Source organism: Acinetobacter sp. P1332 (genome assembly GCF_044057475.1).
GTDB classification, from domain to species: domain Bacteria; phylum Pseudomonadota; class Gammaproteobacteria; order Pseudomonadales; family Moraxellaceae; genus Acinetobacter; species Acinetobacter johnsonii.
Window position 1 is genome coordinate 230,686 of the sequence record NZ_CP171158.1, and the last position, 54,562, is coordinate 285,247.

At 38.4% G+C, this 54,562-nt stretch carries 67 protein-coding genes and 1 other annotated feature (2 of these 68 running past the window's edge); of the genes, 44 read left to right on the plus strand and 23 right to left on the minus strand.

Annotated elements, in window-relative coordinates:
- On the plus strand, positions 1-610 hold the 3' portion of the coding sequence (locus tag ACFN7Z_RS18600; RefSeq protein ID WP_005006145.1) for an ISL3 family transposase. It extends 740 nt beyond the left edge of the window; only the last 610 of its 1,350 coding nucleotides appear in the window; its start codon lies beyond the left edge, outside the window; it ends in the stop codon at positions 608-610.
- A 193-nt stretch (positions 611-803) separates the two neighbouring features.
- Here the strand turns inward: ACFN7Z_RS18600 and tnpC are convergent, their stop codons facing one another.
- The 7 genes from tnpC to ACFN7Z_RS18635 form a co-directional block, all read right to left on the minus strand.
- Positions 804-2,429 carry an IS66 family transposase gene (gene tnpC, locus ACFN7Z_RS18605; RefSeq protein ID WP_395442692.1) on the minus strand — a complete coding sequence of 542 codons (1,626 nt, stop codon included), beginning with the start codon at positions 2,427-2,429 and terminating at the stop codon, positions 804-806.
- A 74-nt stretch (positions 2,430-2,503) separates the two neighbouring features.
- Entirely contained in the window at positions 2,504-2,839 is a 336-nt protein-coding gene (gene tnpB / locus ACFN7Z_RS18610) for an IS66 family insertion sequence element accessory protein TnpB (protein WP_043041540.1), read from the minus strand.
- Entirely contained in the window at positions 2,836-3,219 is a 384-nt protein-coding gene (gene tnpA, locus ACFN7Z_RS18615; RefSeq protein WP_395442693.1) for an IS66-like element accessory protein TnpA, read from the minus strand. Before tnpA ends, tnpB begins: the two co-directional genes overlap by 4 nt.
- A 736-nt stretch (positions 3,220-3,955) precedes the next feature.
- On the minus strand, positions 3,956-4,264 hold the full coding sequence (locus tag ACFN7Z_RS18620; RefSeq protein ID WP_005006143.1) for a hypothetical protein: 309 nt from the start codon (positions 4,262-4,264) through the stop codon (positions 3,956-3,958).
- 5 nt (positions 4,265-4,269) lie between these two features.
- The gene (locus ACFN7Z_RS18625; RefSeq protein WP_005006141.1) at positions 4,270-4,776 is read right to left on the minus strand and encodes a thermonuclease family protein; all 507 of its coding nucleotides are present in this window, start codon (positions 4,774-4,776) and stop codon (positions 4,270-4,272) included.
- A gap of 85 nt (positions 4,777-4,861) precedes the next feature.
- Positions 4,862-5,725: a lytic transglycosylase domain-containing protein gene (locus ACFN7Z_RS18630; protein WP_005006139.1), complete on the minus strand. Its 864-nt coding sequence runs from the start codon at positions 5,723-5,725 to the stop codon at positions 4,862-4,864.
- Between the two features lies 1 nt (position 5,726).
- A complete protein-coding gene (locus ACFN7Z_RS18635) occupies positions 5,727-6,533 on the minus strand; it encodes a hypothetical protein (protein ID WP_005006134.1) in 807 nt (268 codons plus the stop codon).
- 59 nt (positions 6,534-6,592) lie between these two features.
- On the opposite strand from ACFN7Z_RS18635, the gene ACFN7Z_RS18640 reads away from it, so the two are divergent.
- From ACFN7Z_RS18640 to ACFN7Z_RS18655, 4 genes are all read left to right on the plus strand, one after another.
- The gene (locus tag ACFN7Z_RS18640) at positions 6,593-7,015 is read left to right on the plus strand and encodes a hypothetical protein (protein ID WP_005006133.1); all 423 of its coding nucleotides are present in this window, start codon (positions 6,593-6,595) and stop codon (positions 7,013-7,015) included.
- An 80-nt stretch (positions 7,016-7,095) separates the two neighbouring features.
- A complete protein-coding gene (locus tag ACFN7Z_RS18645; protein ID WP_228128636.1) occupies positions 7,096-7,635 on the plus strand; it encodes a hypothetical protein in 540 nt (179 codons plus the stop codon).
- Positions 7,636-7,669: 34 nt separating this feature from the next.
- Complete coding sequence (locus tag ACFN7Z_RS18650) at positions 7,670-8,410, plus strand: hypothetical protein (RefSeq protein WP_005006125.1); 741 nt, start codon at positions 7,670-7,672, stop codon at positions 8,408-8,410.
- A 118-nt stretch (positions 8,411-8,528) separates the two neighbouring features.
- Positions 8,529-9,275: a hypothetical protein gene (locus ACFN7Z_RS18655; protein WP_005006124.1), complete on the plus strand. Its 747-nt coding sequence runs from the start codon at positions 8,529-8,531 to the stop codon at positions 9,273-9,275.
- Between the two features lie 68 nt (positions 9,276-9,343).
- On the opposite strand, the gene ACFN7Z_RS18660 is transcribed toward ACFN7Z_RS18655, so the two are convergent.
- Both ACFN7Z_RS18660 and ACFN7Z_RS18665 read right to left on the minus strand, forming a co-directional pair.
- Entirely contained in the window at positions 9,344-10,135 is a 792-nt protein-coding gene (locus ACFN7Z_RS18660; RefSeq protein ID WP_005006121.1) for a TraX family protein, read from the minus strand.
- Positions 10,111-10,761: a hypothetical protein gene (locus ACFN7Z_RS18665; protein WP_005006119.1), complete on the minus strand. Its 651-nt coding sequence runs from the start codon at positions 10,759-10,761 to the stop codon at positions 10,111-10,113. The genes ACFN7Z_RS18660 and ACFN7Z_RS18665 overlap by 25 nt, the downstream gene beginning before the upstream one ends.
- Before the next feature lie 201 nt (positions 10,762-10,962).
- Here ACFN7Z_RS18665 and ACFN7Z_RS18670 point away from each other — a divergent pair, with 201 nt between their 5' ends.
- The gene (locus ACFN7Z_RS18670; RefSeq protein ID WP_228136310.1) at positions 10,963-11,874 is read left to right on the plus strand and encodes a hypothetical protein; all 912 of its coding nucleotides are present in this window, start codon (positions 10,963-10,965) and stop codon (positions 11,872-11,874) included.
- Between the two features lie 114 nt (positions 11,875-11,988).
- On the opposite strand, the gene ACFN7Z_RS18675 is transcribed toward ACFN7Z_RS18670, so the two are convergent.
- From ACFN7Z_RS18675 to ACFN7Z_RS18690, 4 genes are all read right to left on the minus strand, one after another.
- On the minus strand, positions 11,989-12,192 hold the full coding sequence (locus ACFN7Z_RS18675) for a hypothetical protein (protein WP_395442694.1): 204 nt from the start codon (positions 12,190-12,192) through the stop codon (positions 11,989-11,991).
- A gap of 559 nt (positions 12,193-12,751) precedes the next feature.
- Positions 12,752-14,419: an SNF2-related protein gene (locus ACFN7Z_RS18680; protein ID WP_395442695.1), complete on the minus strand. Its 1,668-nt coding sequence runs from the start codon at positions 14,417-14,419 to the stop codon at positions 12,752-12,754.
- On the minus strand, positions 14,419-14,787 hold the full coding sequence (locus ACFN7Z_RS18685; protein WP_005006108.1) for a hypothetical protein: 369 nt from the start codon (positions 14,785-14,787) through the stop codon (positions 14,419-14,421). The genes ACFN7Z_RS18680 and ACFN7Z_RS18685 overlap by 1 nt, the downstream gene beginning before the upstream one ends.
- Positions 14,784-15,899 (minus strand): SprT-like domain-containing protein, encoded by a 1,116-nt coding sequence (locus tag ACFN7Z_RS18690; protein WP_005006105.1) that lies wholly within the window; start codon positions 15,897-15,899, stop codon positions 14,784-14,786. The genes ACFN7Z_RS18685 and ACFN7Z_RS18690 overlap by 4 nt, the downstream gene beginning before the upstream one ends.
- Positions 15,900-16,267: 368 nt before the next feature.
- On the opposite strand from ACFN7Z_RS18690, the gene ACFN7Z_RS18695 reads away from it, so the two are divergent.
- The 4 genes from ACFN7Z_RS18695 (at position 16,268) to ACFN7Z_RS18710 (ending at position 18,924) form a co-directional block, all read left to right on the plus strand.
- Positions 16,268-16,912, plus strand: a complete 645-nt coding sequence (locus ACFN7Z_RS18695) for a hypothetical protein (RefSeq protein ID WP_227518627.1) — start codon at positions 16,268-16,270, stop codon at positions 16,910-16,912.
- Between the two features lie 76 nt (positions 16,913-16,988).
- A complete protein-coding gene (locus ACFN7Z_RS18700; protein ID WP_005006100.1) occupies positions 16,989-18,071 on the plus strand; it encodes a hypothetical protein in 1,083 nt (360 codons plus the stop codon).
- 239 nt (positions 18,072-18,310) lie between these two features.
- Positions 18,311-18,655, plus strand: a complete 345-nt coding sequence (locus ACFN7Z_RS18705; protein WP_005006095.1) for a hypothetical protein — start codon at positions 18,311-18,313, stop codon at positions 18,653-18,655.
- Positions 18,655-18,924 (plus strand): hypothetical protein, encoded by a 270-nt coding sequence (locus tag ACFN7Z_RS18710; protein WP_005006093.1) that lies wholly within the window; start codon positions 18,655-18,657, stop codon positions 18,922-18,924. Before ACFN7Z_RS18705 ends, ACFN7Z_RS18710 begins: the two co-directional genes overlap by 1 nt.
- Positions 18,925-19,003: 79 nt before the next feature.
- On the opposite strand, the gene ACFN7Z_RS18715 is transcribed toward ACFN7Z_RS18710, so the two are convergent.
- Positions 19,004-19,330 (minus strand): H-NS family nucleoid-associated regulatory protein, encoded by a 327-nt coding sequence (locus ACFN7Z_RS18715; RefSeq protein ID WP_005006087.1) that lies wholly within the window; start codon positions 19,328-19,330, stop codon positions 19,004-19,006.
- Positions 19,331-19,516: 186 nt separating this feature from the next.
- On the opposite strand from ACFN7Z_RS18715, the gene ACFN7Z_RS18720 reads away from it, so the two are divergent.
- The 5 genes from ACFN7Z_RS18720 (at position 19,517) to ACFN7Z_RS18740 (ending at position 22,944) form a co-directional block, all read left to right on the plus strand.
- A complete protein-coding gene (locus tag ACFN7Z_RS18720; RefSeq protein ID WP_005006085.1) occupies positions 19,517-20,341 on the plus strand; it encodes a hypothetical protein in 825 nt (274 codons plus the stop codon).
- Positions 20,342-20,567: 226 nt separating this feature from the next.
- Positions 20,568-20,996 carry a hypothetical protein gene (locus tag ACFN7Z_RS18725; protein WP_005006083.1) on the plus strand — a complete coding sequence of 143 codons (429 nt, stop codon included), beginning with the start codon at positions 20,568-20,570 and terminating at the stop codon, positions 20,994-20,996.
- Positions 20,996-21,889 carry a hypothetical protein gene (locus ACFN7Z_RS18730; RefSeq protein WP_005006080.1) on the plus strand — a complete coding sequence of 298 codons (894 nt, stop codon included), beginning with the start codon at positions 20,996-20,998 and terminating at the stop codon, positions 21,887-21,889. Before ACFN7Z_RS18725 ends, ACFN7Z_RS18730 begins: the two co-directional genes overlap by 1 nt.
- Positions 21,890-21,930: 41 nt before the next feature.
- Positions 21,931-22,356, plus strand: a complete 426-nt coding sequence (locus ACFN7Z_RS18735; RefSeq protein WP_005006077.1) for a hypothetical protein — start codon at positions 21,931-21,933, stop codon at positions 22,354-22,356.
- Positions 22,357-22,449: 93 nt separating this feature from the next.
- Positions 22,450-22,944, plus strand: coding sequence for a hypothetical protein (locus ACFN7Z_RS18740; RefSeq protein ID WP_005006076.1), 495 nt, complete (start codon positions 22,450-22,452; stop codon positions 22,942-22,944).
- Here the strand turns inward: ACFN7Z_RS18740 and ACFN7Z_RS18745 are convergent.
- Positions 22,936-23,196 (minus strand): hypothetical protein, encoded by a 261-nt coding sequence (locus tag ACFN7Z_RS18745; RefSeq protein WP_035272626.1) that lies wholly within the window; start codon positions 23,194-23,196, stop codon positions 22,936-22,938. The genes ACFN7Z_RS18740 and ACFN7Z_RS18745 overlap by 9 nt on opposite strands.
- A gap of 358 nt (positions 23,197-23,554) precedes the next feature.
- Between ACFN7Z_RS18745 and ACFN7Z_RS18750 the strand changes: the two genes are divergently transcribed.
- A complete protein-coding gene (locus ACFN7Z_RS18750; RefSeq protein WP_005028527.1) occupies positions 23,555-24,091 on the plus strand; it encodes a hypothetical protein in 537 nt (178 codons plus the stop codon).
- 104 nt (positions 24,092-24,195) lie between these two features.
- Here the strand turns inward: ACFN7Z_RS18750 and ACFN7Z_RS18755 are convergent, their stop codons facing one another.
- Complete coding sequence (locus tag ACFN7Z_RS18755; RefSeq protein WP_005006073.1) at positions 24,196-24,651, minus strand: hypothetical protein; 456 nt, start codon at positions 24,649-24,651, stop codon at positions 24,196-24,198.
- A 197-nt stretch (positions 24,652-24,848) separates the two neighbouring features.
- Here ACFN7Z_RS18755 and ACFN7Z_RS18760 point away from each other — a divergent pair, with 197 nt between their 5' ends.
- The 9 genes from ACFN7Z_RS18760 to ACFN7Z_RS18800 all read left to right on the plus strand — a co-directional run bounded on the left by ACFN7Z_RS18760 (position 24,849) and on the right by ACFN7Z_RS18800 (position 30,910).
- Entirely contained in the window at positions 24,849-25,061 is a 213-nt protein-coding gene (locus ACFN7Z_RS18760; RefSeq protein WP_005006071.1) for a hypothetical protein, read from the plus strand.
- Between the two features lie 69 nt (positions 25,062-25,130).
- Positions 25,131-25,889, plus strand: a complete 759-nt coding sequence (locus ACFN7Z_RS18765) for a Fic family protein (RefSeq protein ID WP_005006069.1) — start codon at positions 25,131-25,133, stop codon at positions 25,887-25,889.
- A gap of 144 nt (positions 25,890-26,033) precedes the next feature.
- Entirely contained in the window at positions 26,034-26,597 is a 564-nt protein-coding gene (locus ACFN7Z_RS18770; RefSeq protein WP_005006063.1) for a hypothetical protein, read from the plus strand.
- A 43-nt stretch (positions 26,598-26,640) separates the two neighbouring features.
- Positions 26,641-27,171: a hypothetical protein gene (locus tag ACFN7Z_RS18775; protein WP_395442696.1), complete on the plus strand. Its 531-nt coding sequence runs from the start codon at positions 26,641-26,643 to the stop codon at positions 27,169-27,171.
- A 250-nt stretch (positions 27,172-27,421) separates the two neighbouring features.
- Entirely contained in the window at positions 27,422-28,264 is an 843-nt protein-coding gene (locus tag ACFN7Z_RS18780; RefSeq protein ID WP_005006057.1) for a hypothetical protein, read from the plus strand.
- Positions 28,265-28,276: 12 nt separating this feature from the next.
- The gene (locus ACFN7Z_RS18785) at positions 28,277-28,591 is read left to right on the plus strand and encodes a hypothetical protein (protein ID WP_005006055.1); all 315 of its coding nucleotides are present in this window, start codon (positions 28,277-28,279) and stop codon (positions 28,589-28,591) included.
- Positions 28,592-28,663: 72 nt separating this feature from the next.
- The gene (locus tag ACFN7Z_RS18790; protein ID WP_005006052.1) at positions 28,664-29,140 is read left to right on the plus strand and encodes a hypothetical protein; all 477 of its coding nucleotides are present in this window, start codon (positions 28,664-28,666) and stop codon (positions 29,138-29,140) included.
- A 176-nt stretch (positions 29,141-29,316) separates the two neighbouring features.
- Positions 29,317-30,414 (plus strand): phosphohydrolase, encoded by a 1,098-nt coding sequence (locus tag ACFN7Z_RS18795; RefSeq protein WP_042892735.1) that lies wholly within the window; start codon positions 29,317-29,319, stop codon positions 30,412-30,414.
- A gap of 157 nt (positions 30,415-30,571) precedes the next feature.
- Positions 30,572-30,910, plus strand: a complete 339-nt coding sequence (locus ACFN7Z_RS18800) for a hypothetical protein (protein WP_042892733.1) — start codon at positions 30,572-30,574, stop codon at positions 30,908-30,910.
- A gap of 69 nt (positions 30,911-30,979) precedes the next feature.
- Here ACFN7Z_RS18800 and ACFN7Z_RS18805 read toward each other — a convergent pair whose 3' ends face one another.
- Positions 30,980-31,477 carry a cold shock domain-containing protein gene (locus ACFN7Z_RS18805; RefSeq protein ID WP_038350031.1) on the minus strand — a complete coding sequence of 166 codons (498 nt, stop codon included), beginning with the start codon at positions 31,475-31,477 and terminating at the stop codon, positions 30,980-30,982.
- Positions 31,478-31,627: 150 nt separating this feature from the next.
- On the opposite strand from ACFN7Z_RS18805, the gene ACFN7Z_RS18810 reads away from it, so the two are divergent.
- From ACFN7Z_RS18810 to ACFN7Z_RS18840, 7 genes are all read left to right on the plus strand, one after another.
- Positions 31,628-32,062: a DUF6573 family protein gene (locus ACFN7Z_RS18810; protein ID WP_038350030.1), complete on the plus strand. Its 435-nt coding sequence runs from the start codon at positions 31,628-31,630 to the stop codon at positions 32,060-32,062.
- A gap of 79 nt (positions 32,063-32,141) precedes the next feature.
- Positions 32,142-32,624: a hypothetical protein gene (locus ACFN7Z_RS18815; RefSeq protein WP_024160761.1), complete on the plus strand. Its 483-nt coding sequence runs from the start codon at positions 32,142-32,144 to the stop codon at positions 32,622-32,624.
- Between the two features lie 200 nt (positions 32,625-32,824).
- Positions 32,825-33,355: a hypothetical protein gene (locus ACFN7Z_RS18820; RefSeq protein WP_024160762.1), complete on the plus strand. Its 531-nt coding sequence runs from the start codon at positions 32,825-32,827 to the stop codon at positions 33,353-33,355.
- 220 nt (positions 33,356-33,575) lie between these two features.
- Positions 33,576-34,217, plus strand: coding sequence for a hypothetical protein (locus ACFN7Z_RS18825; protein WP_024160763.1), 642 nt, complete (start codon positions 33,576-33,578; stop codon positions 34,215-34,217).
- A 12-nt stretch (positions 34,218-34,229) separates the two neighbouring features.
- A complete protein-coding gene (locus tag ACFN7Z_RS18830) occupies positions 34,230-35,063 on the plus strand; it encodes a hypothetical protein (RefSeq protein ID WP_024160764.1) in 834 nt (277 codons plus the stop codon).
- 31 nt (positions 35,064-35,094) lie between these two features.
- Positions 35,095-35,703, plus strand: coding sequence for a hypothetical protein (locus tag ACFN7Z_RS18835; RefSeq protein ID WP_024160765.1), 609 nt, complete (start codon positions 35,095-35,097; stop codon positions 35,701-35,703).
- A gap of 307 nt (positions 35,704-36,010) precedes the next feature.
- Positions 36,011-37,159, plus strand: coding sequence for a hypothetical protein (locus ACFN7Z_RS18840; protein ID WP_063454712.1), 1,149 nt, complete (start codon positions 36,011-36,013; stop codon positions 37,157-37,159).
- A gap of 182 nt (positions 37,160-37,341) precedes the next feature.
- Here the strand turns inward: ACFN7Z_RS18840 and ACFN7Z_RS18845 are convergent, their stop codons facing one another.
- Complete coding sequence (locus ACFN7Z_RS18845) at positions 37,342-38,337, minus strand: IS4 family transposase (RefSeq protein WP_395442709.1); 996 nt, start codon at positions 38,335-38,337, stop codon at positions 37,342-37,344.
- A 377-nt stretch (positions 38,338-38,714) separates the two neighbouring features.
- On the opposite strand from ACFN7Z_RS18845, the gene ACFN7Z_RS18850 reads away from it, so the two are divergent.
- From ACFN7Z_RS18850 to ACFN7Z_RS18890, 9 genes are all read left to right on the plus strand, one after another.
- Positions 38,715-40,241, plus strand: a complete 1,527-nt coding sequence (locus ACFN7Z_RS18850) for an aldehyde dehydrogenase family protein (protein ID WP_262043260.1) — start codon at positions 38,715-38,717, stop codon at positions 40,239-40,241.
- 109 nt (positions 40,242-40,350) lie between these two features.
- On the plus strand, positions 40,351-41,367 hold the full coding sequence (adhP, locus tag ACFN7Z_RS18855; protein WP_227681230.1) for an alcohol dehydrogenase AdhP: 1,017 nt from the start codon (positions 40,351-40,353) through the stop codon (positions 41,365-41,367).
- Positions 41,368-41,551: 184 nt separating this feature from the next.
- Positions 41,552-41,878, plus strand: a complete 327-nt coding sequence (locus ACFN7Z_RS18860; RefSeq protein ID WP_262043259.1) for a DUF779 domain-containing protein — start codon at positions 41,552-41,554, stop codon at positions 41,876-41,878.
- A gap of 262 nt (positions 41,879-42,140) precedes the next feature.
- Positions 42,141-43,109 (plus strand): IS4 family transposase, encoded by a 969-nt coding sequence (locus ACFN7Z_RS18865; RefSeq protein ID WP_227523112.1) that lies wholly within the window; start codon positions 42,141-42,143, stop codon positions 43,107-43,109.
- 63 nt (positions 43,110-43,172) lie between these two features.
- Positions 43,173-43,328 (plus strand): hypothetical protein, encoded by a 156-nt coding sequence (locus ACFN7Z_RS18870; protein ID WP_005006030.1) that lies wholly within the window; start codon positions 43,173-43,175, stop codon positions 43,326-43,328.
- Positions 43,329-43,366: 38 nt separating this feature from the next.
- Positions 43,367-43,792: a hypothetical protein gene (locus ACFN7Z_RS18875; protein WP_024160768.1), complete on the plus strand. Its 426-nt coding sequence runs from the start codon at positions 43,367-43,369 to the stop codon at positions 43,790-43,792.
- Positions 43,793-44,122: 330 nt separating this feature from the next.
- The gene (locus ACFN7Z_RS18880; protein WP_024160934.1) at positions 44,123-45,079 is read left to right on the plus strand and encodes a hypothetical protein; all 957 of its coding nucleotides are present in this window, start codon (positions 44,123-44,125) and stop codon (positions 45,077-45,079) included.
- Between the two features lie 22 nt (positions 45,080-45,101).
- Positions 45,102-45,563, plus strand: coding sequence for a hypothetical protein (locus ACFN7Z_RS18885; RefSeq protein WP_024160933.1), 462 nt, complete (start codon positions 45,102-45,104; stop codon positions 45,561-45,563).
- A 51-nt stretch (positions 45,564-45,614) separates the two neighbouring features.
- A complete protein-coding gene (locus ACFN7Z_RS18890) occupies positions 45,615-45,863 on the plus strand; it encodes a hypothetical protein (RefSeq protein ID WP_024160932.1) in 249 nt (82 codons plus the stop codon).
- Between the two features lie 134 nt (positions 45,864-45,997).
- Here the strand turns inward: ACFN7Z_RS18890 and ACFN7Z_RS18895 are convergent, their stop codons facing one another.
- Together ACFN7Z_RS18895 and umuD are read right to left on the minus strand one after the other, a co-directional pair.
- Positions 45,998-47,287 (minus strand): Y-family DNA polymerase, encoded by a 1,290-nt coding sequence (locus ACFN7Z_RS18895; protein WP_024432368.1) that lies wholly within the window; start codon positions 47,285-47,287, stop codon positions 45,998-46,000.
- On the minus strand, positions 47,284-47,844 hold the full coding sequence (umuD, locus tag ACFN7Z_RS18900; protein ID WP_099143578.1) for a translesion error-prone DNA polymerase V autoproteolytic subunit: 561 nt from the start codon (positions 47,842-47,844) through the stop codon (positions 47,284-47,286). Before umuD ends, ACFN7Z_RS18895 begins: the two co-directional genes overlap by 4 nt.
- Positions 47,845-48,003: 159 nt before the next feature.
- On the opposite strand from umuD, the gene ACFN7Z_RS18905 reads away from it, so the two are divergent.
- Positions 48,004-49,374: a hypothetical protein gene (locus tag ACFN7Z_RS18905; protein WP_227553500.1), complete on the plus strand. Its 1,371-nt coding sequence runs from the start codon at positions 48,004-48,006 to the stop codon at positions 49,372-49,374.
- Between the two features lie 268 nt (positions 49,375-49,642).
- Entirely contained in the window at positions 49,643-50,560 is a 918-nt protein-coding gene (locus tag ACFN7Z_RS18910; RefSeq protein ID WP_024160928.1) for a hypothetical protein, read from the plus strand.
- A 75-nt stretch (positions 50,561-50,635) separates the two neighbouring features.
- On the opposite strand, the gene ACFN7Z_RS18915 is transcribed toward ACFN7Z_RS18910, so the two are convergent.
- From ACFN7Z_RS18915 to ACFN7Z_RS18925, 3 genes are all read right to left on the minus strand, one after another.
- Positions 50,636-51,961: a DNA cytosine methyltransferase gene (locus ACFN7Z_RS18915; protein WP_395442697.1), complete on the minus strand. Its 1,326-nt coding sequence runs from the start codon at positions 51,959-51,961 to the stop codon at positions 50,636-50,638.
- Positions 51,962-52,026: 65 nt separating this feature from the next.
- Positions 52,027-52,305 (minus strand): hypothetical protein, encoded by a 279-nt coding sequence (locus ACFN7Z_RS18920; protein WP_052500235.1) that lies wholly within the window; start codon positions 52,303-52,305, stop codon positions 52,027-52,029.
- A 57-nt stretch (positions 52,306-52,362) separates the two neighbouring features.
- A complete protein-coding gene (locus ACFN7Z_RS18925) occupies positions 52,363-53,085 on the minus strand; it encodes a DNA cytosine methyltransferase (RefSeq protein ID WP_395442698.1) in 723 nt (240 codons plus the stop codon).
- A 294-nt stretch (positions 53,086-53,379) separates the two neighbouring features.
- On the opposite strand from ACFN7Z_RS18925, the gene ACFN7Z_RS18930 reads away from it, so the two are divergent.
- A protein-coding gene (locus ACFN7Z_RS18930; RefSeq protein WP_151726127.1) for an IS3 family transposase occupies positions 53,380-54,562 on the plus strand; the annotation gives its coding sequence in 2 pieces (ribosomal slippage) (positions 53,380-53,656 and positions 53,656-54,562; 1,221 coding nt in all); it runs 37 nt beyond the window's last position.
- Positions 53,655-53,771: a sequence feature (AL1L pseudoknot), on the plus strand. (Overlaps the previous gene by 117 nt.)

Sequence of the window (54,562 nt, forward strand, 5' to 3'; positions counted from 1 at the left end):
TCGTGATGCCCGACTGAATATGAAAAAACATTTACGGTGGATACTGCTTAGACGACCAAATTCATTGACCGAAGATCAACAAAGAATTTTAGGAAATTTAGAAAAATGGCATCCTGAGTTTAAGGAAGCTTATGACCTCAAAGAGCAGTTTTATAATATTTATGAAGCAACAACCAAAGACGATGCCATACAAAGGTTTCATGAATGGGAAAGCAGTATTCCCAAATATTTAAAGTCTTTCCGTGACGTTGCTAAAACTGTGAATAATCACTTTGAGGATATATTCACCTATTGGGATGCGCCAATAAGAATTACCAATGCTTATACTGAGGGGCATAATGGTATTACAAGGGTCGCAAATCGAATGGGACGAGGATATACCTTTGAGGTGCTTCGAGCAAAAATGTTATATAACAAAGTGGCTCGATCTATTACAACTTTAAAGACTCCATCATCTTCATTAAAATCAACCGAAGGTTATGAGGGTTTAACTGCATTTCCAACCAAGCAAGAGAATAATAAGTTGGAATATGGCGCTTATATTCCAACCTTGGTTGAATTGTATGGCGGTGATGAATATTTAGATGAAGAACTAATTTCAACCATATAATGCAAATAGCCTTTTTAATAAAACCTACGTTTTCTTGATTCGCACTGTAGAGTCCAATTTTATTACTAAAGCGTGTGTACTGACCTTTTTTGAGTGAATTTTCCGCCATGTCTTTCCCTACTCTATGCTTTGCCAAAAATGTGAAACTATTTGTTGTGTAATGTAAGCGTCCGCTGAATCCCATGCCTATTTTTTAATTTGAGTTGGATTTCCAGCGGTGTGGCAGTAATTCTTCTATTTGGGTCACTTTATGTGTCGGCAACCTTTTCAGAACATCACTTAAATAGGCATACGGATCCAGCCCATTCAGCTTTGCTGACTGGATTAATGTCATGATATTGGCTGCTCGCTGACCGCTGCGCAGCGAACCTGCAAATAGCCAATTCTTACGTCCCAACGCCCAAGGTCGCATCTGGTTTTCCACCCAATTATTATCTATAGGTAGATTGCCATCATCCAGATAGCGGCTTAAAGCTGGCCAACGCTTCAGAGTGTAATTGATGGCCTTGGCGGTTGGAGAACTCGATGGCACAGTCAGTTGATGTTGGTTAAGCCATTCATACAGTTGTTGCATCACCGGTTGACTATGCTGTTGTCGGTATTCGCGGCGCTGTTCTGCCGTACCATCGGTCTTTTTCCTGAGTTCTGCTTCTATCGCATACAGTTTCTGAATCAGCACCAATGCCTGTTCAGCGACCTGACTTTTCCCGGTCACATGCAGTTCATGGAATTTACGACGTGCATGGGCCATGCAGCCCACCTCAATGACCTGGCCTGATTTAAAGCGTGCTTTATAACCACTGTAATCATCACAGACCAGATAGCCCTGCCAGCCTTTCAAGAACTCTTCAGCATGCTGGCCTGAACGACTATCTTGAAAGTCATAGATCACTGCCTGAACTGGATTGTACTGTGTAGTGGCATAGGCCCAGACATAACCTTTCTTCGGTTTTTTCTCATCATCACCCATCCGCATAATGGTGACCGGCGTTTCATCGGCATGGATCACCCGCTGTTGCAGCACCACCTCTTTTAAAGCATTGGCCAGAGGTTCCAGTTCTACACCGCAGCGACCTATCCAGTCAGATAAAGTTGATCTAGAAAGCTCAATTCCCGCCCGCTGATAGATCAGACGTTGACGGTACAGCGGTAAATGATCTGCGTATTTCGAGACCAACACATGGCTAAGCAGTTCAGGACTGGCAATGCCTTTATCAATCACATAGGCGGGCATCGCTTGCTGAGTCAGTGTGTCACACTGATCACAGACCCATTTGCCACGCACATGCTGTTCCTTATAGAACTGTGCCGGTCTGAAATGTAGTTTTTCACTGATATCTTCGCCGATACGACGCAAGGTGCAGCCACAAGCACATTGGGTTGATGTTGGTTCATGCTCGATACGGATGGTGTGTAGATGATCGGGCAGCAGTCGACGTTTAGGTTTGTTGACTGTGGCTTTGTGTGTCGCTGCATCAGTTTTATCTGCATTCAGCCGTTCCAGTTCCAGATCAACAGCGGCAATATCTTCTTCGACCGCTTCATCCCAGAGATGGATTTGTTTTGCGGTGAGATGTTCGTTTTTACTGTCGAATTTGTGCTTTTTAAACAGCGCAAGTTCATGCTCGTATTTTTGATTGAGAATGGAAAGATGCTGAACTTTGGCATCTAATTGCAGATTGGATACTTCAAGATGCTGAACTTTGGCATCTAATTGCTGGTTTGATTGTGCCAGAGACTGATGTTGCATTGCCAACTGTCTAGTAAATTCCAGCAGTTGTTCATGGGTCAGTTGGCTTAAATCAGGCAGTGTATTCATGACCGCAGTATGCCTGAGGTCATGAGAAGAATGAAATAGAACGTTTGGAGAATAGCAACTTGGACCAAGCTAGTTTAGAGCATTGTGACCACTTGCTGTCGTCCAATGCGCTGCCAAGGCAAACCCTGGATCAGTGCCTGTAACTGTTCTGGGCTGAGGGCTACGCTTTCACCCTGGTGAACTTTAGCCCAGTGAAATTTTCCCTGTTCCAACCGCCGGGCACACAGCCAGATGCCCAGTCCATCATGTACCAGCACTTTCATGCGATGGCCACGTTTATTACAGAACAGGTAAGCACAATGCGGTTTAATGTAGCCAAAGGCTCTCAGCACCTGAGCCATAGCCGTATCCATCCCTGCTCGCATATCCAGAGGTTGGGTAGAAAGCCAGATTTCATCAATGCGGATCATGTTGCAAGTGCCTTGAGTAATTCTGCTAAAGCAGATATTTCTGATACTTGCCATTTCAAGCCAATTTCTGCTTTTGAGTGGGGTAAAGTAATTTGAACCTTTAACATGTCAGTAGGAGTAGGATCTAATGGTGCAGAGCAAGATAAGGCAATAAATGCAGGTTTATTCGGTAGTGGTGAGCGATCATTCCCTAGCTTAGCATCAATTAAGCGAATCCATTTGGATACAAGATTTGTATTCAATCCATGTTGCAAAGCGACCGAAGCAATTGAAACCTCCGATGCTTTACACGCCTGAACGATCTGCTGTTTAAATTCAGCACTATATGTTCTTCGTTTTATCGTAAGAGATGCGATGGATGTCTGGTTATTTGTAGTCATAAATTTAAGTTCCCACTTGTTTTTAAGTGAGGACTAAATTAAGGCTTATAGGACGAATTCATAAGGTGTGTTCAGCGGACGCTTACTGTGTAATGCCAAAATTTTCACAAATAAGTGTATTACTAATAAGCATGAAAGCAACATAAGGCTGTTCTTTTTTTAGCTAGTTGATTCATAACCTATAAAAAATAGATATGAAAAAGCCCCAATGTTGCAAATGGGACTTTTTTGTTGCCAAGGTTAAACTACTTAGCTAAAACTTGATCCACTGAACCAATTAACTTTCGGATTACTTCACCTTCTAGGGTGTTGTTATAGGTGTGTCATTTCAAATTTAAATTTTATCCCACCTCTTGAACAAGAGTATTAAGAATAAAACTGGATAAGCAATTGGCCATAAAACTGTAAAAAGTATTTTTGATGAATAAGGACTAATTTTCATCAAAAAAATTTTATTAATAAAATAGTACCCCGTTAAAACATAAAAAACCGCACTAAAGTACTGGTGCATATTAATCAGTAAACACCACCAGATAATAGCCCAAAGAATCGCTACAAAAGTAAGGTAAAGGTAGAAAGCTTTATTTAGTTGCATGTTCATCATCTTTGTTCGGCATAACATTACCTTTTAAAAATCTACAATTGATCTAGTTCCCTTAGGAAAAAAACCACTAATTGCTTAGTGGTTCGTTCTGATCTGGTGATTAATTGGATTCCGTGGATATGACAATAGATGTCATATAAAACCTTCTTTGAACTGTCGCCCTTCCAGCGACTCTAAGTGCATTTCAAGGAAATCTATTGCCACTTCTGAGTAATTTGCGTTGGCTGAACAATTCACCAACTTTTCATCACAAAGACATTTTCCCAAATTTGCCAACTGAGTAACCAACTCATTTCGTACAGAAGCCAAGCTGAGAGCTTCAATCTGAGCTTGCAGTTCTTCACTGAAAAACTGCAGTTCCATACGATTACCACATTGTTGTTGCAGTAGATATTTATTTAATACCGCTACGGCTTTAGCGGTATTTAATTCACCGTTCATCAATATTACTTATTGTGACGGTACTGGCTTGGATAAACAGGGTTTGGATCAGCCCATAAACCAAGGCGTTGAGAACGTGCGTTGCTTTCAGCACTCAAAATAATTTTATCTTTGAGATATTCACGATAAGCCCATGCATAGCCATCTTTAACTTGCTTATAGTTAACACTATTCACGATGTTTAAGTTGGGCACTTGGTTTGTACGCATCTGAAAAATGGTACCAAGAGTACGACCGTAGCGGTCCTTACTATTTTCTTGCACATACACAATCGTTTCATGCAAGAAACTGATGTTCTGACGCGATTTCTGACCAAAAGCTTGACTTTTTTCTGGTGCATCAATCTGGTTGAAGCGAACACGGATCTGCTCATTGTTGTTGTTTAAAACGGTGATAGTGTCGCCGTCAGAAATACGTACAACTTTGCCAACAAAATCGGCTTGAGCTGCAGTAGCAACAACAGACATGGATAAGGTTAAAGCTAAACTTTTTAAAGTTGTATTAAGGTTCATTTTGAATCCTTAGTGGGTAAAGAATAGGTAAATTATATCGCATTACGTAACTGCAATTTTTTTCTTAAAAAATATATTCAGCTGATTAGTTAGGATTTATCCCCTTTCTCTCAAGCCATTTTTTCCATTGAAGTGCATACGCAACTAAACCAGGTTGTTTCGCCGTGCCATTGCGATATATCGCATTAAAAGATGGCGTCCATGAGTGGTAAGCAGCTGCTCTAACCCAAAAATCGGTTGACGGTTTTGTGGTTAATCGATTTCGCAAGATCTTGGCTGCAAGTCGCGCATTCAGACATCCATCAGTACGCACATAATGGCTGTTATAATTTTCAAACATACCGCCACGTTTAAAGTGCATGGAATTGATTTGGAATTGCCCCATATCCAATGAACGGTTTTTGTTTTGCGCTGTTTGTCCATTGGTACCACGCTCTTTGCTATGTATACCCAATAAAACATACAGCGGAACACCTTCTGACCGCGCAGCATGAATAACACAACTCAAAGTAGCGACTCTACCCGGTACGGTTTGATCGTAAGATACACTCGCTTGGTTGTATTGATTGTATTGCGTAGTTGGATAGGTATAAGAAACAGGACGGATATTCTGGCGAACGGGTTGTTGTTGTGGTGCTGGTGCTTGCTGGCCACTAGGTTGTGGTCCATTTTGTGCAACTGCCGTGCGCTCAGTGCTAGTCGGAGTTTCTTCAGTTTTTTGCGGTGTGTACTTCACGCCCAAGTAACGACTCGTAAATCCTCTTGGCTTTGCTGGCGCCATTTCTTGCTGAGTGTTGGTCATGACCTGAAATGGTCGATATGGTGTACTTGATCCATTAGAATTGACATGGTTTGCATATGCACCTAGAGCCTCAGAACTTTGAGGCAATTGAGCATAAGCAACGCTTGATCCTAATAGAGTCGCAAATAGCGTTGGTTTTAACAGCATATTAATCAGCACCTTTATCGTTGTTGTTGAAATTGTCGATTAGGTGCTGTTTACGGTCAGCTAACTTATTCAGTGTTTCAACTGGCAATGGGTTTTTGCCGTCATACCACGATAAGCTATATTTTTTTGGCGCATAGCGGAACCATGCCAAGAATGGCGCATTCGGTAAAAATAAAAGACCAGTACGGACTTGCCACGCACGATAAGCTGAATTGATGCTAACCATGTATAGATAAAACACCAATAATACACCTGGTACAACAAGCATTGGATATAGCGCTTTAAAGAACATATAAACTACGTACAAGCCTGTAAACATAGATAATGCTAAATACAAATAAGACGAAAACTGATGGTTTTTAACAAGCTTGTCTATTTCATCATTACTCATTGAAGCTAAACGTTCTTGCCCTCTTGGGTAGTGAGTATTAGCAATGAGTCTTTTCAGTTGTTTAAAATTGTTAGGTGCGACAATTTCATATTCACATAAAGGGTGTGCACATACCCAATTCACGTTGCCTTTATAAGAACGTGGAATCCTGTTGTCATGCATTAAAATCGATTTACCGCATTCGGGGCATGTTGGAGACAGCATTGATCTAATATTAGATAAATGCGGTAAAAACCCTTTTCTAGCTGAACTCCAGTGGCTTTTACGCCCGAAATCAAAAAAGACTCGCTTTAAAATACCTGATTTACGGGGTTGACTAGCTTCAATTGCCTGTTTAATGGCAGCTTCATCTAAAACCTCATTGGTAATATTTACCTTTTGTGTAGCACTATCAGAACTATTTTTATCTGAAGACATACTTTTACCTACGGACTTTTATTATGTAGAATACGTTATTATATTAAAGGATTTTCAACGTGTCTAAAACCCTTTTTATTTTCGCAACGGTTATTTTAATTTCCACCCTTTTAAGTGCCTGTAATAACTCTAATACTCCAAATGAACAAGATCCATTAAAAGGTCAAGAACAGAAGTTTTTAGACGAATCGGCAACGAGTGAATCAAAAGAACTTGTGTTTTATGACTTGGTAGATCCTAAGAAAAAAGACCAACCTATAAAGGCTGAAGAAGCAAGTGCTTCCGAGCCTGAAGCCCAAGAACAACAACCTGAAAACGCCTTATCTCCTGAGGTTCTTGAAGCGATTCGTGAAAATACAGAACGACAAGAAAAAAAGGAAAATGCACTCAGAACAATAGCTGAAGCTAAGCGTATTGAAGCATTATTAGTAGGTAAAGATCGCAGTAGTGATGATGGCTATACCTATAACAGTGATGAATAATTGATATATCAATGGTTTTAACCAATACAAACTTATTATTTTAAGTTAAAATGATTTTAAATTTTTTGGTATATACGGTTATGTTTAACAGTGCTTTTAAGAAACATAAAATAAAAATATGTTTTGGCTTGCCAATCATAATTGTGGTTTCGATCTTAATATTCAAAATCTACTCCTACCCCTTTAAGCCAAGACTCTTAAGCCCCGATTGGATTGAAAGTCGCTACAATGGTTGGGAAGTTGAACATCATGACTTATGGATTGCTACAATTGTGGATGTTGTTGGTCCAAAAACAGTAAAAATTAGAAATCAAAATGGAGAAGAAAAAATTATGGATCTTCTCTATATAAATGCTTTGCAATCTTCGGAAAAAATGAAAAACCTCTATATCAATAGCTTGTCCGGTTATGTTGGCCAACAGCTATTTGTAAAAGGAGATTCAGACAAAGCGCGGTTTAATGGCGTCTTGATCGATGGTAACGGTGAAAATATCAATCTAAACCTAACTTATGGACCAGGTGCGGTATTGGATATGTCATCAACTGCATACATTCATGACCGAGAAAAGCAATTAGTTCCTTATTTCGCGAATATCAATTCAGAAAATAGAACGTTTTAAGTTATAAATTAAGGGATATTAGAAAGGCCAAGCTATGCCAGCACCATTATGTTTTCTCACACTGGAATTTACCGCCAAAGTCAAGAATCCAGTTGATGTGCCTGACATTATTAAGTCGTCTATTTTGACGCGTATTAAAAAGTGCCGCACATCATCAATAGAACAGGTTCAGTATCTTTATAATGCTGAAGAGAGCTACTGGAAGCCAAAAAAACAAGTCACTGAAGAAGCAACTCAATATCATGGCATCACCAATGAAGATTTATTAACGCAAGACTCAATCAATGGTCTAAAGATTAAAAACTATGTTGTGTATTGGGCAAACGTTTATACATTTAGAATTTTGCAAAAAAGCAAAGTGAAGTTTTTTAATCACCGCTTTATCTTTTTAAACAACTTAATCAACGTGATTGGTGAAGATGGTTCCCTACCCATGACAGAATGGGCACGTTTAGCCAGTGCAGCTTCGGGAAATAATGAATTTCCAGAAGAGATACTGACTAACACTAACAATAAGGTCATCTGTTTGACCGTTATATTTGATTATATTTCTGAAAAATTAACATCACTTTATGGTTTGGATCTAAATAAGCATTACGATCTGGTTGCTGCAGTACAATACAACAGTGCTATCAAAGCTAAGAGTCAAAAATCATTAAAGGTTCATAAGCTTATGCGTGATGATTTTAATGAGTTTAAATTGCTTTTAGACAAAGGCATGGAGATTAAGAGAATTAAAAAGGAATATTTTATAAATAATAACTATCTCCCTTAAACCTAAAAGCCACTTTCTTAAAAGTGGCTTTTTTTTCGTTAAACATAAAATAAACTATCACTAAAACCCTTTTTTAAAATATAATACTTTTAATTTCTATTTTAACAGGTGATACATTGTGAGTTTAATTAAGAAGCAAAAAGACATTCTATCTCACGACCCTCTTGTTTCAATTTTTAGTAACAATGACCTTTTAACAATCTCAGTTGATACGGATTCTGAAGATTTGAATCGTCAACCTAAAAATATAAAAATCCCGAATGCCGATCTTAAAGAGTTAACAATACAAATCAGTGGTTTTGATACTTTAGAAAACAATGATGTTGGTCGTTATTTCACTTGTTCTGGTACCGTAGAGCTCGTTAATACACTAGGTAATGGTGAAGAAAAACGTTTTGTATTAGCAGAGCCAAAAATCAAAGTAAACGTGGTTAAAAAAGGTCATTTACCGCAAACAGAACAAATTAAACAATTGGTTCGTAATGCGTGGATGGATGCATTTAGTGATGGTTGCCAAAACATTAACCAACCTTACCACTATGAAGATGAAACTTGGTTTGAACGCTTCAAAGGTAGCATTATTGGTAAGTTTGTACTGATCGTACTTGCCACTTTCTTCGCTGCTTTCATTGGTTTGGCTATTTTTGGTTATGTTGCTGGTAAAAAACAACAGGACCCAACATTAGAAATTGCGAATCAAATTGCTCAAGATCCTGAAGCATTAAAGCAATTGCTGAATCAATATGATCAACAAAATAACCAATCTGGTGCACCTACTCCACAAGCATCACCAGAACAAGCAGCTGAGCAAGAAAGACAGCAAGAAATTAGCTCATTCGGTTTAGATGCTGGATCTAGCGAATAACGCTGATTAAGCAATAAAAAAGCACCTTAGTCATAAATACTTTGGTGCTTTTTTTGAGCCTAAATTTATTATGCAAATTTAAAAAGAATCCAGATGATGACGAGATGTACTGGATAGAACCAGTACGCCCACTTCCCCACTGGAGGTACTTCAAAAGGTATATTCATGTGCTGTCCTTTCAGTAGGAATTGTGCACCAATATACGTTGCAATGGCGCTACTGACAGCAAATGAGAATGCCAAAGAATATGTAGTCATATCCGTATAGTAGCCACCAATCAACCAGTTGAAAATGTTGGCCAATGAAGTGAGCAAGACGCTGATCATTAAAAAGTATTTCTTAGAACGAACGTTGGTTGTTTTAAAGAATAAATACAGGAATACAATTAATAAAACGCCCCACACGCTATACATAATAAAATTAGATAGCAATATGGTCACGACTAACAGAGAGACAAACTGCAGCGTTGCATATTTATGTTTAGATTCCCCCAATACAACAAGCAAAAATCCTAAAAGCAACGTAGGCATGACGTTCAGTGTTGTAAATGGCTCTTGGTTGAATAGTTGATACGGTACTTCTGATAGCACACAAAACAACGCCAAATTTTTAAAATAGTTTTTTAATGTATGGGTTTTCTTTTTAGAAATAGCTTGGTTCAAATTGAATGCAAGCATGATACAAAAAATAGGAAAAGCACAACGGCCAATCGTCCTCAACAACAGATTATATTGAGGAAATAATATTGATGCGTGGTCAATAACCATGGTCACAATCGCAATCCACTTCAATAGATCCAAGGCTCTATTGCGATCTCGCACAGCGCTTTGGCTAATTACAGCTTCTTGTAGATGAACCATGTGTTATTTTTCGCTAAAGGGTTTGTATAAGCATCACTACGCTGTTTTCGGGTGTTGTTACGATTATCTAAGATCTCAATGCTGTTCCAACCTTCGGAATAACCGAGCACCAGTCCAGAGTTATAAAATCTCGTGCGATGACGCTCTTCATCGCCGGCATAAAACAAGTACGCACGAATATCGTTATACGGTCGATGCCCGACCAATACGTTATCTTCATCACGATCAAAGTACTCATAAATTAAATCCGTATATTCACGATTGAAGTATCCGCACTTCTCAAACAGATCTGCACTTGAACGAAAAGTAATAGATTCCTTGGCCAGTGTTTTATTTAAAATCATGCGAGTGACATTACGAGCAAACACGGGCAAATTAAAATGCACAGGCAAATGAATTTCATTTATTTCGGACAAATCAATAGGATCACCAAAAGGACTAGAAAGTTCTAATGCTTTTTGATAAAAGTCCATCCATTGTGCAAGATATTCATCAACAAACTTTTTCTCACCATAATAAATTGGTAATCCATCAACCGTTAAAAGGTTTTGTGGAGGAAAAATATTGTTTCTTAAATCTAAGATGCTTTGTTTTAATTTTGCGATTTCGATTGGATCACTAATCATAACAACTCACTCGAATTAGAGTATTAAGATAATTATATAGGGTTTTAATTAATTGGATATAAGTTTTTAGCTCAGTAAATAAGCATTTTTGTTGTGTGGCGAATTAGAATTGATAAAAAATTTAAAAGAATATTTATTCTAGGAATTATTGATACAATGTATCTAATTTCTTACGAATTAGTATATACAATTGGGATTACTATGCTTACCCCTGATCGAATAGACAAACAAGTTAATTTGGCTGGACTTGACAAGTCGTGGACCAATTTATTAAATCACTTGGACATTGATAGTCATCCTGAATACAACATCAATAAAACTCAGCCATGGTACTTGGCTAATTTTGTAGATTACCTACGCCTACTCAACATTAAGTTTGATGAATTAAATCTAAGAGAGATTCGTGCAGTTGATTATGACTTGGTAGATTGGTCATTTCTTAAATCTAATCGCCTAAATGGTGTTGAGGTGTTTAAGGACCTTACCATTTATCTGCAGAAACCCATTTTTGTTACGCAATATCCTAAATGTGTAGCCATCAATGCTGATGTTCGCGATCGTAAGCTTGCAGAGGTTATTTATGATTACTACAGACGCTTCTTACCGTTTTTCTATTCATTCATTAAATTGATCAGATCAACGCAGCGCTTATCTCTAGAACGTAAATTACCCGTGATTGATAACTTTATGTCTAATTTTGGAGATCTTAGTACTGGTGAGTTTTATTCAAATATTCCATTTGATGATGCAGAGCTCAAAAGGATTTTGAAAAATGGCTTTGAAAAATATAGAGAGCATAAATCAGAACAGCGGTTTAGCCGTGCCATCGCAGAGCTAACACCGATGTTTAAAGCTTTGTCTGAATACTTAAAGATTGTGTCTACGGTTAACTACGTGGATCTAGACCTTATTCACTTCTTACACAATGCATTTTTGGGTAAAAACTTTAATGTTTATTCAGATCTATTCGCTATGGATAAAGAACCTAATTTGTTGGTCAATTTAAGTTGGACATACACAAAAGCGGTCGTTTATGTGCATCGGCTATATCAAAAGGAAGAAGAATATAGCGATCTTTTAACGAAAGGGCCTGGTCATACCGAAGTTTTGTAGCAGAAGAAAAATCTGTACTGGTTTTGCCCGTGGCAAAGTCTAACCAAAAGACGTCATTTCCATCGCACAATAAACCTAAATTATCCTTTTCAAGTGTCTTTTTACATTAATGTCTTAAACTGGCAAATTAGTATATATGACACCATCAGGATATTTTTCTCTTAAAGCTTTTAAATCAGAATTAAATATAAATAATTCATCATTTTGATTTTTAGCTAACGAACTTTGATTTGTATTTTGAATAGATGGTTTGGAAGATGAACTCGTTTCATTATGGTTGGTATGATGAACTCGTTTCATTATGGTTGGTATTTTCACCGTTACCCAATCTTTTTGTTTCTGTAACTGCTTGAGATTTTATAAAAATTACAATACCTAAAACAATAATACCAACCACAAGAACTATTAATAGAATTTTATTCTTTTTCATAAGATTTTATAAAAACTGCCCAAATTTAAAATTGCAATCTTTTGCAGATGTGTATTGAGAAACAGCTCGCCCATTATCATTTTTTGTAATCTCTCTTTGTTTACAACTATATTGTTAAAGTTTAGGACTTTAATGTCCAGTTTACGTTTGTGTTGTCAAATCACATCAAGCGCCACATACTTGATATAAGGATCATCTATTTGTGAGATCGAGGGGATATATTGATAGTCCACCTTTCATACAATATGTTTGCGAACGTGGTGCACGGCGATCGGTTGATCTATGGACCGTGCGTTATCCCATGCTACCTGAGCTTGCTCTAAAGTATATACGTGCGCTTGATCAACATTCGTTGTATAGCCCTTTCCGTTAAAACCAGGCCACCCAATATTTGAGCCGACATTATGTCTAAAACAAGCTAGGTAAAGTTCAGTCATAAAGTTTCTCTTAAGCTACTTTCTTATTCAGTATGTGTTCGGCTAAGCGCTTGATACCGCCACCGTCCGTAATTAAATGTTCAAATAATTCGCCATTCGGGTTTTTAACTCCTTCCAACTGGCCTTTTTTGATGCCTAAGACATCAGAAATAATTGGATCTGAACCCGAATCAGCCAACAAGTAATATGCCGAGATCTGTTTGATTTGACCGTCACGGTCTAAGCGACCAATACATTGATCATGAACACCAGGCGACCAATCCAACTCACCAAACACAAATGTTTTGCATTTTGAGTGGTACTGCAAGCCATCAAGCCCGGCAGATGAACGTAATGAACTAATGAAGACTTTGCTTTCATCATTCAAGAATGCTTGTTTAGAACGTTCCTTAGCTGCAGGTCCTTCCGTGCCTGTATACATAACAGGATTGAATTCAGCCAAGCGTTCTAGCCAAATGTTGTACACATCTCGATGCCAACCATAAAGCATGACTGATTCACCAGACTCAACAAGCATACGCACGAACTCAGCGACATACGGCGCTTTGGCGATACCTGTTGCTTGGCGCATCATAATATTGAATTCTTCTGTCGCACGAAGCTTTTGCCCTTGGAATTCCTGAGTAGAGCTTAAAATTACTTTTGCCAGTTCCATTGCCTTGCCCTTAATTTGATCCAGTACTTTAGGATCGCTTTCGACATATTGAGGGATGATTTGTACTGGCGGTAACTCTCGATTTACATCTGCTCGAGTACGGCGCAACATTAGACCTTCATCACGTAAAAACATCCCAAACGCTTTAGGATCATTAATACGTTTTTCTTGTGAACACCACTCACGAGCGAATTCAGTAGCGGTACCTAAGCTATCTGGACGCAATATTTCAATGATGTTGTAGAATTCATCACCGTAGTTATAAATCGGTGTAGCTGATAGACCGAGGCGTAATTCAGCTTGGTCACTAAAGAGTTTAGCAGCGGAATACTTTTGCGATGTATAGCCAGTCCGTAACTCTTGGATCTCGTCAAACACTACGTACTTAATCTTTCCGGCAAGATATTCAGCCCAACCGTTCAACTTTGAATAACTGGTGATAATGACATCGGGTGCTGCTTCACCCTCTTTGTGCAATGGATAAGGCGATGCTTTCTTTAGGATGTGACATTTTAGGTGCGGAGCAAAGCGTTCAATTTCATTCTTAATTTGCATTGGAAGATGTGTCATTGTCACAAAAAGCGCCGGGAGCGATTCAGGTAGAATCATCGGACATATTCCACTCGCTGTTTTGCCAAGGCCCAAATCATCCCCCAAGAGCAAACCTTTAACATTAAGTAGTAGATCTGCAGCTGCTCTTTGATACTCATATGGAGGCACAGCAAGATCAAATGTTTTGATCGGACGTTTATAGTCCATCACATCCAAAATATCTTCTTTTAGCGACACATAAGCCTTAGATTGCGCTTTCATGTATTTAAGATCATCAACACGCATTGGATAACGTTCAATAAACCAAAGTAGGTCGTGACAATTAGACGGCGTATCGCTTAACTCAATAAATTTTGATGCATGTTGGCTGACTTTTGGGAATACACGCTTAAGTCGTGTTTTAACATGTGGTTCACATTCAATGTGCCAGTTTTTTTCTTGACGAGAAATGGTGCCGTAAGATTTATACATTAGAAGACCCCCACTAAAATACGATGGCGGTAAATAAATTTATTGTTCAGTTGGATTGGAATGTTATTCACCCAATACGGTGTACCAACCACATAGAGCGCTTTTATGCTGTCATGGCTTAAATAACGATTGATCTGACGCAATAATGCGTTACGTGCACCATCTATTTTTAATTCAACACCCACCTTGCCGACATCAAGCTCAACAGTAAAATCAATGATGTCTTTATTTGATAGACGAACCTCACGTTCATACGGAATCTCATTGGCAATAAACATTTGCTCAATCGCGAGTTGTAAGTCTTTTTCGTTATAAAAACGGTATTTGTGTGAAGAAAACAGAATTCCAAGCTCTTCAATCGTTTTCATTCTGCATCCCCTTGGTCAGCTTTAGCAGCCTTTTTGTTTTTCTTCACCTGGCTTTTATCAATGGATTTTGACGGTACCAGTTCAACTTCACATTCAGTACACGACAATCTAAAAGTAGGACTACACGTTGCACCACGGCCACACTCAGGACACGCAAAAGATGCCCTAGTCTGTTTCTTAGGCTCAGGCTCTTCAAAATTGGCTGAACCAAGCTCTTGATAGAGTGTTTCACCGATCATAGTTTCTTTGAGTACAAAAAACTCGTTATCATCGCCGTTTGGTTGTTCACCCTTATAAAGTTTAACAACCTTAGGTTCTGGTATTGGTTGGTCGTCATCATCTAGCGGATCTTCATCAAAAGCCGTTGGATAATAACCGCCAAGGTTTGCAGCGGTATTTGATATGTCGATTAGTCCGATCGCTACATCAAAGGGATTCATTGTAGTGGGAGTCGGTTCCTCAACTGGCTTCTCTTTTTTAGGTGATTTCAAAGCTGAATTGATTTCATTGCCAAGTAAGGCAATATGAAATAGCTTTGGAGAAGCAGTCGGAATGGACTCCAACAACTGCACTTGCTCTTGAATCATTTCAAGACTGGAAATCGTTTTGGGTGCGTACTTGTCATACCATTTGATGATACGCCCTTCATCGACAAGCTCATTGCACACTTGAATAAACAAGCCATCAGGTACAACGATTTCGGTCATCTTCTCGCCTGTCGTGCGACCTTCTTTTGTGCCGTCATCAGTCATAATCAAACCGATCTCAAGCATAAATGTCACAAACTCAGCATTGTGATATGAGCGTTTAGATGGCTCACCACAAATGCTTTGTTTCATATGACACATCTCATGTGCATAGCATTTAAAAATGTTAAGCAATGGTTGGGTGCCAAAGTAATCAGGGTTAAGGGCCAGTTCGTGCGTATACGCCGTATCATCTTCTGTCGAAGCAAATCTATTCTCAGACCAATAACCGGTATTTTTGTTGATACGTTGAAGCGTAATCAAACAATCTGGTAATTCATTTTTGAATAGCCTTTCATTGAAACGGTCATACACCAACTGCAGTTCTTCATAAAACTGCAACGTAGTTCTATTCTTTATGTTCATTTTTCAGTCGTCCAAACAGGATCAAACTAGGTGTGGATTGTACAAAACAACGCTTAAAGTTTACGCACAGCTTAAAATACAGTCAATAGTTTAAAATAATCAGCAAAGCATATATTTTTTAAAAAAAAAGTTTCCAACACAAAAATAAGTATCATGAAAGTGTGGGTTTAATGAATTGTGGTTGATTTTCATAATACGAGTATTACGCTTTTTGAGGGTTTTAAGTATATTATAAGCCACTTTTGTTTAATGCACATAGAAGTTACTTTTAGCGTTTATAAATGCTGAATAATACCCTTATTGTCAATAGGGCTTTATTTAAAGTAATGGTTCTTAATAATGCTGTTTATAGAAAACTGGATATCGAAATGAGTCTGAATAACATAAAACTAACAGCCAATTGTTTTGCCCTTACACACCCTGAAAATGAAAAGAACTTGTTCAAGTACATTTTTAGAGAAATGTTTAAACGAAATAAGGTCGAGACATTCTGTTCCGCAAAAGTCATATTTTTTACTGATGGCAAGCACATCTATTTAAGAACGTGCGTATCGGACGTCAAAATCCCAATGGCCAAAGAATACATTGAAATTTCGCACGGTCAGCAAATCACTGGAAAAATCATGGTTCCTCTTAACCGAGAGTGTAGCTTTAACCGTCAAGAAATTGAAGAATACATTTCGGTCCACGGCGAAAAACCCAAAGGCAATTCAGGTAAGAAGCGTAAAAATCTAACTGCAGATGAAGCAGCCGAATTCACCAAAAACGCTCTTAGTAGCAAAGGTCTATTGGATGTCACTATAATTGAGCAACAATGTGGACCACAGCTCAGCATTTTGAATATTCCAGTCCAGACCAGAGATATTTCATTTAGTGCGACTGTTGGGGATTTAGTGCTATTTAAAACAGCATGGCTCAATGGTATTGGTCGTGATAAAACCTACGGCTTTGGAATGATCCGCTTAGATGGCACTTTGTTTACACCGCCTTGTAATAATAGTGCTCACGCCTAATCGAAAGGACTTTTAAAGTCCTTTTTTAAACGAATTTTTTCAGATATTGATCTGATGTAGATCCTGGTTACTCAACATGAGAAATAAAGATTTAGATCCAAAGATAGGAATACCGCTTAAAGTCATCACAGCGCGATTAGAGCATGTGAAGTTTAACCTCAATGGCTTAATGAAACGTGTAGAAGCTTATGCGATCGCACGACAAAACAGTAAAGATCCGCACGAATGCCTAATCAGTGGTGATGAATGGACATATGCTGCACTAGATTGTCGAGATCCTATCTGGCGTGAACGAATGAAACGCACCAGTACCATTATGGGTGTTCAAGCCACTGGCCAAGAAATCCCACTCTCATTTATCAATCAGCTACCTTGCAACATTGGTGAAATCATTACCCTTGGCTCATGGAGCCTAACCAAAAATATTTATCGGTTTGAAGATCAAGTCATTCAAATGCTTGTGAAGACCGAATATAACCGCAGTATCCCCGGATTCCTATTAAACCTACCTGATATTGCGATCTACGTTCAAACAGATAACGCCAACCTCTATGTGCAAAATGAACAAGTGGTCGGTGTTATTTTTGCGAAAAACACGTTAAACGATCGCAAGGTGCTATTTACCACGGTATATACCGATACTGGCTTAGCAAAAACCATTACCATGCACTTCCCTGATGATGATGATTTTGAATCAACTGTTGAGGACTGCATGACCGATTTCATTGATACGTTTTTTGATGAAAAGAACTTGCCAGATGAACAAGAAATTAACACGTTCATGGAACTGCAGAAGAAGCTAATCAATTTGATTCTATGGTTCAGCCAAAAAGAACCAGATCTCAGACCATTAACACCAGAAACAACACAAGCCAAGCCTAAATTAGAGCTGATTAAGCGTGAATTGCGTTTATTTGAGGCTAATAAGTACAAGCCGACTATTGTTGGTACCGAAACAAATAAAAAGATCAATGAAGCGATCCTAAAGCGCGATGAAGATCTAAAGTCTGGCAACTACAAAGGTACCAAAAAACCACATCCACGGATTCCTCACTGGAACTTTTACTGGTTGGGCAAACGTGGTACCAAAGAAAAATGGGTTAACCATTGGATACCATTTCAGATTGTTGGCGGTGTGCCTAAAGAAAAAGCCACCTAAAAATAGAAAGAGCCCTAAGGCTCTTTTTTTTGGGTTGGTCAAACAAGAATTTCTTTTTCGTTTTTATCTAGATTCATGCTTAAACCTCTTAATAAGCTCACTCGATAATAACAATAGATATGCTTAAATAGCATTTTTTTCCAAAAGAAATTATTAGCGGATTTTATATATTTTTTAAGAAAAGTTTTTGAGTACTTTTATTTATTAAAATTGAATTATTAAGCAAGGAGTTATAAAACATGGCTAAATCAATAGACCAGTTATGGAGTGAATTACAGCAGATTCAATTTGATGAATCTAATTCCCTACCATGCGAATTCCATATCTGGAATAAAGGTGCATATCGCTATCAGATCCTAGATTGGTTTGAAGCAAATTCTGAAAATGGCGTATTAAGCTTGCAAGGCAAAACCCATAAAACCTTATGGGAAGAGTTTGGCAACACCCCGATAAACAATGATGATGAAATCGAAGAAGACTTTCATCTATGGGGCAAGGGTACAGACCGCTTTATTATCTGGCACTGGTTTGATGCCCAATTAGAACACGGTGTAATTAGCTTAATTGAGAAAGGAGTTGCGTAATGGGATTATTTACTTGCCATCACTGTAATAGTGATATTGATACTAACGATAAAAAGTCTGGCCATCAGGTGAATGATGTAATTCAAGAAACCTTTTGTTCTGTTGACTGCAGTATTGAATATCTGGTGCATAACTCACAAAAGTTTGCAGTAGATCAATACGGTAGTTTGCCATTAAGCAATGAAAACCTGAATGAATTCATTGAAGCATTTTCAAATGAGGGTGTTGAAGATGATGTCTTAGAACACATCAAAGCTGAACTCTGTTAAGTAGTCGCGCAGCTGCTCTAAACAACACTGACAATGGCATTTAAAAAAAGGGCTTAAATCAATTAAGCCCTTTTCATATTTATACGATAAGAAAACTTTCTAATGTTTTACCAGATTCAATCTCACGATTTAACCAGGATGGACGTTTACCACGACCGGCCCACACTTCTTTGTGGTTATTCGGGTTGCGATATTTAGGATCTGCTTTAACCACTGGCTTTTTATTTAATTTACGATTTTCGCCGTGCTCATTTAATTCAAGAATAGTTAAGCCTAATTCTTTTGCGATCTCAAACATTTTGAGATAACCATCATCAAGGTTCGTATTCTCTACTACAACAATTTGGTTTTGTGCCTTTTTAATTAGGCATTCTAACTGGTCTTTACTTAGGTTTTCAATTTCCATAACTAAACTCGAAAAGTTGGTTATATCAAATATACATCAGTGCGTTTTGTTTACAACCGCATACGGTGAATTTAATTGATTAAAATATTCAACTTATTCCATGGCTATTCTAATTTTTAAGCAAAAATTATTCCCACTTTAAATCCATTAAACTAAAAATACATTCAACCTGTTAGGTAAATTAATATGTACAAGTATCTCATGATGAATCTTGCGATTAACGAAACATCAGCACTACCAATTGGTATCCGTATTTGTGATTTTAATATCGGCTTATATGTCTCTAAGAAAATTTCAGAAGTGCCAGCTTTGATGGCATTTGTTAATTACACCCTGTTTAAGTATTCAAGCTATGAGAGTGAAGAACTTGAAGACATTAAAACCTTATTAGAAGAACATGATTTTAAAACTCGCTATGACTCTTGGGAAATCAGCGGTGATTCTTTTTACGTTTTGGGTTTTAAAGAAATTACAAAAGACGAGTTTGAGTTATTGCAAAAACTTGACCTGTTGACCGTGGTAGACGAATACAACTACCACCATAAACTTTTGTCGAGTCATGGTGAGCATAAGTTTGACGAATATTTCAAAGACTTTAACGAGTCTAAAGAGCAAGAAATCTTAAAAAGGTTTAAAGACATTGCGTTCAATTTAAAAACTGACGACTCATTAAACACAGTGTTCGCCCAAGACGTTATAGAATTACTGACTACCTACAAGTTTGGTACAGCTTTAGAACTAATCGACAGTAATCACAGCGATATTAGAAACCGTTTCTACTATAGCCACACGCTTGAGGGTGACTTTGCATCTGGAGCAATTCAGGTCATTATTTCAAATTATAAAGAAACTGGCGTTAAAGAGCCTTACACAGTGGTTGAACCTTTAAATATAGAAATCATGCTTGAAGAAGAACAATGCTTTGATGATGAATATGCAAATCTACTGACTGAATGCCAGTATGTATTAAACCTCATTAAAACCGACTTATACACCAACACTTTTGAATAAACCAAGCCTTTAAGAGAGAAATCTCTTAAAGTTGAGCTTAAAAACGTAAACGATGTTTTTTAATTGATTAAAAAAGGTTTTTTATTTTTAGCGCTGCAATGGCGCTCGTCATTATTAATTCTTTCTTGATGCTTAAATAAGTATTTTTTAAAAAAACTTTATCCGTTCATATTCTTAATATAATGAAACCTAATCAAGCAAATAGCTTAAAATTTGGAGAAAGCTCATGAATTTAAACCCTAATTTTTGCCCGATCGATTTTAACGAAGTTCACGGCGGTACTGACAATTTACCTTTGTTTTTGGTTAAAGCGTCACGCCAGGATTCTAACGATGACGAGCATAGTGAGTATTTCTTCATTCGTGCACCTCATGAGAACCGTTTGGCTTTCTTCCTTGCCCACATGTTCAAATCACATGTAGATAATGCCCTTTTGACCTTGGAAAACTTGGCTGAAGAAAATTATCAAAATATCCCTGAATTGGAAGAGTTGATGTCTTCATATGGTGTGATTGATGGCGTTGGCGAGGATACGCTTTTTGATTTCCGCGTTAAGGAACTCACACTTGATAAAGCGCTGGAGCTGGTCGAATTCATTGAAATTAACCCACTCAATACTGATATTGTGGGTTCACTATTCTTGGAGGCACTTTAATGAATAGTAGCTTTATCTTAATTAATGAAGCTATGGCGCCTATTCGTAAGAATATGGCGCTTTTGGAAACCCTGTTATCTATGATCAGTACTGCAGATCAAGACCACGGCGACCAAAGCCCAAGCTTCCACATTAATATCCATGCTGGTATTGAATTGCCTGATCATGAAATTGCATATACCACTTTAAAAGGTTTTGCAGAGCTGACCGAAGATCATAATCTTTGTATCTATATGAATCCTGAGCTGTCAGAAAATGGCTTTATGTTGCTATCCACTCAAAACGTGGTACCTGATTGCTATGACAATTCTATCTTTGTAGATCTGTCGAATCAGTTATGCAACTTCTTCAATCAAGAAGTACAGCAGTTAAACGATCAAGCGCAAACGGCGTTAAAGCTGTTGTTACAGCATAAAATCAATGGAACAGCGATTCGCACGTTCAACCCTGAACAATTGCAGATCTTACAGAAAATCGCTGCATTAGATAGCTTCATGCTCGATGACCAGCGCGATTGGTTTTACTTTTCCGAAGTGACCATTGATAACGCCTATAAAGACATGAAAAAAGGTTTAGAACTGTTGGTTCTCAACGAAGATATTAAGGATGCACTTAAACAGCTACTTGATGCAAACAACATGGAGTTTTGTGATTTACCAATACTCGTGGTTTTGTATCCCCTACTGGTTAAGTCTGAAGAAAATAACGAACTGGTACAGGCTTGCTTAAGTCATCTCATTGGCAACAACTTAATCAATGAGCCGTTTATTGCTGGTGTACAACTTGAAGCTGGTGCATTTAATAGCGAAATGAACACCTATACTTTATTGCCACACATGAAAGCAGTAAAAGAATTGCTGATAGATATTGAAGCAGATCTCACAAAAGTTTAACCGTTTTACCTGAGCTCATTGCTCAAAACCTTGGAGTTGTTATGGATACTATTGTTCGCGTTAAATCAGTTGGTGTTTTAGGTCTATCATCTAAAATCACGACATTTGTAATCGACATCGAGCTTGATGGCGGTAAATTAAAAATTGAAGATCAATTGCTTCATTTTAAGAATACTTTACGTACAAGCTATCGAGAATATGATGAAAGTTTAGCGATCGTAAACAATAAGGCTATACTTTCCAATTTAGACAATGCAGTAAAACCAAACGAATTGCATGCTTTAGTTGATGATTATATCGACTCAGTTTGGGTAACAGATGCCAATAAAAACACCACTCAACAGCGCCGTGCGTCACTTGGTTTGCACAATCCAACGATAAAAGACAAAGGTGTTTTGAAAGAAGCCCTTTTAAGTGAAGTGAAGTTAGCCTACAAAAACTATATCAATCAGAACGTAGAAGCCTGATCAGATCGGAAGTATGTTGCGACCAGCATACTTCTTTTTTTTTGAACCTTAGCCTAGAATCATCCAATATCATCGCTTCATACCAAGAAAATCATGCCATATCTCATATATTTAATGTTCCTTGCGTTTGCAAGCGCCGTAATTTTAGTGAAAAAGGCTTATGGTCTTAACATCCAATTATTTGCAATGGGGATTGTCGTCATCATTGGACAATTGGCAATTTTTTGTTTTATCAACGCAGCGATTAACATCAACAATGAAAAACAACATCGCAATGCCGTCAAAACCTTGCACTATGGCGCTTCATTTTCATTAATTGTGGTCACTACACAGGTCTATTTATATAAGTATGTGTTGCACAAACAGGAATATTTGACCATGGCAATTTACTTTTTAGGAACGTGGTTTGCAATCACCCTTTTAGACTCAGTGTTTAAGTTGATCAAAGTTGGTATTTTTAATAGCAAGAAAGACAGTGCTGAAGTTGTGAACTCAACGCGTAAAGTGACGGTAATTACATTAGCGATCTGTATGTTTGGGTATTACTTATTTAGCAAATATGCATTAAACATTAACGTACTAAACTAGACATCTTGTAAGGAAAACCGCACCTAATACACAAGCGCAATAACCAGCAAAAAAGAACATCCTTTTAATTATTGCGCTAATCTTTTCCGTCACAGCACTGTTATAAACAAAAAACACAATCATAAACATTAAACCGATCGTGCAGGCGAATAAGGTAAAACCAATTAAATAAGTAAAAGCAAAGTCAAAGTTTAATACCACTGGAAAACCAATAGATACAGCCATTAAAGCTATTGTACTTGATGCATTCATATCTTAAAGCCCATCTAGCAACTGGCTTAATCGTAGCGATAAATAAGGTTTAAAACTGAAACTTTATGATTGAGATTGGTCAATGCACATTACCAAAATGTGCTTGGTATATACCAGAAAGCAAAGAACCAGACGCAAAACGCCTGGCTCTTTAAAATTGAAAGGTGAATAAAAAAACACAAAACACTTGAACGCATTTCTTATTCAAGGTCAGTTTAATTAGATTTTTTGCCCTTGTCTATGTAATGTAAAAGTGGACAGCATTAAAACAATCTATATTTTTTGAAAAAAGTTTTAAAAATGTACAGTGAAATATAATGAATGTATGAGCTCAATGCTCACCATTTGGAGAAATTATATGAACTTTGAAATCTTATCTAAAACAAAAGTTGTCGGTCTACAAGAAGATTCTCTCACCTCTTTTCAAAATTTTATGTTAGAAAATATTGCATGGGATAGCCAAGTCCGTGCTGATTATTACCAGTCAAATAAGAATACTGTACTGCTGGAGCTACCAGTACGTTTACGCCGTGACATTCAAATCGAAAACATCAACGGCGCTTTAGATGCACAAGTTAATTTTGAGCTGATCTACAAGCAAGACCAAGGCAAGTTGGTATCTTCATTGGTCGTTGATACGCAGTACTTGTTATGTATAGATGATCAGGATATTGATCTTTGGTCAATCGACAGCGAACTCAGTTTCTTACAAGAAGCTGACCGCAATCACCTTAAGAAGCTTATGCGTCATTGCGATGATCGTTTCCATGCGTGGATGCGCGAGATTAAGTCTTACTTCAATCGTTTGACAGTACAGCCGTTGCATCTTGATATGCAGATCAAAATACGCAAGATCGTAGGCTATACAGCGGTGCTACCTAAGACCTTTCCATAAGGTTTTAGGTGTCAGTATAAAAACAAATAAACCGCAATTAAGCGGTCTATTTGTTTTTGCCTAAAACGGCGTTAACAGATCTATGTAATATTTAGCGCTTGAAACTATTGGCAAGTATCTGAATAACGCTCAGCACTTCCAAAGAATGATTTACCCTGATTGTCCACGATGTCTACATACAGATCTGGTTTAACTGGAGCATTGGCGAATACAGAGCAATAAAACGGATGAATCTTTTCATTCACAAAGCGGTTTAAAGAGTCAGTTTCATCAGAAGAGTATTTATCTGCAGTTTTGCTAGACATCTGAACGTTCATATTAAAGTGTTTTGAATACTTCACTTTTTTAAGTACCGCACCAGTTTCAATCTGGTACGGTGTTTTAGTGTTAAGTAAACGCTCAACTTTACGTTTGTTTTCAGCAGTAGGAGAAAGCGCAACAGCAGATTTTAAGCTGTTTGTATTCAGGTTATTTAAAGAACTATTAGCTAAAACAGCGCACGACATAGACACTGAGATTATTGCAACTGCAGATAGTTTTAGTGTTTTGAATACGTTCATGTTTAACGACTTTCCTGTATATACTTAAATTATATACTTAATATACGATATTTGATTTTTTTGGAATTTTAATCTTATTTGATTTTGTTAATCGGTATATACCAATAAGATTGTTTATACGCAATTTAGCAAGAATCGCCCCCTTGTTTGGGGTTACAATTATTGTAATTTACAGATTGTTGATACAGGAAACCGATATGTCTGAAGAAGTAAAATACGAAGACCGTGTACGTGCTGCATACCGTTCTGCTCAAGGCAATGTAGCTCAAGAGTTCTCCCCTCACATTGTTAAAGCATGTGAAGCATCATCAAACGCACGTATGGAGCGCTTAGCAACTGGTCAAACAACATTTGACGAGGAAGAAGCTGCATTGATGAAGAAATGGAATGCACTTAAAAACAAAGCCTAATCATCGCGAATACAACCTAATCTAGCTTACAGCGGATTACCAAACCCAATCACTCATAAGTAGAACAATATGGACGATAAACTTGAGTTTTATTTAGATGCGAAAGACATCTTATCTCAACCTACCAGTTGCCAAGCGCAAGGCGACTATAAAAAGGCACTGGAAAAAGAAATCACGGAACATCGAATAGCGAAAATGGAAATTTCGCCGTTACGTGGCAATTACGATCTCGACCACCTCTCTAAAATCCATGAAAAAATCTTTGAGCATATTTACGATTGGGCTGGAGAAGTGCGTCTGGACGACATTTCTAAACGTGCGATCGACCCGAACGGTAATTATGAAATCGGTCATTTCCTAGATAAAAACCTGATCCCTGATGAACTGAATAAGTTCTCACAGGCGGTTAAAGAAAAAGACCACCTGAAAGGTTTGGACAAAGACCAGTTTGTGCAAGAGTTCACTCAGCTTTATGCCAAGTTAAATGAAGCTCACCCTTTTGAAGAGGGTAACGGTCGCGCTGCTAAACTGATGATGAACCAGCTGGCGAATGATGCTGGTTACACCATGGTATATAGCAAGGTCGCCGTATCAGATTGGAACTATGCGTTTAAACGTTCACTGACAGATCAAGAGCTTTATGTCGGTGAAAACTATGAAAACCTAGAACCGATGGAACAAGACCTCTCTTACCTTTTAAAAGTCATGGACAATATCATTGAACCATACGATCTAGTCCTGAAGCTTGAAAATACGGAAGAACAAGAGCAAGAACAGGAAAATGACCAGGATAAATCAAATGATGATGATTCACCGAGTTACGGATAATTAGATTAATCTGTATACGATAGCTTTTAATTGATTAAAAGATTCTTGAAAAAAGAATCTTTTTTTTGAGAAAAATTTATAATGAAGTGACTCAGATTAAAATAAAACCTTAGGAAAATATTGTCCGAAACTTGGAGATGAATAATGAATAACGCAGCACATCAATTTGCAAATAAAGTGGTCGCTCAATACCAATTTACAAACGGAAGTGATTCAAGTCTGAATCATTTAATTATCGGCAACAGCACCGCAGAAATTATCGACACCTTAATTTATATGCTTTTCTCAAGCCATGCTGAAACCTATGACGATGGCGTTGTTTGGTTTAAATCAGTGGACGCAATTAATGTTGAGAAGTCTTACATTACTTACAACAGTCGTGAAAACTGCATTTTTGCTTATTTTGTGTTTGATAAAAATCCATTAATGCTGAAAACAACCACATTGCATATTGATAATGTTTGTTACTTTGGATGTGAAAGCGACACCACCAATAAAACCATCGAATTTTTAGAAAAATTCAAAGTTCGTGTATCCCTTGCTAAAGAGTGCCACAAGTTCAAATTCAATACTGAGCATCATGAAACCTTGATGCATGAAACCATCAAAACCTTAAAAACTATCTATGAAGAACATAACGACATGGATGCCGAAAAGTTATCTCAACACCATGACACAACTCATTTAGTTAACACATTTCTTGCTTAACCGTACACCATACAATAAACAAAACCCGAAAAAGGATATAACAATGCTATTAGGCGTTTTAAAACAATCTCTAAGCTCAGTCATCGACATGAACCGCTACACCGCCCTTTGCTCACATGTGGAGGGTGAAAACTTGCCGTTATGCGCTCAATTTCGTGTACTTAAATATATCTTTGGTGTGCATGGTCTAAGCGCACTTAAAAATTACAAAGAAGTTGAACACATTGACGAAGCCTTTTTGAAAAAACACTTCCTACGCATGATGAACTATGACTTTGAAGCAGTCATATACCTTGCTATGGTCGGCATGCGCGAACTTATCTTAGAAGCTGATGCTTTTGACCATGACGGCGAACAAAACACCCAAAATGAGCTTAAACAAGCATTCCAATACGTTTCAGAAAATGACGTTCGTAATTTTGCTTATGTCACTCACATGGGCTATTCAGAAAAGTATTTCAACTGGAATATCATTCGCCACCAGTCTAAAGATGAAGCGGATAATCCCCTCACCTTTTGGTTATTTAAGAATGCAATGTATTCACTATTTTTCAACTTAGCCAATCGGGAATAATGCCCCAACTCATTAAGAGTATTTAAGTCCGAACTTAAGTACTCTTTTTTTTGCATTAGAAAAATAGACCGGTATATACGCTGTCTAAGCATGGCTTAAAACGTATACGATGATTTTAATTGATTAAAATATTTTAAATATCCTTTACGTGTTTTAGGTCGGTTAATTAATTCCAATAAAGTTATTCATTAGTATTTTTTAAATAAAATGACTCTATCGAAAGCAATTGCTTAAAACTTGGAGTCCTCTAATGCATCAACTAGATAAGCTAAATCATTTAAAAAATATTATTAAGCAAGTACCACATGAACGTTTTGATCTGGACAAATGGCGCACGGATTCAAAAACCGAAAATGTGACTTTTGCTCAGCTTTTACTTAGTGATGCTGATTGTTGCGTCATGGGTTGGGCGACAGCTGATGCTACTTTTAGAAGACTTAACTTCATGTTGTTTGACGGCGTTCCCCTTTATGCGCCATTCCGTGCGAATACTGGTGAGCCATTCACTTATGAAGAACTCAAAACAAATGTTGTTTATCGCGGTTCTGAAGCAGTACGTGAGTTTTTTGGACTCAATTATGAAGATGTCGATCATATTATTTTTGAGAGCAACTACGCTTTTGAAGACCCAATCAAAGACGAGATTATTGATCATATCAACCATGTTATTGATCGTGTAAACATCCGTCCACAAGACCTTGACCATTTGTTATCTAGCTCAATTGTTGCACTGGATAAAGAAGTCCGTGAGTTCACTTTAAATGATGATGAAGTCCGTGAAATATCTGTTGTGGTTGATTGCTTCAATAAGTTTTTCCCCGATGGTGCTTATCTTGAGTTTATTGCTACGGTCAACGTACCAGGTGATTGTGATCCACTGGAATACATCGCCAGCAATTACAACATTAAAGAGCCATTAGCTTTCGTTCCTAAGCCGAATGAAGCATTAGAAGAATATCTGGAAACATACCCGATCGAATATCTCATGCATAACTGGCAAGAGGATTTCATTTCGCCGTATGACGAAATCATTAATCAACGTTTAACGCATATCGCATTGCAAAATTTAAATAACGCAAAAGTAGTTCAATAAGGAAACCTACCCATGAAAATTGAAAATCCGCAATTCGTCAGTGCCATCAACGAACTTGGCTTTTACTTGCCACAGCAAGTACAACAGATACCGAACACCACAGAAGCCGGTTTTCGTGTGTATGTGATCGATACAGCAAAACATACCAACATCGAGGCACTAATTAGTGCTATTGAGAATGTCAGTATCACTTCACAGCCCTTTTATTTTCAAGATGATTACGACATGGGCGTGTTTTTTGAGGGATTTAGTTTCTTCTTGCCTATGCTCATTACACAAGACAGTGATGCACCTTTACCACTGTTCTTAATTCAACTGGATTTGTAAGTCCAACAGCGGTACGTGCGCCAGTATGTACCGCTACCCCTTTTGGCACACCGCCTAAAACTTGGAGCAGATATGAACAAAGCAACGACCGTTGAGCGTTTAGAAAAGCTGATTGAGCTAGTGATCGAGGTCATTCCTGATGAAAGCTTTGATTTCGACATTTGGCGTGATTATGACGCAAGCCATACAGAACAACACACCGATTTCTTTTCAGGTTTCACCACTGAAGAATTGTTAGATAAAAATATTGTAGGATGCCTGATTGGTTGGGCTACGTCTGTCGAGTATTTCCAAAATCTAGGTTTCAATTTTCATGGTTCTGTTGGGCCAATCTTCATGTATGAAAAAATACTCAGCAATGAAGAGCTAAAAGATGCGCCTGTTGTCACTGTACCAGTCGTTTACCAGTGGAAAGCAGTACGTGAGTTTTTTGGCATCACTCAGGAAGATGCTTTGGTGATGTTTAGCTATGACAATTACGACCAGGCCAAAATTGATAAGGACACAATGATTCGATTTATTGAACGCATCATCCAAAAATATAAGTAACCACCGAAACGGCGCAATGCCGTTTTGCTAGGCGTTATAACCGCTTACGATGGATTTTATTTGATTAAAATATCTCGATATTTTTAAATTTTGAGAAAAGTTTTTCCCCTGGTACACCCCTCTATACTTAATCCATAGCAAGCAAGGCACAAAGCCTTAAATCTGGAGTAAGTCGAATGAATACAGCGCATAAGTACGATGATCAAGTCATCATCCCCACAATAGCCGGGCAACTGGAGTTGCTGTCTGGTACCGATCTAAACAAAGAACTGGCTGAGCATGTTTTTCATGAAGCACCAGACATCGATCTAAGTATCTATGACATTTTTATTGTCTGCTTAAGTGGCGGTAAGGATTCGATTGCAGCGTATTTGCGCTTACTGGAGGCTGGAGTAGATAAAAGCAAAATTGAGCTTTGGCACCACAAAATTGATGAAGAAAACCAGCCGTTCATGGATTGGGTGTTCATGGAAAACTATACCAAAGCATTCGCTCAGGCATTCGACACACCATTGTACTTCAGTTGGCTCGAGGGCGGTTTCCTTGGCGAAATGCTCAAAGAAAACAGCTACTCAAAACCCCACTTCGTAGAAACACCAGAGGGCTTAATTAAGCTTGAACGCGACAACAACCGCAGTAAACCAGGCACACGCTTGAAGTTCCCACAACAAGCAGCCAGCCTCATGACGCGCTGGTGTTCTTCAGCGTTAAAGATCGATGTCGGACGCAGAGCATTGAACAACCAAGAACGCTTTGACGGCAAGAACATTTGTTTTATCACTGGTGAACGCCGTGAAGAGTCGCCAAACCGCAGTAAGTACAACCAGCTAGAACCGCACCCATGCGACCGTAGAAGCGGTAAGAAAGCAAGACGCGTTGACTGGTGGAAGAACGTGCTTCACTTCACTGAAGAGCAAGTATGGGCGTTACTGGAGAAGTACAAGGTTACGCCACCAGTGCCATATCGCTTAGGTTGGGGCCGTAGCTCATGCATGACCTGTATCTTCAACAGTCCTAAAATCTGGTCAACCATCAGCACCTACTACCCGGAACGCGCTCAGCTGATCGCTGGTTATGAACAAAAGTTTGATTGTACGATCAGTCGCTCAAAGATCGATGTCGTCAGTCTGAGCAATGGCATTGAGCCATTCGACATTCAGGATATGGAAGCACTGGTACAGTCCAAAATTGAAAGTTATTACCTACCAGTGTTCACGGATAACTGGACGGTTCCACCAGGCGCATTCAACAAGGAGGGTTGTGGATCGCTGTAAATTAGGGTGCCATTTGGCACCTTTTTAGGATGAAAACCGCAAGCGATGTTTTTTAATTGATTAAAAATGGTTTGGAATAATTTTGTTTTTGAATAAGTTTTTGACACCACCTGTCAGCATAAAATGATTTTAAACCAATCAATATGAGATGATGTTTATGACAACTTTAAACGAAACAATGCAAAAGTTCTGTAAAGCTAAGGCAATGATGACCTATTTAATGTCTGATGATCCTATCATTGATGAATCTGTCAGCCGTTACGAAAATTGGGCATTGGCTTATGACCTTTTGGTGAGTATTGGGCATCTGGATCTAGAACAAGTTGAGCAGGTCTGGAATGAAAAAACCCATACCAATTTTGTGCTTTGGGGTGTAGTTGGTGAATGCTCAATAGAAGAAATTTTATCGTATGTGACAGAAGAATATGACGCTCAAGCTGTCACACTGGCGCAGATTAATGAATTACAAGACGGTAAAACACTGGCAGAAATCTAAAATCAACCTAAGGAATGAGTTATTAATTAAGTATTAATAGCTCATTTTTTATTGTCTGAAACTATACAACTACCACCTTGAATCATTTTCACAAGCATCGCCATCGCCGTCACCATCCATCATGGTATCTGGGCAGTTTTTCACAAACCAATCAGCTTCTTCTTTAGATCGCATTTGAGAGCAATGCTTACGACCATCGCACTTATAGGCTACTGGCTTTTGATATATAACATTTGTAGTTTGATTATCTTTATATAGATATTTCTTTAATTGAATGCTACCTAGATATGCCACCCCAATAGCTATGCTAATAAAAATTATCCATAGATATAGTGGCAATGATTTTTGCTTGTCATGCGTTTGTTCATGGTCGGAATAGTAAACATGGATTGCCCTATTTTTATTTTCTTTTTTAACTACCTCGAAATAGACCTCTCGACCTACTATTGGCTGTTCGCCTTTCTGAAAATCCTTAATATGGAAAAATACATCACCAAAATTACTCGTAGATATAAAACCAAAACCACGCTCATTATTATATTTTTTAATTGTTCCTGTTAGTACCACCTAAAACCCCATATATATTAAAAGCTATATTAATTATATTTGTTAAACCTAAATAAATACTATCTTTTTTTTAAAAAAAAGTTTTAAGGTTTATGGATTTATTATAATTAAAACATCAAAAGCAATTGCTTAAAACATGGAGTAGCTATTATGAATAATTTTTTCGCTGGTGCTGAAGTCATCACTGTTTTTTCTTTACAAGACGCTTTAGAAGAGGGCGTGATTATTTGCCTTAGCGATAAAGAAGAACATGCCAAAGATTGCAAACAGTTCTATAAGTTCCCTGTTTATATTACAAGCAACTTGTATAACAAGCACCTGACAGCTGCAAAAGCAATTTTTCCGAATGGTACGGAAGCTGATGCAGAAAAAATCAATGATTTAATGGGATATACCATCTTTGATATGTTGAACATGAGCGTTCGTGGTTCAGTTGCACTTAATGACCAAAGCGTTAAGTTTAAATATGCTCTACAAGATACACCGCATACCTTTTCTGACACCTTAATCACCAATATTGCTACGGTTGGGCCTGGTGTGAATGGTGAGCCTATCATTACTTTTATGATGCCTGAAGACCAATAAACACAACACCTAGCATTGACCAACCAATGCTAGGTTTTTTTGAGATCCGAACGTTCATTGAGAGGTATAAAAAATTCAAATGGCGACTATGAAAATTGACAACCCTGACTTATTCGGCTTTGCAAATATGCAAGAAATAGAACAACAAAGAGAAAAAAACGAATTAAAACGTATAGAAACGATGAAGCTTGTCCGTTGTGACTGGTTTATCGCCGTGACATCTACTGGAGAGCTGTTTAAGTACAGTGAAAAAGTACCAGCAAAATATAAGGCGTTTAAAGGCATTAAATTATTCAAGTGCTGGAATGAAGCTACCGCGGATCTCGTGTTAAATGCCGTAAAAGGCGCAATCAAGCGTGATCATTACGAAGTGCCAGACGTTAAAAAAAGCAAAAAGCTTGCTGTTGATAGTTGGGTAAGAAACATTGATCTAAAGTTTCTACATTTGCCAGTCGGTCAACTCACCAACCTATACAGGGAACATCAGGAGCGTTTAAGACTGAAGCGTGAAAAAGCCAGACTTAAAGAAAATGAAAACACGTATGACGTAGAACCGCACTAATCACACCCACCAGGAATAAGCACCCATAGCTTATTCCTTTCATAAGATGATGGCCGTAAACGGTGTTTTTAATTGATTAAAAATAACTTGAAACCATGAGCCTATCAGCCGTAATACTTTTACTGAAAAGTTATACAGGCCACATGCACCGATATAATGAATACATCAAAGCTCATTGCTTAAAACTTGGAGATACGACAATGCAACTACAAAAATTTAATACTGGTACTGCTAATGTGCGCCACTTGCTACAAAGCTTCACCCAAGCGTATGACGGTTTACCAAGTTGCGTCATCAATGTGATTGGCGTAGCAACCAAAGCAGATCCGCAGTTTATTTTTAACATTGAACTGGATGTCATTTTATTTCACCAACACAAGTCACAAGCCTACTGCATTGAAGTCAATGCACCGTTACAGGTTCAAGCCATCGCAGACGCTCACGAATCATTTAGATTCAGTCCTGATGATTCTCATGCATTGATTGAGGGCGAAGTCATGGATGTGGCGATAAATTTACAACGCCAAGCCATTAATGACATGATTCAATATGATTTGCTGTCAGATGCAGAACTGGAAAAGTTCAATACATGGAATAAAGGTTTCGCCAGTGCATTACTGACAGAATGTTTTGAAGATGTCGCAGATTTTAATGCGCTGCATAGCTCACATTTTATGGCGAACACTGTTTATTTAAGACTGATTGAGTACTTTAAAAACAACCTGTCATAAGAAACCATTAAACAAATAGAGGGAGATCCAATAAAGGTCTACCCTCTTTTTTTTATGCCATTAGATTTAATGACGTATACGATGTTTTTTAATTGATTAAAAAATATTGAAATTTTTCATTGCCAGTTCCATAAGTAATTTGAGAAAAGTTTTTAAGGGATATTTCACAAATATAATTAATTCATACCTAAGCAATTGCTTAAAACTTGGAGTTGAAGATATGAAAAGCGTACTTGATTTTTTTACAAACCGTTCTAAAACATTAAACATTATTGTGAATCCTGAATTAAATACAGGTCATTCCCTTGCTGATTTTTCGTATAACGAAGAATTGCATCAAGACCTTAATGTATTAACGGTTATTCCGCTTGATCATTACGGAAACTTTCTATCTTTAACCCTTGATGATTGGAGCGTTATTACTTCAAAAGTTCAATTCCCTGAGCATCTTGATTTTAATCAATTACTCAGCATTTTTTGGGAAACACAACCCATTTTAGTTGTTACTGACATCGCACGTTCAGAAGTGCATGACAGCGACTTTTTTCAACAAAGCTTGGTCAAGCAAGTCAATCTTGCATATAGCCGAGATATTGCCAGTGAATATGCACCAGAAGATGTTCACTACATCTCTCAATCTTTTGATTTAGATAAGCTGATGCGTTGCGGTGTATATCTGCAAGGTCATTGCTATTCAGCTCATGATTTCGTCATTAACAACCATAACCTATTTGAAAAAGACAGCTTGATTGTGCCTGTTTTTAACATCCACTCGACACAAAAAGAACTGCAACAATTTTTAGTATTTGATCTGCAAGGTAAGTTTTTGGATTGCGTTGTTGGCACTGAAGTTTTGTACTAAGGAATATTGATCATGTCTAAAAAATACTTATTGATTGAATTGAGCTACGAAGCACCAAACAACACCAGTGCTGATGCTGTTTTGCACAATGTCTATATTGATATTAATCACCCTGAAAATCTGGCGATGTTTAGCGAGTCTTGCAAGAATCGCCATGAAATTAATGAAAACCTACCCATTTGCCAGTTAATCACTTCATGGGTTCGATTACTAGGGATCTTCACCATTCTGGACAATACAGATCAGGACAAAGAAACCCCTGTTCTCATTCAACTTGCTGACGGCGGTACTTTATCTATCGATGGTTGGGAAATTCTCGACCAAGAAACCAAAGATAGACGCTTGGCGTTAATGGACATTGAGCCAGATGAAGAACAAGACGTAGACGACCCTATTTTGTTCGCTCATGAGCATTCAGACTCAATCACACTCACCAAAGTCGAAAAGCCAGTAGCAGAAAGTGTATATGTCGCTACGCGTAACTCTTACAGCAACAACTTTGATTTAGTTCTTGAATGTATCTTGAATCCTGAAAAATATTACAGCCTATATCAAGGCTCATATGATGGCACTCATGTTCAAGTGATCCTGAATGACTTGGCACTACTACCATCATGTAAGACACATAAATCAGAAATTGGCGACTATGTAACATGCAATGTACTGGAGCTGTTCAAAGGCTCAATAGATGCGTATGGCGCAGAAAGTGAATTTATTGATTCATTCGTGCAACTCGACATTACACCGTACTTAGATAGCACACTGAAAATGGACTACACCGAATTGCAGTTTAGCTACCAGAGCAACGATCTCATTGCATTTTTTGGGAATGATCCATGTTCTTAACATGGATCTCTATAGAATAGGAGAAAATACAATGTCTGATCATATCTATAATTACATCATCGGCAGAATCGACAAAAGCCGTAAAATTATGGTTCTGGTGAACTACGAATCAAGATCCAATCTGGTGACTCAAGCACAGTTAATGAAAGTCCAATTCCCGAACCTCAATACCTTGAGAATGTTCCTGAATGACTTTGAGCCAACGGAAAAACATGTTATCCATTACTCGAAATACAGTAAAGAAATGCCATCAGGTGCAGATGGATATTTCCTATTTTCAGAACATGACCAACAATGGAATATTTTTGATCCAAAAGTTATAAATCGGTTTGTTCACATACACCAAGAAGCACCAGAGTTCGATAACTACCAAGATTATATCTGTTCTTGTGAAGTCAAAAACTCACCTACACTTAAAGCAAAACATAAAAAACAAGCATTTGTGCAGAAGATGATCTTCACTTCATTGGGTTTTGAGCGTTATTGCCATCATTGCAATGGCTATGAACCACTGGATCGCTTTTATTATCATTCTGATACCAAAACCTATGAAGCAGTTTGCAAGCCTTGTTATGTTCCTCATTACAAGCCTTACAAAATGAAAAAACGTATGACCAGTACGGTTGAAGAATATATTTAATCATTAACTAGAACTCAAAAAGATGGCAACTATTAATTATTGCCATCTTTTTTTGATATAGATCTATGTAATCAGGTTATTTTAATATGTGAGCCTTATTTTATTTAATTAAATATAAATAATTGATATTAGTTTTATTCAACGTATACGGTGATTTTAATTGATTAAAATATTTTAATTACTGAACCACTACCGTTGTTAAATTCAGCTTCATTAATATTTTAAGGAAAAAATTATAAACGCCACTTAATAACTATTATGGAATCTCAGATGTAGAGCACACGGCTCAAAACTTGGAGATTTTAAAATGTCACATTTCACAGTTGCAGTAGTTACCACCCCTGATGGTGATGTTGTAGATGCCCTAGAACCATTTTACGAATTTGAATGCTCAGGCATTAAAAACAAATATTGCATTTCAGAATCATCATTGGACGAAATTAAAGACCAATACGAATCGACAGAAATCACTTTGATGAAAAACTCAAAGCCTATCTTAGATGATGGTGAAGAACGCTATGCGTTTCTTGACGACCCTCGTTTCGTGCGTGATGCAACAGACTTCGAGCTTGATGCCATCAAAAACAACAAAGGTGATATTTTTGCTGACTTCCCGAACGGCGGTAAACATTTATCAGTGGTACAGGTCAAAAACGATGATGGTACGTACTCAAGTCGCATTCGTGATTTAGGCATGTTCATTCAATGGCATCAAAAAGATGTGCCATGTACTGAAGTGTTTGAGCTTCAACAGTTCATTAACTGGTATAACGAAAAAGTTACGCCGACTGTTTTGACAGGTGAAAAACCTGATGAAAGTTGGACAGAATGGATAGAGCTTGATGCTGACGGTAAAGTGGTCGATTACTTCACCACCACCAACCCGAATCCGAAATACGATTGGTATGAAATCGGAGGACGTTGGAAAAACATGCTGTTGCGTCTTGATGGACGAAAAGTGGATAGCTGTCCGATTGGTGAGCTAGATTTTGAAACCGAAATCAACCGCTTAAAAACCGAAGCTAACCGTGTTTATGACTATTTTGAGAAGTGTATCGGTGATGCTTCACGTACTTGGCGGTCATGGGCTGATGTTTGGTCTGATGAATCAATCGAATCAGTGAACGATAAGCGTAATTTCTATCATAACCAAGATGCAATCTTATTAATGAAAGCCAGTGATACGGATAACCTGTTTGGCATATTCGGACATGAATTTGATGAATTTTTGGTGAGCCGTGAAGAATTCCTAGCTAAAAAATCAGCAAACCCATTCGGTACGTACTGTTTCTTAGATGCTACCACTGATGCAGAAATCGGAGATTGGACAGGTTCAGAATGTGGATTGTTTGGAGAAGACTTATACAAAGAGGAAAATTGGGAATCCAAAAACCAAGCATTGCTGAAGAGCTTTCCAAGCGACTATATAATCACGATTGTTGATTGCCATATCTAAAACCCAAACAGGGATAAGCGTAAACCCTTATCCCTTTTCTTTTGGGCATTTTTTAAAACGCATTCGATGTTTTTTAATTGATTAAAAAGGTTTTGAATTTTTAAATTTTAAATTTTAAATTTTAAGAAAAATTAAACAGCTATTGCGCTTTGTATAATGAATCTCTGCACACGACAAAAAAATCATCCCCACCCGATTTTCATAGGTTTAGGGGTTAAAAAGCTAACTAACTGTCGAAATACAGTCTTATCATTGTTAAAGAACACCAAGTGAAGGCCCTCAATCAACACATCCAGGCCAAGCGCAAACAAACTGGCTTGAGGTCGAGCGTTTGACTTTAACTTGCGCTTTAACGGCTTATCTTTGTCTTTATAAATACCGACATGATAAGCCCAACAAAATGCTAAGGCGTTCACTGCGACTAATTTACTGACCCGATCAAGATGGGTTAAGTGGGTATCTTCAAGATTAAAGCCACGGCCCTTTAGACAAGCAAATAAAGTCTCAATCTCCCAACGCTTAGCATAGCTTGTCATCGCATCCACTGTTTCTAGTTGATTGGTGGCCACAATCACTAAACCATAGTCTTTATCACGCTTGGCAAATACTCGAACCAAACAACCATCGACAGTCAGTATTCGTCCATGTCGATATGTTTCTTGATGGCTAACATGGAGTAATAACTCTTTAATCTGTACCAACTTGCCATGATGATTCTTAACTTTACTGTTCTTCTTAATCCGTATGGCAAAGGGTATGTGATTATTGGTGAGCCAGTTAAACCATTTTTCGCCAACAAACTCTCTGTCTGCTACTATCATCTCAAGGTTATCTTTGCCAAATTGTTTGATAAACCGCTCAATAAGTTCACAGCGTTCAAGATGGTTTGTATTACCTCGCTTATCTAGCATTTGCCAGTATAAGGGGATGGCTATCCCTTTATATACCACCCCTAGCATAAAGATGTTGAGGTTACTTTTACCCCATTTCCAGTTGGTGCGGTCAATGGTTAAGGTGAGTTTGCCTAGCCCAAATAGTCGATATATCATTAAAGCCAGTTGATCGTAGTCTATCCTCGCTTCGGCAAAAAATCGCTGTAGTCTGCGATAGTGACTGTCGGTCTTGCCACCCTTAGGAAGGTGTCTTGCTATTTTTTTTAAGATTACTGCTTTGAGCAGTAATCAGGGCTATTATCATTAGGCTCAAACATGTGATTCTTGCCTTGTTCATACTCAGGTTTTGGGTTAAAGTTTCACTAAGTCTGTTAAAGTTTGGCATGGTCTGATTCGTCTTAAAAATTACTATTATGCCTTTGCTTTAACAGACTTTTTTGTTTTTTGTCGTGTGCAGAGCCTAAATTTATGAAACAACCTGATTTGCTTTACTAAAAGCACCTATCCTTATGTATAAAAGTTCAGTAGGATAGACTGACAACCTGATCAGGAGGATCCAGAAAAGCCGTGCAAGTGACTTTATAGATATGACCTCAAAAGATCATATATCAAAGGCTTGAACGTTTATTTGCTTTATAAATTAATACAACAAGGAGTCGTTAATGCTACACGCCTATCCCAATACAGAAAACAGCCCCGTCCAATTCCGCGAAAAATATGACAACTTTATCAATGGTGAGTGGGTCGCACCAGCCGATGGAGAATACTTTGACAACACCAGCCCCATTGACGGTAAAGTCATCTGCCAAGTCGCCCGTTCAAAAGAAGCGGATATTGAAAAAGCCTTAGACGCTGCTCATGCTGCCAAAGACGCTTGGGGCAAAACCAGTGTCGCTGAACGTGCCAATCTACTGCTCAAAATTGCAGATAAGATGGAAGCCAATTTAGAAGCCATCGCCATTGCCGAAACGTATGAAAACGGCAAGCCTGTACGTGAAACCCTAGCAGCAGACATTCCATTAGCTGTCGATCACTTTCGCTATTTTGCCAGTGCCATTCGCGCCCAAGAAGGCGGCATCAGTCAAATTGATGATGACACGGTTGCTTATCACTTCCATGAGCCACTTGGTGTCGTCGGCCAAATTATCCCATGGAACTTTCCGATCCTCATGGCAGTATGGAAGCTAGCCCCTGCGCTTGCTGCTGGTAACTGTATAGTACTCAAGCCTGCAGAGCAAACGCCTGCCTCTATCCTATTTATGCTAGAGACGATCGGGATTGCTGATATCTTACCAAAAGGTGTCCTCAACGTGGTCAACGGTTTCGGAGTTGAAGCTGGTAAGCCGCTTGCCTCCAATCCACGTATCAATAAAGTTGCCTTTACTGGTGAGACGACTACTGGTCGCCTAATCATGCAGTACGCCAGTGAAAACATCATTCCAGTTACCCTAGAGCTGGGTGGTAAGAGTCCAAATATCTTCTTTGCTGATGTCATGGACGAAGACGATGATTTCTTGGACAAAGCGGTCGAAGGTCTAGTGATGTTTGCGCTTAACCAAGGTGAAATTTGTACTAGTCCGTCGCGCGCATTAGTACACGAGAGTATTTATGATGAATTTATGAAGCGCTGTATCGAGCGCGTCAAAGCCATCAAAATGGGCAATCCATTAGACACTGACACCATGATTGGTGCACAAGCCAGCTCAGACCAGTTAGAAAAAATCTTATCTTATCTGGATATCGGTAAAAAAGAAGGCGCGAAAGTCTTGGTTGGCGGCGAGCAAGCCAAACACGATGGCGAGCTTGGCGACGGTTATTATGTGAAACCGACCATCTTTGAAGGCACTAACGACATGCGCGTGTTCCAAGAGGAAATCTTTGGACCAGTACTTGCCGTCACGAAATTTAAAGACGACGAAGAGGCCATGAGCATTGCCAATGATACCTTATATGGTCTTGGTGCTGGAGTCTGGACACGCAGTGTACACAAAGCCTATCGCTTCGGACGTGGCATCCAAGCAGGTCGCGTGTGGACCAACTGCTACCACATCTATCCTTCGCATTCTGCATTTGGTGGCTACAAGCAATCGGGTATCGGCCGCGAAAACCATCTAATGATGCTTGATCATTATCAGCAAACCAAAAACATGCTGGTTTCTTATAGTCCCAAAAAGATGGGCTTCTTTTAAGCCTGTCTGTCACGCACTTTATGGCAGCCACCATAAAGTAATGAGTTGGTAGATATGACATCTATCAACTCACCATCCACGATAAGGAGAATGCAACGTGAGTAATAAAATGAAAGCTGCGGTTCTGCATGAGTTCAACCAACCTCTGCAGATTGAAGAAGTTGATATCCCTACCCCAGGTCCTGGTCAAATTGTAGTAAAAATGCAGGCATCAGGTGTCTGTCATACCGACCTGCACGCTGTCGAAGGCGATTGGCCAGTCAAACCAAGCCCCCCGTTTATCCCTGGTCATGAAGGTGTCGGCCTGATCACTGCTGTGGGTGAAGGTGTTAAGCATGTTAAAGAAGGCGACCGTGTCGGTGTGCCTTGGCTCTACTCTGCCTGTGGTCACTGTACGCATTGCCTAGGCGGCTGGGAAACCCTGTGCCTAAGTCAAGAGAACTCTGGTTATTCAGTGAATGGTAGCTTTGCAGAATACGTATTGGCAGATGCTGACTATGTTGGCATTATTCCTGAGAGCGTTGACTCTGTTGAGATTGCACCAGTTCTATGTGCGGGTGTGACGGTATATAAAGGTCTGAAAATGACAGACACCAAACCAGGTGATTGGGTCGTCATTTCAGGTATCGGTGGACTTGGTCACATGGCGGTACAGTACGCCATTGCCATGGGACTGAACGTTGCTGCCGTCGATATTGACGATGAAAAGCTCGATTTTGCCAAAAAGCTGGGCGCCAAAGTCACCGTCAATGCCAAAAACACCGATCCTGGTGAGTATCTGCAAGAAGAGATCGGCGGTGCTCATGGTGTGCTAGTGACAGCCGTCTCCTCTAAGGCCTTTGATCAAGCGCTGACCATGCTGCGCCGCGGTGGTACTTTGGTCTGTAATGGTCTACCAACAGGCGACTTCCCTGTTTCTATCTTTGATACGGTACTAAATGGTATTACCATTCGTGGCTCAATCGTTGGTACACGTCTAGACCTACAAGAGTCGCTAGATATGGCAGCGGAAGGTAAAGTAAAAGCGACCGTTGCCGCTGAGCCGCTTGAGAATATCAATGACATTTTTGATCGTATGCGTGATGGTAAGATTGAGGGTCGCATCGTCATTGATTACTCTATGTAGACATGTCAATTATTTGAGACATTTTTATTTTTTAGAAATTATCTCGATAATTACGACGTTTGGTCACAAATAACAGGTCGTATCGTTTTCAGCCACATGCTATTAATGATGTGAGTGATGATGATGCGGCCTTTTATATTTTACCGATTAGTTTGGGTAAAAGTTTAAAAATAAGGAGCACGTTATGAAACTTGAAGCGACAGAAGCCTGCGTTGCGTTAATTGAGCTATTAAAGTCCAAACACGGTGACCTGATGTTCCATCAATCTGGCGGCTGCTGCGATGGTAGCTCACCGATGTGTTATCCATTGGGCGAGTTTAAAGTGGGCGGCCAAGACGTGCTCATCGGTGAGCTCGCTGGCTGTCCCTTTTATATGGGTAAAGCGCAGCATAAACTTTGGCAACATACGAATTTAACCATCGATGTGGTCGATGGACGCGGGGCCAGTTTTTCGCTTGAGATACCTGAAGGTAAGCGCTTTATCGTCCGTTCAGAAGTATGTGCGGTGTAAACTACTACTTTATTCACAAGAAGCTATCAGTCTCATATCAGCGCATTTTATGTCTTATTGCTCTGCACACGACAAAAAAACAAAAAAGTCTGTTAAAGCAAAGGCATAATAGTAATTTTTAAGACGAATCAGACCATGCCAAACTTTAACAGACTTAGTGAAACTTTAACCCAAAACCTGAGTATGAACAAGGCAAGAATCACATGTTTGAGCCTAATGATAATAGCCCTGATTACTGCTCAAAGCAGTAATCTTAAAAAAAATAGCAAGACACCTTCCTAAGGGTGGCAAGACCGACAGTCACTATCGCAGACTACAGCGATTTTTTGCCGAAGCGAGGATAGACTACGATCAACTGGCTTTAATGATATATCGACTATTTGGGCTAGGCAAACTCACCTTAACCATTGACCGCACCAACTGGAAATGGGGTAAAAGTAACCTCAACATCTTTATGCTAGGGGTGGTATATAAAGGGATAGCCATCCCCTTATACTGGCAAATGCTAGATAAGCGAGGTAATACAAACCATCTTGAACGCTGTGAACTTATTGAGCGGTTTATCAAACAATTTGGCAAAGATAACCTTGAGATGATAGTAGCAGACAGAGAGTTTGTTGGCGAAAAATGGTTTAACTGGCTCACCAATAATCACATACCCTTTGCCATACGGATTAAGAAGAACAGTAAAGTTAAGAATCATCATGGCAAGTTGGTACAGATTAAAGAGTTATTACGCCATGTTAGCCATCAAGAAACATATCGACATGGACGAATACTGACTGTCGATGGTTGTTTGGTTCGAGTATTTGCCAAGCGTGATAAAGACTATGGTTTAGTGATTGTGGCCACCAATCAACTAGAAACAGTGGATGCGATGACAAGCTATGCTAAGCGTTGGGAGATTGAGACTTTATTTGCTTGTCTAAAGGGCCGTGGCTTTAATCTTGAAGATACCCACTTAACCCATCTTGATCGGGTCAGTAAATTAGTCGCAGTGAACGCCTTAGCATTTTGTTGGGCTTATCATGTCGGTATTTATAAAGACAAAGATAAGCCGTTAAAGCGCAAGTTAAAGTCAAACGCTCGACCTCAAGCCAGTTTGTTTGCGCTTGGCCTGGATGTGTTGATTGAGGGCCTTCACTTGGTGTTCTTTAACAATGATAAGACTGTATTTCGACAGTTAGTTAGCTTTTTAACCCCTAAACCTATGAAAATCGGGTGGGGATGATTTTTTTGTCGTGTGCAGAGATAATGAATATAGATTTAATCACTATCCTTAAGGGCTTTTAATATGTGGAATACATTAGTTTTAATTCGTAAAACCGCAACGTCAAAAGAAATAAAAGACAAAGCTGATATGTATTTAAGCCAGTTAAATACTGCAACCATTTCAGCATCTCTTAAAGCTGAAATACTCTCTTTTATCGAATCTGTTTTAAACGATTAATCAACTTAGGCTCAACGCCTACAACTTGGAGAAACCCCATGAATTACTACAACACATTCACCATTCCATGCAATTTTAAAGTACAGCACATTGAAGATGGTCAATTTGTCGTGTTTTTTGCTGATGGCACTCAGTTAAGTTACCAGATTGAAAACACCAGCAAGGTTAAATGGATTGAACCTGAAGCATTCAGCTTAGAGCAAGTACTCCTAAGCTCAAAAGAGCCAATCAATGCCGATGATATTGACATCATTAAGTATGCTTCATACCGCTTAATTGCTGACACGCCATTGATTGATGATGATGGTAGCAATCCTGAACCTGATTGCCTTTACTGCAAAAAATCTAGTGACACTCTTAACAGCCTCATACTTCAAGTCACTGAAGCACATACCCTCCCATGTTGGCTACTGACATCAAACGGCGTTCATATCCTAGATATTAATGAATTGACTGAAGCTTAATAACAACAACCAGTGAAGCATGTCTATTGCTTCACTTTTTGGCAGTTGAAAACCGCATTCGATGTTTTTTTAGTTGATTAAAAAAAGGTTTAGAAATTTGGTTGTGGCCAGCGCTAGATCTGGCGCACCAGGATCAATGCTTATTTGTATGGTTCGTTAATTGCTTCCATCATTTTAATAGCATCCTCATTACTATTTTTAGCTGCTATCTGTTAAAAGTCGCAGCAAGGACCAGTAAAACAATAATAAATAATTTTAAAAAAGTTTTTGGGTTAGGTTCTATCTTAAAATAAACATATTGAAGCAGAAAGCTTAAAACTTGGAGTTGAAATGGTTTCTATTAATGAATTACTGAACAAAAACCTTGATCGCAAATATGGTCCAATTGAAGCGCATGAAGTTATAGAACTTGTTCGTGTAACTCGTGCGCCAGAATCCGTAAATAACCCTTCAATGCCATCAGTTAGAATTTCTACTGCAGATCTGCACCACATGGTTGAACAAGCTAAAAAGTTCAATTTGTGGGAAGAATGGTCCACCAAGGTTTTAGCAACTGAGTTGCCATACAACCCTTATCTTAAGCCAGTGTTTACAGGTCATAGTTTCCCACGTTCTAGCATGTCTACTGACAACTACGAAGCATTAGTACGCTCTACGTTAGTGCCGGTGCTACTACCTGAAGATAAAAAGTCTTTTATCAACCTGAATGACAAAGTTATGTCATTTAACAACCTCATGTTTGATATGCCCGATGCGATGGTGAACCATCTCATGACTGGTAAAAAACTTTGGCTATATGCAAAAAATGGGCAAGTGGTCTGGTATACCCGTGCTGAGTATGAGGCGCAAACCAAGTGGAACCAGGCTGAACAGGATGCTAAGAAAAAAATTACTGCATTGTTTGAATTATTCAATGCGCTGCAACAAGCTAAACCGATCTTTGATGCTATCGATCAGAAGAAAAACTTCAGTGCTTTACCGTTCAAATGGTTCACTGGTGTAAAAATTGTAATGTCAGGCTTGTCAGCTGGATCATGGGGCGATGATGAAAAATCAAATACAATGACTCACTTGGTTTTTGATGAAGACTACTCAGGATCTAAATTGGTTCGTGAGAAAAACCAGTACTTGTGCTCAGCTGGAGGCTTATTCCCTGCAGATGAAGCAAAGAAAGAATTCAAAATGAAAGTAGGTGAAGTTACCGTGGACACGGTACCGCACCTTGTTACATGTAAAGTGTGCCTAAAACGTATTTTTACGCAACTTGCATTAACTCAATCTAATTAATCAAATTTATAGGGTGTTCATCATGAATAACAAAACAATTGCCAAAAAAATGATTAACCAAGTTAAATCGGTTATCACTGACCCACAAGCAAAAAGCTTGTTGGCTGCTTATCACGTAGAGGCGTCATTTACCCACTTCTACGAAACACACAGCCACATTTACTTGGTTGGTAAAGACATTACTGCAGTCATGGCCAAACATTTTCCATACTTCACGTTTAAGACTCGTGATAACAAGAAAGCCCGTCACGGTATTGGCGATGGCTCAATGTCTGATTGCTTAAACAAGCTTCGCCGTGTGTATCGCTTAGAAATCAAAAAACCGATTAGCGAGAAGTTTATCGCTGAAGCTGGTGCACCGACTTTCACAAAAAGCCAATCTGTAAGTCCTGTTGCTTATTTGATTGATGAAGTTGTGCTACAAGAAACAGCGCCGATCGCACGATCTGACGTTCAAAACAGTTTCCAGGATCTTTTCAATTGATTTGAGGCTTATATGAATATGCATACGACTCAAAAGAGTGAGAGAGACAAAATGACAAAACGCTGTTCTGGTGATGTGAAGTCACCCTGGTTCTTCATCGAGGACCAAATCCCAAACAAAGATGGCACGGCGTTTATTGTGTGGGATGAATTCTTAGACCATGAAATTAAACCTATCCGCTGGAGCGATAAGATCCGTGACTATGCTTCAGGTGAAGTCGAATGGAGTGGAAGCTTCTTATTTTGGCGATATGATGATGGCACACCAGCTGAATCACCAAGAAGCTATCAGCAATCTTAATTTCTTATATTTCCGAGGGTGTAGCCAATTGATTTTGAGATTTGATCAATCTCTTTAAGGCAAAGGTTTGATTCCTTGAATGCCAGTTCGAGTCTGACCATCCCCGTCATTGCCAACAAATTCCCTCAAATGAATCAATTGAAGACAATCATACCAGCCTCACTAAAATAGTTACGGCTTTGACGTTCTGACTTAGGTTCCCAATCTCTATTTTTCAGATTACATGATCCAGCAGCAATTTTAGCCTTGCCAAACTTACTCTGAATGCTTTGAAACGCCGTCATTAACGCTTGCTCTTTTTCAAGCTGCTCTACGTCAGTTAGTAGGTCGATCGTGCGATGTTCTTCTTTTATCAATTCACACAACATCACGCCACATTTCTTAAACTCTATCCCCTCTTTGTACAATTTATCAATCAGTGATGTGGCAGCTTTAACCAGTTGCATCAAATTGTTTGTAGGTTGGGTAAACGTGTATGTTAACGACTTGCTGTAATACGGTTTTGACTGGTCAAATGGGTTGGATTGCAAGAAAACAATCAGAGATCCGCAAAGCTGGTGTTCATCAACAAGCCGATTGAATGCATTATGGGTATATTTGCTGACGGCTTCTTGAAGAATTGAGAGCTCAGTAATTTTCTGGCCGAAAGATTTGCTCGAGACAATCTGTTGTTTCGCCTTAGGTGAACTTTCAAATTCAAAGCATGACTGGCCAAGCAATTCTAAAATCGTACTTTGCATATTCACATTGAAGAGTTCACGCATTCGATTCGGGTTGGATGTTGCAAGATCCAGCACACTTAAAATCCCCATGTCATTAAGCTTTTTAGCGTACTTTCGCCCAACACCCCATATTTCATCAACTGGCATGGTTTGATAGTAGCTTTCGACATCTACCAGGCTCATTGTCACTAAATTACAGATTCCATTTAATTCTGGATTCTTTTTGGCAAGGTTGTTGGCCATTTTACTTTCAGTCAGTGTTCTACCAACACCTACGCACGTTGTTAAGCCAATAAGCTTATATACTTGATGCCGAATCTCCCGTGCCATTTCAGTAGCATCAAAGTTTTTAGTAAATTGAGTAAATTCTATAAAGCCTTCATCAATGCTGTAAATGCTGTAACAGCTTGGATCTACAAAACCAGATAATATTCCATGAAAACGGCGTGACATTTCGCCATACAGCGCAAAATTGCTCGATAGCACATGAACGTTATGTTTATTGATGATGTCTTGGACCTTAAAGAGTGGCGCACCCATCGGGATTTTTAAGAGTTTAGCTTCAGCGCTTCTCGCAATGATTGTTCCGTCATTAGAGCTTAAGACAACGCATGGTTTACCCTTTAACTTAGGGTTCCAAAATGCTTCCATCGAACAATATGCCGAATTTATATCAACATGAATAAATACCCGGTTTGTCATTTTCGTGCGTCTTTAATGATGTAAGTCACTACGCCCCACACAATCAATTCCTGTTCAGGTTTTAGAAAAATATGTGAGTGCTCTTGGTTTTCTGCTTTAAGCCAAACTGGAGGGATAGATTTTGCATCTGGACCAAAAATTTCATTAATTTCACCAGCTGACATTTGCTTGGTGATCATCAACCGCTTAACGGTAAAGTCTGTTTCTAGCTGAGCAACAATAATATCTAGATGCTTGGCGTCTAAGCTTCTATCGATTATGAGCTTATCGTTAATATCTATACCAGCATTTAGCATGGAACGAGAGCCTACTTTACCAATAAACGTAGAGTACTCATTGGTGATCAGCATTTCGTTGAGATCGACCGACTTTTCAATAAAATCTTGTGCTGGTGATGCAAATCCAGCTGATAATAATTCAGCTGCAATAGGAATTTGTAAAAGCGAGTTAGATTTGACGTGCTCGAGGTCAAGAATATCGCTTATCTTTTTATTTGCACCGCTAAATGCGATAACTTTCGTTTCAGGTTTTCCTGACGTTGAACTGCAAGTAGACATGAAAAAAACCTTACTATGATTTGAGCCCCATTGTATTGAGAGCTGTATGTTTGTTCAAATATTTCTTAAAAGTTACCAATACACAATGGGTTATCCTTGGAGTTAGAATAAAGATCGTCTATCTTATGAATAATAAAATTTACACGTAATATGTCAGAGATGATGCCAATTATTCATTACTTAACAGTACAGGTTTGCAAACGGGTATTCATAGAGCCTAACTACGGCGTAATGCGTTCTAATGATCCATTAGTTATAGATCCTGATCTATCAATGCAGCCATTATGTTTACTTGGCATCTCCGTCAATGATTTTCCATTAAATTACACGGAATATTATGAAAAAAATGACAGTAGTTGTTCCCTGTCAAAATTCCTGAAGACTTTTTGGAGCCGTTACTACAAGACTAATGGCCCAAATATTCCATTAGTTTTTGGAATACCAGATATCCTGGTTATCGATCATCGTGTGAAGGATATTATTAATCAATCATTTTATAGTTGGTTAGACTCGAATAATATTCAATATGAGTTTTCTGATAGTAAGAATAAAAAAGCTATTGCTAATTTTCGTCAGCATCAACACTATCCTTATATTGAATGTTACTCTGAGATAGACGTCCTAGATACATATAAAACTAAAAATGAAGAATATGCCTTACCTTTATCCGTTCTAAACACGATGACTAACTATTTAGATAGTGTTTTTCTCTTATCAAAGCATCGTAAAACTTTAATAGCGTATACCAGCAGACCTATTAAGCATCCAACATTTACAGAGTGCTGTCCTAACGATCTCCGACTATTTGACATTACACCTTTAGAAAGTAAAGCCGATAGAACTTTACAGGATGCATATTGGGTTAGCTCCGATTTAGAAAATGGCAATTATGGATACTTGCGGAATAGACAAGTGAAAGAAGACATAGATTGCACCAGAGAAGATAAAAAAGCTTTTTTGGCCCTAATAAAATCATTGCCAGTTACTCAATGGATGGATATTTTTACAAGCAATCAGATTGAATTATTGAATCAATTAAAAAAACAACGATACAAAGACACAATTGATATCGATCAGATTAATTACGCAGATATGTGTTTTAAATTAGGGTTAAGTAGGGATTCTCAATACACAGTTTTAGCACTGGAGACATCTAAATTAAAACGTTCTGAAATGATTGAACTTTGGGATCAATATTCTCATGGAGGTGATGTTAAGTACTCTTGTGAAATTATGCTTCCTGACTGGTACTCTTCGCGAAATGATAAAATTTACAGATATTTTTATTTATCTATGTGGAACAGCAGCATTATTTTCATAAGTGAATCAGGATCTCCAGCAACAAAATGTTTTGATCAAGATGAATGCATTAATTACATGTCAAAAAATCAATTCAAAATACATAATTTAAGTAATATCGTTGATATACGTCACTTTGATGAATTGCTATTAAACAACAGGCAATATTTATTGAACATCGTTAAAGAAATGGATGCTTTTGAACTTTTAAAGGACCTAAATACCGTATAAATTTGGAAGCTTTTAGATGCTATATCTTTGATATAAAAACTAACTGCTGGTATGAACGGCGTTATACACAGGAATTAGTATCTTCCGGGCGCATTGAATCCCCTATAAAACAAATTCTTCTTTTTTAACGCTGTGCCATACAGCCCGGTTGAACATTTTAAGCATAGGTTTTATTAATTATTAACTGTAAAATATTATAGTTTAAACATCAATATTAACTACTTTTAATAGTTAGGAACTCCAGTTTTATCAGGATAATTTTTAGATCATGAAAAATATTAAGTTAGTACTAAGCTCAGCTATTCTTCTACCTCTTGTTGGTTGTTCCATTCTGCCTCAACCGGATGAAATTACGCCAAATCAAATGCTGAAATATCAGACCCCTGAGAACATAATTAATTCCAAAAACCTAAATGGGAAAGCTGGGACCGGTAAAGACTATATGCTTACTGGATATAAAGAAGCTCTTTTACCCCATTCATACATGAATAATTTATGTAAAAGCCAGAATGGATCGTTGAGACAAATTCAACGTTCTTCATATGCCTATTTAGATAAACGTAATAACCCATCTCCTAAGACTATCGGGTCAGAACTCGCACCTCACATTGGTATTTTTGAATGTAATGTAAGTTCACCCTGGTATGTAAGTATTGAACCATTATCAAGCCGATACGGTGGTACTAACAAAAATCTAGACATCATTTCGCTAAAAACAAAGGTTATTGATCGATCTTCACTTAAAGGTCATATTGATTATTACAACGTTCATAGACAAGAAGAACTTGAACAAGACAAGAGAAAATATAATGAGCGATTACGTCAAGAAAATGAGCGTCAACGCCAGGAACAAGCTCAAATTAATGCAAAAAATAGATTTATAGCTGCAAATGCCCCTACAACAAAAGACATAGGTAAAACTATCTGCAATGAAACAGTATTGTCTGCTTTTACCGGTATATACGTATTTGGGCAACCTAATTTTAAGCAGACCAATGGTACGGTTATCGCAAGTGTAGAAGGCTTTTCTAACGATCAGAAAAATATCAAAATCAATATCAAAGGCTTTTTAAATACCCAAAATGGAATCTCAGCTGGAAGTGATGTGTTGTACAACCAGATCCCACTTGAAGCTGGTAGAACGGTTTGGGACAGTAAAGCAAATTGGTTTAAGTGTAATTATTAATTTTATTATCTAGCTTAAAAAGAGGTCATTAGGGACCTCTTTTTTTAACTCATAATTTATAGAATGCAAATAGCCTTATGAGGCCAGACTATATTCCTGTTCATGAGTAAAGTTGGCCAGAACCAGTGCATAAGATAAATCAGGTGGTACTGAGTTACCGACCATACGATATTGGTCTTGTTTAGTTAACTTCAATTGTTGGTTATTTTCATCATGTCCATAACTGAAAATATAATCATGCGGAAAGCCTTGAGCCTTATAAAGTTCAAATGGTTGAAGCATTCTAAAGCCAATATCTTCAATACAATAGCGTTCACCATTGATTTCAATGATTCCAAATTTTTCAAAAAGTTCATTTTTGAAATTTAACCCTTCAGTAAATCTCGTTAATAAAGCTCGTACCTCTGCAAATTGATTTACTGTTGTGAGTGTATGCATAGGTTCATTTAACTCTTGGCCAGTACATCCATTTTTCATTTTTGAAAGGTGACAAACATATAGTGAGTGGGTACCGCCTTTAGTTTCAGCTGTAATTGTCCTCAAAGGCTCATCGATCGGCATTGATCTCCGACTTGATCCATTTGCACATTCTGTAAGAATTGGAGCAGCTGCATCAACCATATATGGCTCTGGATTATGAACGATATATTTCAAAATACCGCGAACAATACGCTCTAACGTAGCTGGTGCCAGTGCTTTTTTTCTTTTAAATATACTAGGGCAATCAAAACTTAGATCTACGCATTCAGCAGCTGTACGCCATGGCAATAAACGTCCCTTTTTTACAAGACTGGTATTAGGATTACCATGGGTTTCCTTTGGCCATACGATTGGCAATCCATCACGGCGAGCTATTAAGAAAAATCGATTTCGTATAGTTGGTGAACCGAAGTCACATGCTTTTAATTCTTTGTATTCAACTGAGTATCCTTGATATTTCAATGCATTTACAAAGCAATTAAACGTTCGTCCCTTACGCTTTGGGCATGGACGTCCATCTTTATCAAGGTCACCCCATTCTGCAAACTCCGTTACATTTTCAAGCATTATTACACGAGGTCGAACCTTTGCTGCCCAGCGCAATGCAATCCAGGCCAATCCCCTAATGTTTTTATTGAGAGGTTTACCTCCCTTAGCTTTGGAATGGTGTTTACAGTCTGGGCTCAACCAGACTAATCCAACGGGTTGATTACCAGTGATTTCAACTGGATCTACATCCCAAACACTTTCACAATAATGTTTTGTAAGAGGATGATTTACCCGGTGCATCGCCAAAGCTTTAGGATCATGATTAATAGCAATATCAATTGGCCTCCCAAATGCACGTTCTAAACCGGTTGATGTTCCACCACCCCCGGCAAAATTATCAACAATAAGTTCGTGTGGTAATAAATTAAACATAATATAAACTCCAAGTTTTTGGCTTTTTGCCACTAAATTCGTGTACGCGAATACTGTATGAATACTTAGGCAAGCATTAGTTCATTTATAGAATCAATGGCTGCCAAATCATCATAATCATAGTAAGCATCATCGATGGCAGACGAAATTTCATATTCAGAAACTCCTGAATTCAGAGCGAGTTTTAAAAGATTCCGGTCTAATCGGTCATATTTGTTTGAAAATGCCATCAGTTTATGGTCATGCGCGTTATTGGCCATAAAGAATGAATATGCAAAACCAACAGGCGTTACACTTCGAGCATTTTTAGTGGCCAAGCTTTTCCCACCATATAACTTGTGCATTTTAGATCCCTCTATAGGCTCTACTGGTGCAATAGGTAGGTCAGCATTAAATCTACCTCATAATAAGGTTTTCTTAGTGTAAGTATCCCCAAAATGAAACGGATCAAACGACAGACGCCACGGCGACAACCCGGTTAAGCTCGCAATACGCCCTACTGGATTCTCAATTGCCCAAATATTCGGTTTAAAAAATTCAATTGTTCTTAAAGTTTGGTACACCAGCTCAATACTGCTTAACGTGCGACCATCAGCATCTTTGGCGGTAAAATGTCTTGCACCAGAAACAGCAAAGTCAGTACATGGGCATGCAGCTAAAATCGCATGAACGTCCAAACCATCAAAGCATGCAAAAAGCTCGTTAAAGAATTCCACGCTGAAGTTATTAATATCGCCAAAATAAGGATCTGCCTGTATATCAAAGCGAAATACTTGATAGCCAGCATCAACCCATGGTTGTGACCATGTGCCAGACAAATCAAAAAGAGAAAGGACAATTTTTTGGTTGTTTTGGTTGCGGATCGTTGGATCTAGATATTGGTTAAACGCAACGTTTTTCCATTGTTCTAAACGCTCTAATGCGGAAGATCTGGACATCCAGCCATTAGCTTCAACATATGCTTGTGATTTCTTATTTAAGCGAACAACTTCATTCTTATGCGGTGCATCAAAGATATTTGAAATCTTAAACTCAGCATCAATAAAACTACTTCTTGCATCCAATAAAAGCTTATTGAAAAGTTGCAATTGTTCATTATTGTTTTGCGTTTTTACTAAATCCACGACCGACTCCAAGTTTTAAGCAATGAGCTTGATTACCTAATTTTAGAGTAATTTGTATGAATATAATTTTTTTTAAAAATAGTTATATGTCTATTCAGTTGAAGACGATTATCTACCATAAAGCTTATTGAGCTTTTCGGATGCTAAATCACTAAATTTGACGTAAATTGTGCTGGATGTCTTTGCCAATTTAACTTCAAGATGCTCATTAATCTGGATGTAAGCACCTTTACTAATATTTAGATGAACCGTACCGGGTTTGTCGGAGAGTCAATATTCTGAGAGACTATCCCGATGACAAAATTAAAATATACCCCTGAAATCAGAGAAAGAGCGGTTCAATTATTGATTGAATCCGAGAAAGATTATCCATCGAATTGGGCTGCAATCACAGCAATTGCTCCTAAAATTGGCTGTACTCCTGAAACACTACGTGTTTGGTATCAAAAATACTTAGATCAACAAAATCCAGTTAAAGCACAGCAGCTTTCAGACCAAGAACGTATCAAACAACTGGAACGCGAAAATAAAGAACTGCAACGTGCTAACGAAATTCTACGTAAAGCAGCGGCTTTTTTCGCCCAGGCGGAGCTCGACCGCCCATACAAATAATGGTGGATTTTATCCATAACAATAAGGCGTTATATGGTGTTGAGGCGATTTGTAGAATTTTACCGATTGCAGCTTCGACCTATTATCGGGCTTTAGATCTCGTTGATAACCCAGAACATCGAGCGAAACGTGCTCTGCATGATTTACATCATGCAGAGCAAATCAAACGTATTTGGAAAGAAAGTTCAGGTCGATATGGTGTACGTAAAGTTTGGCAAAAATTGAAACGTGAAGGCTATGTGATTGCACGTTGTACAGTTGCTCGATTGATGCAAAAGCTAGGTATACAAGGTGTTTGGCGTGGTAAGAATAAACAAACTACTCGTAACCGAGATGACCAAAAACGGGCAGATGATTTAGTGAAACGTAATTTTAATGCTGATCATCCAAACCAACTATGGGTGGGTGACTTTACGTATATTCAAACTCATTCAGGCTGGGTATATACCGCATTTGTTATTGATGTGTTCTCACGAGCAATTGTTGGATGGAAAGTATCGACACGGATGAATACAGATATGGTGCTCGATGCATTGGAGCAAGCATTGCACGATCGAGGCATGCCAAAGAATGTGATTCATCATTCCGATAGAGGTGTTCAATATCTTTCTATTCGCTATACCAATCGTTTAGAAGCTGCAAATTTACGAGCATCAGTCGGTACAACTGGTGATTCATACGATAATGCTCTGGCTGAAACGGTGAATGGCTTATACAAAACAGAGGTGATTGAATATTTAAAAGCAGATTGGCAAGGTTTAGCAGATGTACAACTTGCGACACTAAACTGGGTAGATTGGTTCAATAAAAAGCGTGTACACAGTGCACTGGGTTATGTATCGCCTTTTGAGTTTGAAGCAATGTA

What these genes read in the sequence shown, in the direction of transcription:
- ACFN7Z_RS18890 (WP_024160932.1), top strand. Translation starts at nt 45,615, where the DNA reads ATGACAAAACGCTGTTCTGGTGATGTGAAGTCACCCTGGTTCTTCATC.
- ACFN7Z_RS18800 (WP_042892733.1), top strand. Translation starts at nt 30,572, where the DNA reads ATGACAACTTTAAACGAAACAATGCAAAAGTTCTGTAAAGCTAAGGCA.
- ACFN7Z_RS18880 (WP_024160934.1), top strand. Translation starts at nt 44,123, where the DNA reads ATGGTTTCTATTAATGAATTACTGAACAAAAACCTTGATCGCAAATAT.
- ACFN7Z_RS18760 (WP_005006071.1), top strand. Translation starts at nt 24,849, where the DNA reads ATGTCTGAAGAAGTAAAATACGAAGACCGTGTACGTGCTGCATACCGT.
- ACFN7Z_RS18665 (WP_005006119.1), bottom strand. Translation starts at nt 10,761, where the DNA reads ATGATTAGTGATCCAATCGAAATCGCAAAATTAAAACAAAGCATCTTA.
- adhP (WP_227681230.1), top strand. Translation starts at nt 40,351, where the DNA reads ATGAAAGCTGCGGTTCTGCATGAGTTCAACCAACCTCTGCAGATTGAA.
- ACFN7Z_RS18715 (WP_005006087.1), bottom strand. Translation starts at nt 19,330, where the DNA reads ATGGAAATTGAAAACCTAAGTAAAGACCAGTTAGAATGCCTAATTAAA.
- ACFN7Z_RS18885 (WP_024160933.1), top strand. Translation starts at nt 45,102, where the DNA reads ATGAATAACAAAACAATTGCCAAAAAAATGATTAACCAAGTTAAATCG.
- ACFN7Z_RS18630 (WP_005006139.1), bottom strand. Translation starts at nt 5,725, where the DNA reads ATGCTGTTAAAACCAACGCTATTTGCGACTCTATTAGGATCAAGCGTT.
- ACFN7Z_RS18860 (WP_262043259.1), top strand. Translation starts at nt 41,552, where the DNA reads ATGAAACTTGAAGCGACAGAAGCCTGCGTTGCGTTAATTGAGCTATTA.
- ACFN7Z_RS18825 (WP_024160763.1), top strand. Translation starts at nt 33,576, where the DNA reads ATGAAAAGCGTACTTGATTTTTTTACAAACCGTTCTAAAACATTAAAC.
- ACFN7Z_RS18645 (WP_228128636.1), top strand. Translation starts at nt 7,096, where the DNA reads ATGTTTAACAGTGCTTTTAAGAAACATAAAATAAAAATATGTTTTGGC.
- ACFN7Z_RS18620 (WP_005006143.1), bottom strand. Translation starts at nt 4,264, where the DNA reads ATGAACGGTGAATTAAATACCGCTAAAGCCGTAGCGGTATTAAATAAA.
- ACFN7Z_RS18750 (WP_005028527.1), top strand. Translation starts at nt 23,555, where the DNA reads ATGAACTTTGAAATCTTATCTAAAACAAAAGTTGTCGGTCTACAAGAA.
- ACFN7Z_RS18725 (WP_005006083.1), top strand. Translation starts at nt 20,568, where the DNA reads ATGAATTTAAACCCTAATTTTTGCCCGATCGATTTTAACGAAGTTCAC.
- ACFN7Z_RS18795 (WP_042892735.1), top strand. Translation starts at nt 29,317, where the DNA reads ATGAATACAGCGCATAAGTACGATGATCAAGTCATCATCCCCACAATA.
- ACFN7Z_RS18765 (WP_005006069.1), top strand. Translation starts at nt 25,131, where the DNA reads ATGGACGATAAACTTGAGTTTTATTTAGATGCGAAAGACATCTTATCT.
- ACFN7Z_RS18785 (WP_005006055.1), top strand. Translation starts at nt 28,277, where the DNA reads ATGAAAATTGAAAATCCGCAATTCGTCAGTGCCATCAACGAACTTGGC.
- ACFN7Z_RS18670 (WP_228136310.1), top strand. Translation starts at nt 10,963, where the DNA reads ATGCTTACCCCTGATCGAATAGACAAACAAGTTAATTTGGCTGGACTT.
- tnpC (WP_395442692.1), bottom strand. Translation starts at nt 2,429, where the DNA reads ATGAATACACTGCCTGATTTAAGCCAACTGACCCATGAACAACTGCTG.
- ACFN7Z_RS18695 (WP_227518627.1), top strand. Translation starts at nt 16,268, where the DNA reads ATGAGTCTGAATAACATAAAACTAACAGCCAATTGTTTTGCCCTTACA.
- ACFN7Z_RS18775 (WP_395442696.1), top strand. Translation starts at nt 26,641, where the DNA reads ATGCTATTAGGCGTTTTAAAACAATCTCTAAGCTCAGTCATCGACATG.
- ACFN7Z_RS18685 (WP_005006108.1), bottom strand. Translation starts at nt 14,787, where the DNA reads ATGAAAACGATTGAAGAGCTTGGAATTCTGTTTTCTTCACACAAATAC.
- tnpB (WP_043041540.1), bottom strand. Translation starts at nt 2,839, where the DNA reads ATGATCCGCATTGATGAAATCTGGCTTTCTACCCAACCTCTGGATATG.
- ACFN7Z_RS18740 (WP_005006076.1), top strand. Translation starts at nt 22,450, where the DNA reads ATGCCATATCTCATATATTTAATGTTCCTTGCGTTTGCAAGCGCCGTA.
- ACFN7Z_RS18820 (WP_024160762.1), top strand. Translation starts at nt 32,825, where the DNA reads ATGCAACTACAAAAATTTAATACTGGTACTGCTAATGTGCGCCACTTG.
- ACFN7Z_RS18710 (WP_005006093.1), top strand. Translation starts at nt 18,655, where the DNA reads ATGGGATTATTTACTTGCCATCACTGTAATAGTGATATTGATACTAAC.
- ACFN7Z_RS18870 (WP_005006030.1), top strand. Translation starts at nt 43,173, where the DNA reads ATGTGGAATACATTAGTTTTAATTCGTAAAACCGCAACGTCAAAAGAA.
- ACFN7Z_RS18690 (WP_005006105.1), bottom strand. Translation starts at nt 15,899, where the DNA reads ATGAACATAAAGAATAGAACTACGTTGCAGTTTTATGAAGAACTGCAG.
- ACFN7Z_RS18780 (WP_005006057.1), top strand. Translation starts at nt 27,422, where the DNA reads ATGCATCAACTAGATAAGCTAAATCATTTAAAAAATATTATTAAGCAA.
- ACFN7Z_RS18770 (WP_005006063.1), top strand. Translation starts at nt 26,034, where the DNA reads ATGAATAACGCAGCACATCAATTTGCAAATAAAGTGGTCGCTCAATAC.
- ACFN7Z_RS18705 (WP_005006095.1), top strand. Translation starts at nt 18,311, where the DNA reads ATGGCTAAATCAATAGACCAGTTATGGAGTGAATTACAGCAGATTCAA.
- ACFN7Z_RS18735 (WP_005006077.1), top strand. Translation starts at nt 21,931, where the DNA reads ATGGATACTATTGTTCGCGTTAAATCAGTTGGTGTTTTAGGTCTATCA.
- ACFN7Z_RS18910 (WP_024160928.1), top strand. Translation starts at nt 49,643, where the DNA reads ATGAAAAATATTAAGTTAGTACTAAGCTCAGCTATTCTTCTACCTCTT.
- ACFN7Z_RS18790 (WP_005006052.1), top strand. Translation starts at nt 28,664, where the DNA reads ATGAACAAAGCAACGACCGTTGAGCGTTTAGAAAAGCTGATTGAGCTA.
- ACFN7Z_RS18680 (WP_395442695.1), bottom strand. Translation starts at nt 14,419, where the DNA reads ATGTATAAATCTTACGGCACCATTTCTCGTCAAGAAAAAAACTGGCAC.
- ACFN7Z_RS18905 (WP_227553500.1), top strand. Translation starts at nt 48,004, where the DNA reads ATGATGCCAATTATTCATTACTTAACAGTACAGGTTTGCAAACGGGTA.
- ACFN7Z_RS18745 (WP_035272626.1), bottom strand. Translation starts at nt 23,196, where the DNA reads ATGAATGCATCAAGTACAATAGCTTTAATGGCTGTATCTATTGGTTTT.
- ACFN7Z_RS18895 (WP_024432368.1), bottom strand. Translation starts at nt 47,287, where the DNA reads ATGACAAACCGGGTATTTATTCATGTTGATATAAATTCGGCATATTGT.
- ACFN7Z_RS18730 (WP_005006080.1), top strand. Translation starts at nt 20,996, where the DNA reads ATGAATAGTAGCTTTATCTTAATTAATGAAGCTATGGCGCCTATTCGT.
- tnpA (WP_395442693.1), bottom strand. Translation starts at nt 3,219, where the DNA reads ATGACTACAAATAACCAGACATCCATCGCATCTCTTACGATAAAACGA.
- ACFN7Z_RS18810 (WP_038350030.1), top strand. Translation starts at nt 31,628, where the DNA reads ATGAATAATTTTTTCGCTGGTGCTGAAGTCATCACTGTTTTTTCTTTA.
- ACFN7Z_RS18815 (WP_024160761.1), top strand. Translation starts at nt 32,142, where the DNA reads ATGGCGACTATGAAAATTGACAACCCTGACTTATTCGGCTTTGCAAAT.
- ACFN7Z_RS18650 (WP_005006125.1), top strand. Translation starts at nt 7,670, where the DNA reads ATGCCAGCACCATTATGTTTTCTCACACTGGAATTTACCGCCAAAGTC.
- ACFN7Z_RS18875 (WP_024160768.1), top strand. Translation starts at nt 43,367, where the DNA reads ATGAATTACTACAACACATTCACCATTCCATGCAATTTTAAAGTACAG.
- ACFN7Z_RS18700 (WP_005006100.1), top strand. Translation starts at nt 16,989, where the DNA reads ATGAGAAATAAAGATTTAGATCCAAAGATAGGAATACCGCTTAAAGTC.
- ACFN7Z_RS18840 (WP_063454712.1), top strand. Translation starts at nt 36,011, where the DNA reads ATGTCACATTTCACAGTTGCAGTAGTTACCACCCCTGATGGTGATGTT.
- ACFN7Z_RS18830 (WP_024160764.1), top strand. Translation starts at nt 34,230, where the DNA reads ATGTCTAAAAAATACTTATTGATTGAATTGAGCTACGAAGCACCAAAC.
- ACFN7Z_RS18915 (WP_395442697.1), bottom strand. Translation starts at nt 51,961, where the DNA reads ATGTTTAATTTATTACCACACGAACTTATTGTTGATAATTTTGCCGGG.
- ACFN7Z_RS18755 (WP_005006073.1), bottom strand. Translation starts at nt 24,651, where the DNA reads ATGAACGTATTCAAAACACTAAAACTATCTGCAGTTGCAATAATCTCA.
- ACFN7Z_RS18660 (WP_005006121.1), bottom strand. Translation starts at nt 10,135, where the DNA reads ATGGTTCATCTACAAGAAGCTGTAATTAGCCAAAGCGCTGTGCGAGAT.
- ACFN7Z_RS18720 (WP_005006085.1), top strand. Translation starts at nt 19,517, where the DNA reads ATGTACAAGTATCTCATGATGAATCTTGCGATTAACGAAACATCAGCA.
- ACFN7Z_RS18920 (WP_052500235.1), bottom strand. Translation starts at nt 52,305, where the DNA reads ATGCACAAGTTATATGGTGGGAAAAGCTTGGCCACTAAAAATGCTCGA.
- umuD (WP_099143578.1), bottom strand. Translation starts at nt 47,844, where the DNA reads ATGTCTACTTGCAGTTCAACGTCAGGAAAACCTGAAACGAAAGTTATC.
- ACFN7Z_RS18625 (WP_005006141.1), bottom strand. Translation starts at nt 4,776, where the DNA reads ATGAACCTTAATACAACTTTAAAAAGTTTAGCTTTAACCTTATCCATG.
- ACFN7Z_RS18835 (WP_024160765.1), top strand. Translation starts at nt 35,095, where the DNA reads ATGTCTGATCATATCTATAATTACATCATCGGCAGAATCGACAAAAGC.
- ACFN7Z_RS18850 (WP_262043260.1), top strand. Translation starts at nt 38,715, where the DNA reads ATGCTACACGCCTATCCCAATACAGAAAACAGCCCCGTCCAATTCCGC.
- ACFN7Z_RS18635 (WP_005006134.1), bottom strand. Translation starts at nt 6,533, where the DNA reads ATGTCTTCAGATAAAAATAGTTCTGATAGTGCTACACAAAAGGTAAAT.